Origin of the sequence: Lysinibacillus sp. YS11 (assembly GCF_002896375.1) — a bacterium.
Lineage (GTDB): Bacteria > Bacillota > Bacilli > Bacillales_A > Planococcaceae > Lysinibacillus > Lysinibacillus capsici.
Genome location: NZ_CP026007.1, coordinates 1,353,604 through 1,411,274, shown reverse-complemented (window position 1 = coordinate 1,411,274; position 57,671 = coordinate 1,353,604). Strand labels below are relative to the sequence as shown.

The 57,671-nt window shown below is 36.2% G+C and carries 55 protein-coding genes and 5 pseudogenes (2 of these 60 only partly in view); 23 read left to right on the top strand and 37 right to left on the bottom strand.

Annotated elements, in window-relative coordinates; all coding sequences use genetic code 11:
- The 3 genes from abc-f to LBYS11_RS06670 form a co-directional block, all read right to left on the bottom strand.
- Nucleotides 1-315 carry the 5' portion of a ribosomal protection-like ABC-F family protein gene (gene abc-f / locus LBYS11_RS06675; RefSeq protein ID WP_103117707.1) on the bottom strand. It extends 1,485 nt beyond the left edge of the window, so 315 of the gene's 1,800 nt are visible here — the first part of the coding sequence; it begins with the start codon at nt 313-315; its stop codon lies beyond the left edge, outside the window.
- Nucleotides 316-419: 104 nt separating this feature from the next.
- Nucleotides 420-560: an RAxF-45 family protein gene (locus tag LBYS11_RS23195; RefSeq protein WP_004232534.1), complete on the bottom strand. Its 141-nt coding sequence runs from the start codon at nt 558-560 to the stop codon at nt 420-422.
- Nucleotides 561-715: 155 nt separating this feature from the next.
- Nucleotides 716-1,744, bottom strand: coding sequence for an AbrB family transcriptional regulator (locus LBYS11_RS06670; protein ID WP_048389717.1), 1,029 nt, complete (start codon nt 1,742-1,744; stop codon nt 716-718).
- Between the two features lie 205 nt (nt 1,745-1,949).
- On the opposite strand from LBYS11_RS06670, the gene LBYS11_RS06665 reads away from it, so the two are divergent.
- From LBYS11_RS06665 to LBYS11_RS06640, 6 genes and pseudogenes are all read left to right on the top strand, one after another.
- On the top strand, nt 1,950-2,399 hold the full coding sequence (locus tag LBYS11_RS06665; RefSeq protein ID WP_103117706.1) for a LytTR family DNA-binding domain-containing protein: 450 nt from the start codon (nt 1,950-1,952) through the stop codon (nt 2,397-2,399).
- Nucleotide 2,400: 1 nt separating this feature from the next.
- Nucleotides 2,401-2,802 carry a DUF3021 domain-containing protein gene (locus LBYS11_RS06660; protein WP_103117705.1) on the top strand — a complete coding sequence of 134 codons (402 nt, stop codon included), beginning with the start codon at nt 2,401-2,403 and terminating at the stop codon, nt 2,800-2,802.
- Between the two features lie 6 nt (nt 2,803-2,808).
- Nucleotides 2,809-3,728 (top strand): annotated as a pseudogene (locus tag LBYS11_RS06655) (ATP-binding cassette domain-containing protein).
- Nucleotides 3,728-4,603, top strand: coding sequence for an ABC transporter permease (locus tag LBYS11_RS06650; RefSeq protein ID WP_066037596.1), 876 nt, complete (start codon nt 3,728-3,730; stop codon nt 4,601-4,603). The pseudogene LBYS11_RS06655 and the gene LBYS11_RS06650 overlap by 1 nt, the downstream one beginning before the upstream one ends.
- 135 nt (nt 4,604-4,738) lie before the next feature.
- Nucleotides 4,739-5,494 (top strand): DUF2087 domain-containing protein, encoded by a 756-nt coding sequence (locus tag LBYS11_RS06645; RefSeq protein ID WP_048389708.1) that lies wholly within the window; start codon nt 4,739-4,741, stop codon nt 5,492-5,494.
- A gap of 18 nt (nt 5,495-5,512) precedes the next feature.
- On the top strand, nt 5,513-5,854 hold the full coding sequence (locus LBYS11_RS06640; RefSeq protein ID WP_103117704.1) for a GIY-YIG nuclease family protein: 342 nt from the start codon (nt 5,513-5,515) through the stop codon (nt 5,852-5,854).
- Between the two features lie 39 nt (nt 5,855-5,893).
- Here LBYS11_RS06640 and LBYS11_RS06635 read toward each other — a convergent pair whose 3' ends face one another.
- The 9 genes and pseudogenes from LBYS11_RS06635 to LBYS11_RS06600 form a co-directional block, all read right to left on the bottom strand.
- Nucleotides 5,894-6,274 (bottom strand): MmcQ/YjbR family DNA-binding protein, encoded by a 381-nt coding sequence (locus LBYS11_RS06635; protein ID WP_103117703.1) that lies wholly within the window; start codon nt 6,272-6,274, stop codon nt 5,894-5,896.
- Between the two features lie 81 nt (nt 6,275-6,355).
- Nucleotides 6,356-7,174, bottom strand: coding sequence for a YitT family protein (locus LBYS11_RS06630; RefSeq protein ID WP_004232517.1), 819 nt, complete (start codon nt 7,172-7,174; stop codon nt 6,356-6,358).
- 87 nt (nt 7,175-7,261) lie between these two features.
- The gene (locus LBYS11_RS06625) at nt 7,262-8,560 is read right to left on the bottom strand and encodes a M48 family metallopeptidase (protein ID WP_048389701.1); all 1,299 of its coding nucleotides are present in this window, start codon (nt 8,558-8,560) and stop codon (nt 7,262-7,264) included.
- Between the two features lie 156 nt (nt 8,561-8,716).
- Entirely contained in the window at nt 8,717-9,523 is an 807-nt protein-coding gene (locus LBYS11_RS06620; RefSeq protein WP_103117701.1) for a hypothetical protein, read from the bottom strand.
- Nucleotides 9,516-9,947, bottom strand: a complete 432-nt coding sequence (locus tag LBYS11_RS23510; protein WP_233732525.1) for a hypothetical protein — start codon at nt 9,945-9,947, stop codon at nt 9,516-9,518. Before LBYS11_RS23510 ends, LBYS11_RS06620 begins: the two co-directional genes overlap by 8 nt.
- Nucleotides 9,944-10,585: an MBL fold metallo-hydrolase gene (locus LBYS11_RS23505; protein WP_233732522.1), complete on the bottom strand. Its 642-nt coding sequence runs from the start codon at nt 10,583-10,585 to the stop codon at nt 9,944-9,946. The genes LBYS11_RS23510 and LBYS11_RS23505 overlap by 4 nt, the downstream gene beginning before the upstream one ends.
- Nucleotides 10,578-12,239, bottom strand: coding sequence for an ABC transporter permease (locus LBYS11_RS06610; RefSeq protein WP_103117700.1), 1,662 nt, complete (start codon nt 12,237-12,239; stop codon nt 10,578-10,580). The genes LBYS11_RS23505 and LBYS11_RS06610 overlap by 8 nt, the downstream gene beginning before the upstream one ends.
- Before the next feature lie 56 nt (nt 12,240-12,295).
- A pseudogene (locus LBYS11_RS06605) lies at nt 12,296-13,320 on the bottom strand (ABC transporter substrate-binding protein).
- Complete coding sequence (locus tag LBYS11_RS06600; protein ID WP_103117699.1) at nt 13,317-14,282, bottom strand: ABC transporter ATP-binding protein; 966 nt, start codon at nt 14,280-14,282, stop codon at nt 13,317-13,319. Before LBYS11_RS06600 ends, LBYS11_RS06605 begins: the two are co-directional and overlap by 4 nt.
- Before the next feature lie 137 nt (nt 14,283-14,419).
- On the opposite strand from LBYS11_RS06600, the gene LBYS11_RS06595 reads away from it, so the two are divergent.
- The 6 genes and pseudogenes from LBYS11_RS06595 (at nt 14,420) to LBYS11_RS06570 (ending at nt 20,307) form a co-directional block, all read left to right on the top strand.
- Nucleotides 14,420-15,229, top strand: coding sequence for a LysR family transcriptional regulator (locus LBYS11_RS06595; RefSeq protein WP_233732512.1), 810 nt, complete (start codon nt 14,420-14,422; stop codon nt 15,227-15,229).
- Between the two features lie 162 nt (nt 15,230-15,391).
- Nucleotides 15,392-15,850 (top strand): PTS sugar transporter subunit IIA, encoded by a 459-nt coding sequence (locus tag LBYS11_RS06590; RefSeq protein ID WP_103117698.1) that lies wholly within the window; start codon nt 15,392-15,394, stop codon nt 15,848-15,850.
- A pseudogene (locus LBYS11_RS06585) lies at nt 15,847-16,109 on the top strand (PTS sugar transporter subunit IIB). Before LBYS11_RS06590 ends, LBYS11_RS06585 begins: the two are co-directional and overlap by 4 nt.
- A gap of 33 nt (nt 16,110-16,142) precedes the next feature.
- Nucleotides 16,143-17,411 carry a PTS ascorbate transporter subunit IIC gene (locus tag LBYS11_RS06580; protein ID WP_048389687.1) on the top strand — a complete coding sequence of 423 codons (1,269 nt, stop codon included), beginning with the start codon at nt 16,143-16,145 and terminating at the stop codon, nt 17,409-17,411.
- Nucleotides 17,412-17,663: 252 nt separating this feature from the next.
- Nucleotides 17,664-18,649, top strand: a pseudogene (locus LBYS11_RS06575) (BMP family protein).
- Nucleotides 18,646-20,307, top strand: a complete 1,662-nt coding sequence (locus tag LBYS11_RS06570) for a methyl-accepting chemotaxis protein (protein ID WP_103117697.1) — start codon at nt 18,646-18,648, stop codon at nt 20,305-20,307. Before LBYS11_RS06575 ends, LBYS11_RS06570 begins: the two are co-directional and overlap by 4 nt.
- Before the next feature lie 59 nt (nt 20,308-20,366).
- On the opposite strand, the gene LBYS11_RS06565 is transcribed toward LBYS11_RS06570, so the two are convergent.
- Entirely contained in the window at nt 20,367-21,125 is a 759-nt protein-coding gene (locus LBYS11_RS06565) for an SDR family NAD(P)-dependent oxidoreductase (protein WP_103117696.1), read from the bottom strand.
- Nucleotides 21,126-21,289: 164 nt separating this feature from the next.
- On the opposite strand from LBYS11_RS06565, the gene LBYS11_RS06560 reads away from it, so the two are divergent.
- The 3 genes from LBYS11_RS06560 (at nt 21,290) to LBYS11_RS06550 (ending at nt 24,542) form a co-directional block, all read left to right on the top strand.
- Nucleotides 21,290-22,471 (top strand): AraC family transcriptional regulator, encoded by a 1,182-nt coding sequence (locus LBYS11_RS06560; RefSeq protein ID WP_103117695.1) that lies wholly within the window; start codon nt 21,290-21,292, stop codon nt 22,469-22,471.
- 134 nt (nt 22,472-22,605) lie between these two features.
- Entirely contained in the window at nt 22,606-23,604 is a 999-nt protein-coding gene (locus LBYS11_RS06555) for a permease (protein ID WP_103117694.1), read from the top strand.
- A gap of 11 nt (nt 23,605-23,615) precedes the next feature.
- On the top strand, nt 23,616-24,542 hold the full coding sequence (locus LBYS11_RS06550; protein ID WP_103117693.1) for a TIGR03943 family putative permease subunit: 927 nt from the start codon (nt 23,616-23,618) through the stop codon (nt 24,540-24,542).
- A gap of 34 nt (nt 24,543-24,576) precedes the next feature.
- Here LBYS11_RS06550 and LBYS11_RS06545 read toward each other — a convergent pair whose 3' ends face one another.
- Complete coding sequence (locus tag LBYS11_RS06545) at nt 24,577-25,839, bottom strand: NtaA/DmoA family FMN-dependent monooxygenase (RefSeq protein WP_233732760.1); 1,263 nt, start codon at nt 25,837-25,839, stop codon at nt 24,577-24,579.
- 220 nt (nt 25,840-26,059) lie between these two features.
- Between LBYS11_RS06545 and LBYS11_RS06540 the strand changes: the two genes are divergently transcribed.
- Nucleotides 26,060-26,530: a hypothetical protein gene (locus LBYS11_RS06540; protein WP_054550673.1), complete on the top strand. Its 471-nt coding sequence runs from the start codon at nt 26,060-26,062 to the stop codon at nt 26,528-26,530.
- A 31-nt stretch (nt 26,531-26,561) separates the two neighbouring features.
- Here the strand turns inward: LBYS11_RS06540 and LBYS11_RS06535 are convergent, their stop codons facing one another.
- The 10 genes from LBYS11_RS06535 to LBYS11_RS06490 form a co-directional block, all read right to left on the bottom strand.
- The gene (locus LBYS11_RS06535) at nt 26,562-27,692 is read right to left on the bottom strand and encodes a CamS family sex pheromone protein (protein WP_081011057.1); all 1,131 of its coding nucleotides are present in this window, start codon (nt 27,690-27,692) and stop codon (nt 26,562-26,564) included.
- A gap of 281 nt (nt 27,693-27,973) precedes the next feature.
- A complete protein-coding gene (locus tag LBYS11_RS06530; protein ID WP_103117691.1) occupies nt 27,974-28,369 on the bottom strand; it encodes a VOC family protein in 396 nt (131 codons plus the stop codon).
- A 219-nt stretch (nt 28,370-28,588) separates the two neighbouring features.
- Nucleotides 28,589-29,506: a D-alanyl-D-alanine carboxypeptidase family protein gene (locus LBYS11_RS06525; RefSeq protein ID WP_054550670.1), complete on the bottom strand. Its 918-nt coding sequence runs from the start codon at nt 29,504-29,506 to the stop codon at nt 28,589-28,591.
- An 88-nt stretch (nt 29,507-29,594) separates the two neighbouring features.
- Nucleotides 29,595-30,776 carry a sensor histidine kinase gene (locus tag LBYS11_RS06520; protein ID WP_054550669.1) on the bottom strand — a complete coding sequence of 394 codons (1,182 nt, stop codon included), beginning with the start codon at nt 30,774-30,776 and terminating at the stop codon, nt 29,595-29,597.
- The gene (gene vanR / locus LBYS11_RS06515; protein WP_199768326.1) at nt 30,712-31,404 is read right to left on the bottom strand and encodes a VanR-ABDEGLN family response regulator transcription factor; all 693 of its coding nucleotides are present in this window, start codon (nt 31,402-31,404) and stop codon (nt 30,712-30,714) included. The genes LBYS11_RS06520 and vanR overlap by 65 nt, the downstream gene beginning before the upstream one ends.
- Nucleotides 31,405-31,624: 220 nt before the next feature.
- Complete coding sequence (locus LBYS11_RS06510) at nt 31,625-32,212, bottom strand: pyridoxamine 5'-phosphate oxidase family protein (protein WP_103117689.1); 588 nt, start codon at nt 32,210-32,212, stop codon at nt 31,625-31,627.
- Between the two features lie 159 nt (nt 32,213-32,371).
- Nucleotides 32,372-33,172, bottom strand: coding sequence for a DUF817 domain-containing protein (locus LBYS11_RS06505; RefSeq protein ID WP_054550667.1), 801 nt, complete (start codon nt 33,170-33,172; stop codon nt 32,372-32,374).
- 202 nt (nt 33,173-33,374) lie between these two features.
- The gene (locus tag LBYS11_RS06500; RefSeq protein ID WP_004232450.1) at nt 33,375-34,802 is read right to left on the bottom strand and encodes an amino acid permease; all 1,428 of its coding nucleotides are present in this window, start codon (nt 34,800-34,802) and stop codon (nt 33,375-33,377) included.
- A 268-nt stretch (nt 34,803-35,070) separates the two neighbouring features.
- On the bottom strand, nt 35,071-35,976 hold the full coding sequence (gene rocF, locus LBYS11_RS06495; RefSeq protein WP_054550666.1) for an arginase: 906 nt from the start codon (nt 35,974-35,976) through the stop codon (nt 35,071-35,073).
- 375 nt (nt 35,977-36,351) lie between these two features.
- Entirely contained in the window at nt 36,352-36,939 is a 588-nt protein-coding gene (locus LBYS11_RS06490) for a TetR/AcrR family transcriptional regulator (RefSeq protein ID WP_054550665.1), read from the bottom strand.
- A 126-nt stretch (nt 36,940-37,065) separates the two neighbouring features.
- On the opposite strand from LBYS11_RS06490, the gene LBYS11_RS06485 reads away from it, so the two are divergent.
- Both LBYS11_RS06485 and LBYS11_RS06480 read left to right on the top strand, forming a co-directional pair.
- Nucleotides 37,066-38,058: an NADPH:quinone oxidoreductase family protein gene (locus LBYS11_RS06485; RefSeq protein WP_048389661.1), complete on the top strand. Its 993-nt coding sequence runs from the start codon at nt 37,066-37,068 to the stop codon at nt 38,056-38,058.
- A gap of 288 nt (nt 38,059-38,346) precedes the next feature.
- On the top strand, nt 38,347-39,474 hold the full coding sequence (locus LBYS11_RS06480) for an acyltransferase (RefSeq protein ID WP_103117688.1): 1,128 nt from the start codon (nt 38,347-38,349) through the stop codon (nt 39,472-39,474).
- Nucleotides 39,475-40,219: 745 nt separating this feature from the next.
- On the opposite strand, the gene LBYS11_RS06470 is transcribed toward LBYS11_RS06480, so the two are convergent.
- The gene (locus LBYS11_RS06470) at nt 40,220-42,691 is read right to left on the bottom strand and encodes an S-layer homology domain-containing protein (RefSeq protein ID WP_103117686.1); all 2,472 of its coding nucleotides are present in this window, start codon (nt 42,689-42,691) and stop codon (nt 40,220-40,222) included.
- A 676-nt stretch (nt 42,692-43,367) separates the two neighbouring features.
- The gene (locus tag LBYS11_RS06465) at nt 43,368-43,904 is read right to left on the bottom strand and encodes a TetR/AcrR family transcriptional regulator (RefSeq protein WP_048391146.1); all 537 of its coding nucleotides are present in this window, start codon (nt 43,902-43,904) and stop codon (nt 43,368-43,370) included.
- 133 nt (nt 43,905-44,037) lie between these two features.
- Here LBYS11_RS06465 and LBYS11_RS06460 point away from each other — a divergent pair, with 133 nt between their 5' ends.
- The gene (locus tag LBYS11_RS06460) at nt 44,038-44,778 is read left to right on the top strand and encodes an SDR family oxidoreductase (RefSeq protein ID WP_233732511.1); all 741 of its coding nucleotides are present in this window, start codon (nt 44,038-44,040) and stop codon (nt 44,776-44,778) included.
- Nucleotides 44,779-44,871: 93 nt separating this feature from the next.
- On the opposite strand, the gene LBYS11_RS06455 is transcribed toward LBYS11_RS06460, so the two are convergent.
- From LBYS11_RS06455 to LBYS11_RS23035, 4 genes are all read right to left on the bottom strand, one after another.
- Nucleotides 44,872-45,183 carry a cupin domain-containing protein gene (locus LBYS11_RS06455; protein WP_048391149.1) on the bottom strand — a complete coding sequence of 104 codons (312 nt, stop codon included), beginning with the start codon at nt 45,181-45,183 and terminating at the stop codon, nt 44,872-44,874.
- A 41-nt stretch (nt 45,184-45,224) separates the two neighbouring features.
- Nucleotides 45,225-46,211 (bottom strand): ABC transporter substrate-binding protein, encoded by a 987-nt coding sequence (locus LBYS11_RS06450; protein WP_103117685.1) that lies wholly within the window; start codon nt 46,209-46,211, stop codon nt 45,225-45,227.
- An 82-nt stretch (nt 46,212-46,293) separates the two neighbouring features.
- A complete protein-coding gene (locus LBYS11_RS06445) occupies nt 46,294-47,121 on the bottom strand; it encodes a helix-turn-helix transcriptional regulator (RefSeq protein WP_048391153.1) in 828 nt (275 codons plus the stop codon).
- Nucleotides 47,122-47,445: 324 nt separating this feature from the next.
- Nucleotides 47,446-47,622, bottom strand: a complete 177-nt coding sequence (locus LBYS11_RS23035; protein ID WP_158651976.1) for an opine metallophore biosynthesis dehydrogenase — start codon at nt 47,620-47,622, stop codon at nt 47,446-47,448.
- Nucleotides 47,623-47,727: 105 nt separating this feature from the next.
- On the opposite strand from LBYS11_RS23035, the gene LBYS11_RS06440 reads away from it, so the two are divergent.
- Nucleotides 47,728-48,348 carry a flavin reductase family protein gene (locus tag LBYS11_RS06440; RefSeq protein WP_048391158.1) on the top strand — a complete coding sequence of 207 codons (621 nt, stop codon included), beginning with the start codon at nt 47,728-47,730 and terminating at the stop codon, nt 48,346-48,348.
- Nucleotides 48,349-48,538: 190 nt separating this feature from the next.
- Here LBYS11_RS06440 and LBYS11_RS06435 read toward each other — a convergent pair.
- From LBYS11_RS06435 to LBYS11_RS06415, 5 genes and pseudogenes are all read right to left on the bottom strand, one after another.
- Nucleotides 48,539-49,479, bottom strand: a pseudogene (locus LBYS11_RS06435) (alpha/beta fold hydrolase).
- 274 nt (nt 49,480-49,753) lie between these two features.
- Nucleotides 49,754-50,686: an EamA family transporter gene (locus tag LBYS11_RS06430; RefSeq protein ID WP_054550654.1), complete on the bottom strand. Its 933-nt coding sequence runs from the start codon at nt 50,684-50,686 to the stop codon at nt 49,754-49,756.
- Nucleotides 50,687-51,071: 385 nt separating this feature from the next.
- Nucleotides 51,072-51,281, bottom strand: a complete 210-nt coding sequence (locus LBYS11_RS06425; RefSeq protein WP_048391161.1) for a hypothetical protein — start codon at nt 51,279-51,281, stop codon at nt 51,072-51,074.
- 226 nt (nt 51,282-51,507) lie between these two features.
- A complete protein-coding gene (locus tag LBYS11_RS06420) occupies nt 51,508-52,161 on the bottom strand; it encodes an MBL fold metallo-hydrolase (protein ID WP_103117684.1) in 654 nt (217 codons plus the stop codon).
- 29 nt (nt 52,162-52,190) lie between these two features.
- Entirely contained in the window at nt 52,191-53,114 is a 924-nt protein-coding gene (locus LBYS11_RS06415; protein WP_103117683.1) for a DMT family transporter, read from the bottom strand.
- Between the two features lie 113 nt (nt 53,115-53,227).
- Here LBYS11_RS06415 and LBYS11_RS06410 point away from each other — a divergent pair, with 113 nt between their 5' ends.
- Both LBYS11_RS06410 and yiaA read left to right on the top strand, forming a co-directional pair.
- Nucleotides 53,228-54,646, top strand: coding sequence for an aminotransferase-like domain-containing protein (locus LBYS11_RS06410; RefSeq protein ID WP_103117682.1), 1,419 nt, complete (start codon nt 53,228-53,230; stop codon nt 54,644-54,646).
- Nucleotides 54,647-55,077: 431 nt separating this feature from the next.
- On the top strand, nt 55,078-55,548 hold the full coding sequence (gene yiaA, locus LBYS11_RS06405; protein ID WP_103117681.1) for an inner membrane protein YiaA: 471 nt from the start codon (nt 55,078-55,080) through the stop codon (nt 55,546-55,548).
- 119 nt (nt 55,549-55,667) lie between these two features.
- On the opposite strand, the gene LBYS11_RS06400 is transcribed toward yiaA, so the two are convergent.
- Together LBYS11_RS06400 and LBYS11_RS06395 are read right to left on the bottom strand one after the other, a co-directional pair.
- Nucleotides 55,668-56,717: a 2,3-butanediol dehydrogenase gene (locus tag LBYS11_RS06400; protein ID WP_103117680.1), complete on the bottom strand. Its 1,050-nt coding sequence runs from the start codon at nt 56,715-56,717 to the stop codon at nt 55,668-55,670.
- 19 nt (nt 56,718-56,736) lie between these two features.
- Nucleotides 56,737-57,375 (bottom strand): GntR family transcriptional regulator, encoded by a 639-nt coding sequence (locus LBYS11_RS06395; RefSeq protein ID WP_048391171.1) that lies wholly within the window; start codon nt 57,373-57,375, stop codon nt 56,737-56,739.
- A 279-nt stretch (nt 57,376-57,654) separates the two neighbouring features.
- On the opposite strand from LBYS11_RS06395, the gene LBYS11_RS06390 reads away from it, so the two are divergent.
- Nucleotides 57,655-57,671 carry the 5' portion of a hypothetical protein gene (locus tag LBYS11_RS06390; RefSeq protein ID WP_066036644.1) on the top strand. It continues 1,381 nt past the right edge of the window, so the window shows 17 of its 1,398 coding nt (coding positions 1-17); its start codon is at nt 57,655-57,657; its stop codon lies beyond the right edge, outside the window.

Below are 57,671 nucleotides of genomic sequence, written 5' to 3'. Positions count from 1 at the left end.
CTCTTGCTCAAGTGCTGTCATTTTTGCCTTTATTGCATAAATATCCGCAAATGCTTCCTCCAGCACTTCTTTCACAGCATGGAGTGGATAATGTGGAATCTGATGTAAATAGCCAATCGTCGCTTCTTTACTTTTAATTATTCGTCCCTTGTCAGGTATCTCTACCCCTGCAAGCAGTTGTAATAAAGTCGTTTTTCCACTGCCATTTACACCAACAATCGCCACATGTTCACCACTATTTACCTCTAGCTGTAGGTTCTCGAATAATATATTGCCACCCATAATTTTTTGAATTTGTTCAGCTTTCATTTGCATCGTTTTTTCCTCCAATGAAACGTGCGAAAACATCTTTAGAACACAAAAAAGACTGCTCATTAACAAGCAGTCCTCTTCTCAATTAAATGTGTGAAAAAGAATGGTTAATTCGCTACGTTTGTTATTTGATTTTGCTTAAAAATGGACAGACCTATCCCGTTGTTCGCAAAATCGAAAGTAATCACACGTGCAAAATACATAGCCGTATCCACTTTTACACATGTTTTCGTAGCGTTTTTATTCATTCCTTCTCACCTCCGTTCATAGTAGTTATGGCTATCATAACATTATTCGGATTATTTGGAAAGGGAAAATTTAACGTTCATTTATCATTATTCAAAAGTTCTATTTGATCGAAATTCGCACAAAGAAAAACATGAGAGGTTGATTCATAGCCCCATCATGTTTTCACTTTTCTTACAAATACTTTTACCACAGGCACCAGAAAAATCGAGACAACTAGTACACGAAAAAGCTGAAAGGCCGTGACAATCGTAACATTTGCATGGACCGAAGCGGCAATAATCCCCATTTGATCAAGACCACCAGGAACAATACTTAAAAAGCTTGTCCTAAAATCAAGGCTGTACAACGCTGCCATCACAAATGTTAAACCATAGGCTGCCCCAATAAAAATGCCCGCCGAAACAAACGCATAAAAGATATGCTTCTTCGATAAATGTAAATCCTCTTTTTTTAATAATAATCCAATATAAATTCCTAGCATGAGTTGGGCAATATGCAGAAGCGATAATGGTAATTTTGGCACTTCTATCCCTGCCATATTAACGCCCATTAGTAAAAACACTGGGCCTAGCATATAGCCTGTTGGAATTTTTAGCTTTTGTGCTAGCCACCCTGCGCCACCACATACCACAAGTATGCCAACAAGGTTCCATGTGTATGTTCCATCAATCATAGAACTATTGCCACCTGCCCCTGCCACCATTAAAGGAACAAAGCCAACGATTAAAAGAACGCGAAGGATTTGAAAGAATGTGATGACCACCATATCCATCTCTTGTTGCTCTTCCGCAAATGCCACAACCTGCGACATGCCCCCAGGAACACAACACGTTAAGGCAGTCGCAAAATCTAAATCTGTCCGCTTGGCAACAAGGAAACTTACCGCAAAAAACAACAAAATAAATATGATATTTAACACGACCATGCTTCCTAAAAAAAGCTTGATGTCCTGTACAGCTTCTGGTGTAAAGGCATAGCCGATAGAATAACCTGCTACGACTAAACCAAAATTGCGGAAAGAATGATGCCATTTTAATTGGACGTTGGTGGATAGCTGCACGATGAGCACCGCTGTAATCGCTCCTAACAGCCAAGGCATCGGTATATGGAAAAATTGAAAAACTACAGCACCTATTAAACCAATGCATAATGTGATGAACATATGCTTATCAAAAATAAACATGGTAGCAACCCCTTCAACTCGATAAGCCTATTATGACCTTTATAAACCGCTTTTTCTACTGGACCGACTTTTGAGCTGTTTGCTATCGTTGAAAAAGAACCTGTTATCCAACAAATAAAACCTCTTATCGAACAATTTATCCTTGCTAAAATTTTCTATGCTACATTAGTAATACCTGATTCAGCGTTTTTAAAGGAGGCCTCCTATGAAAATTCATTTAACCATCAATCATGAGCTCGAGGAAACTGAGGTTCATATCCATGCCAAGGAATATAATGAGCAAATTGAAAGATTGATGAGACAGCTTCAAGCATCCCAAACTACGATGCTAGATGGGTATGACCAACAAGAAATTCATCTCTTAAAAATTTCCGATATTTATTCCATTTACGCAGAGGATGCCAAAGTATTTTTACAGACAGATGAGCAAGAGTTTGAGTCCAAGCGAAAATTATATGAGCTTGAGGCTCAGCTAGCCAAAGATTTTGTACGCGTGAGTAAGTCTACACTCGTCAATATCCATAAAATATCCTCTATTCAAATGGGCAAAATCGGCACTACACAGCTATTACTTGAAAATGACGTAGCCGTTCATGTCAGCCGAAAATATTTAAAAGAATTAAAGAGACACTTAGGTATTGGGAGGGATTCATAGCATGAAGTATTTACGCATGATGATTATCGGTCTACTCATTTCCCTTAGCTCCTCTTATGTCTTAGTGACACTTAGCGTCCTATCAAATAATGCGGTGGCCACAGGAACAGAATTATTGGAGCAAATTGTTATCGCGGCCATCCTTGGCATTGCCATTGGTTTGCTATCCGTCATTTTTGATATGGAGCAATTGCCTTTTACAGTTCAGCTTCTTCTCCATTTAGTAGCGGTGACAGCATGTGTACTAACCGCAGGCTATTTTGGTAGCTGGTTTGATTCAGGTGTATGGTATGTACTTATTGCGGAAGCCATTATTTACTTGATTGTTTGGTGTATTCTATATGTTCTTCAATTAAATGATATTGAAAAAATCAATAAAGAAATTCAAAAGAGAAGGGATTAACCACTTATGACGTTTGCGATAAAAGTTGAAAATTTATGTAAACAGTATGGAGAACAGCAAGCTGTCAAAGGTATTTCTTTTACAGTCGAACAAGGCACCCTATTCGCTTTTTTAGGTGAAAACGGTGCAGGTAAATCTACAACGATTGAAATACTTTGTACTTTACTAAAAAAATCGAGTGGTCAAGTAACTATTAATGGTTTCACACTCGACGCAAGCAATGATAACGCGGATATCCGTAAATCTATTGGTGTCGTTTTCCAGCAAAGTCTATTAGATGAGCGATTAACTGTACGTGAAAATATCCTCCATCGAGGTAAAACATATGGCTTATCGAAAACACAGCTTACCGATAACTATCAATTTGTTTCTACCTATTTGCATTTAGAAGATATTGAAGAGAAAAATATGGAACATTATCAGGGGGACAAAAAAGGCGAGCAGATATTGCTCGTGCACTGATTCATCGTCCAAGTATTTTATTTCTGGATGAACCTACAACGGGTTTAGATCCACAAACACGTCAATTTGTTTGGCAGGCGATTAAGCAGCTACAACGGGAAACCAATATGACTGTTTTTTTAACGACCCATTATATGGAGGAAGCGTCAGTCGCTCACCAAGTCACGGTCTTAAAGCAAGGTAAAATTGTCGCACAGGGAACGCCCGATGCACTAAAAACAAAATATGCCTATGATTCAATAGCTCTCGTTTTTCAAAATGCACAGGAGGGTGTGAAGTTTCTTGAGGAAAATGCGATCTCCTACACAGAGAATCAAGGGATATACACCATCCGTTTAACGTCTACCTTACAAGCACTTCCCCTTTTAAAAAAAGCTGAGCGACTTATCGCCTCCTTCGAAGTCATTAAAGGATCAATGGATGATGTCTTTCTTCATATTATGGCAGAGGAGGAGGTTGCGTAGTGGAAGCATTAATTAGTCTAGTTCTGCGTAATAACAAAATATTTAGACGGGATAAAACACAGGTGTTCTTCTCCCTACTGTCAGTCATTATTGTCATTGTGTTGTACGCTGTCTTTCTCCAAAAAATGCAGGTAGATGCCATTGAACAACTAACAGAAGCTACACCTGAATTGATCACCATGGTCAATGAGTGGCTAGTAGCAGGTTTACTGTCCATGATTGCTGTTTCGACTACACTTGGTGCCTATGGTATCGCTGTTAAAGACCAAGAATCCAAAGTACAAGCCGACTTTTTAACAGCTCCCCTTTCTCGTGCAACTATTCAGTTGAGCTATGTGCTCAATGCATTTATTATCGGCTGTATTTTTTCCTTTATTGCGCTCCTTGGCTGTGAAATCTTTATTGTCACAACGGGAGGTAAGCTTCTAAGTTTTGGGGATTTTATTCAGGTATTGAGCATACTGTTTTTATCTGTCTTGCTTGCGAGTGTTTTTAATTTATTTCTTTCGTTATTTGTTTCGACCCAAAATGCTTTCTCAACACTCGGCACAATTGTTGGTACATTACTTGGATTTTTATGTGGTGTTTATGTACCTCTTGGAGCTCTACCAAGCTTTGCACAACATATAATCATGTACTTTCCAATTAGCCATACAACACTATTATTACGCAATGCATTTATGGAGAGCTCTATTGCAAATGTTTTTGATGGTGTGCCCGTTTCTTATGTGGAAGATTATAAAATGAATTATGGCATTGTTTATGAACTAAATGGACATATACTTAGCTCCACAACAAGTCTAATTGTGATTGTCTGTACAATTGTAGTTCTTTCTCTAGCATCTATGATCTTATTTAAGAGAAAATATAACTAAATATGAGCCAACCTTTTTACACATCGTTTAGAATACGATGTGTTTTTTATTGCTTTAATACAAACATTTTGTTATTTTAAATATTAAATAACAAACAAATTTATAATTCGTTTGTTTCATCAAGGAGGGATTGCAATGGATGTAAATGAATTATTTTGGCAAGCTCCTATCGATGATCTAAAAAAGGGATATATCGATCAAGCGACACACTTCACCTGCCTACTATGCGGTGAAAAAGTAGAAAAAGGCATTATTTATCCTCAAGAGGGCTTATTATATGAAGCAGAGAAAATGATGCAACACCATATTACATTGGCTCACCATTCTGTTTTTCATTATTTAAACGGTCTCAATAAAAAAATGACAGGCTTAACAGAACATCAAAGTCATATTTTACGCTTATTTTATGAGGGAAAATCAGATCAGGAGATAAAAGAAGAATTAGAGATTGGCAGTGCCACCACGATTCGCCATCACCGTTTTGCTTTAAAAGAAAAGGAACGCCAAGCCAAAACATTGATGGTGATGATGGAGTTACTAAAAGAACAAGATCAGAAGGAGGAACCATTTGTGCCTATTCATAAAACAGCTACTATGGTCGACGATCGCTATAACGTTACCCTCACGGAAGAACAGCAATTATTAGAGAAGCTATTTCCAAACGGTGTTGGCAAGGAACTGGTTCGCTTTCCAAAGCGCGAAAAACAGAAAATTGTAGTGCTGCGTGCAATTGCAAATCTTTTTGACCAAGAAAAGCATTATACTGAAAAAGAATTAAATGAAGTGATTAAACCGATGTATGAAGACTATGTTCACATACGTCGTTACTTAATTGAATACGGTTTTCTTGACCGGAAAGCAGATGGCAGTGCCTATTGGGTAAAAAAATAAGAAAGTAGGTTAATAAAAATGGATCATAAAAAAGAGTTAAAAGAAATGTATAAGGACATGAAAATTGAAGCTGGCGTTTTTACAATGACCAATACACAAACAGGCAAATTATTTGTGGGGAGCTTTAATAATTTAAAGCGTTTAAATGGCTTTCAATTTATGCTAAAAACCAATACACATACGAACAAGGTGCTTCAGGCAGATTACAATTTATATGGTCAAGAAGCTTTTGAGGTGGAAATCGTTGAGTATTTAAAGAAAAAAGAAGAAGGCTATTTCGATGAAAAAAAAGAGCTCGAAAAGCTGGAGCAAAAATGGCTTGAGACACTAAAGCCTTATGGTGAGCATGGTTATAATTAGTCATTAGCGCATTTGCCAAAAAGGTAAATGCGCTATTCATTACTTGTTTGAAGGGTTGCCAATCAATTGAATTTCCTGCTGTGCTTTCTTCGTTAGTTTATTGAAAACAAGCTCATAGGAATGTTGGATAAGATGCTCTACCAAATCCATCGGGACATCCTCAGCATCCATATAAATGGAATTCCAATGGGTTTTATTCATATAGTAACCAGGTATAATGCTTGCATAGGCTTCTCGTAATTCCTCCGCTCGAGAAGGCTCACATTTCAATGTAAGAACAGGCTTACCTGTTCTATTTCCTCCAAGCATGGCATACATTTTTCCACCGATATGATAGCGATCTGCTTGCCACTCCTCTTGATAGTCATACGTTGTTCCATGAAGCTGTATACAGTAAGCATGAATTATTTCTTTTTCCATCTTAACAATCCCCGTCCCCTCAAATAAAAACACACGTTCGATTATGGTAAGTATAACCTAAAACGTGTGTAGAGAATAGCATTATTTAGTTGTACCACGATCAAACATTCCGATTACTTCCGTCGTCTGTAAAATATTCACAAACGACTTTGGATCAGTCTCCTTAATCGTGCTTTTCACATCAGCTAGTTGGTAACGCGTAATAACAGTAATTAATACTTTCCGACCCTCGCCTGAATACGCTCCCTTTGCATCGATAATCGTTACTCCACGATGTAGCTTTTCTAATAGTTGCTGTTTGACCTCGTCCCCTTTACTCGTAATAATCATCAGCGTTAATTTAATATGGCTCGTATGAATTGTATCCACTACTTTTCCAGTTGCATAAATGGACACAAGGGTTAACAACGCCGCATCCCAGCTAAAGACAAAGCCAGAAGCAGCCACTACGATTCCATTCATAGCGGCAATTAACGTACCGAGCGGAAAATCACGTTTCCGGCTAAGTAGCATAGCAATTATATCAAAGCCCCCTGAGGAGCCAGCTGCTCGGAAAATCATGCCCATTGCAAACCCTACAATAACACCACCAAATAAGGACGCGAGGATTGGCTCTTGTGTCGCTTTGTGTATTGGAATAATATATAAACTCACTGACAACACAGCCACCGAAAGAATGGTGTAGCTAATAAATCGCTTGCCGAGCTTCATCACACCTAAAATCAGTAAAGGTAGGTTAAGCAGTAAATTTAACACGCCTGTATTTAAAGGGGTAATAATCCCAAGCATGATGGCAATACCACTCAACCCACCACTCAAGATTTCATGGGGAATCAATAAATAATTATAGGCAAAGGCCACTAAAATGGAAGAAAGTGTAATTATAATCACATTTCGCATAATGCTATCCCCTATCAATCAACGACCAATTTTTGATACATCTTTGTCATAGACTACCCAATTTACTCTCCTGAAAAACCTATCCTCTTACTTTTTCTTCTGTTCTTCCTTTAAAGGCATATTTTGTTTATGTTCCCCTGTATCCGCAACTTTATAGATTCGCTCAAGCATCGGTGGATGTGTATAACGGAACCACTTCACTAAGAGTGGCGGGTTCACTTCACTTAAGCCTGAAATCGTTAGCTTTTGAAATGCTGTTACAGCCGCTTCTCGATCATTCATAAGGTTAATAGCATATTGATCGGCTCTCGTTTCTTGATATCTCGATATAAAATTGGATACTGGATTGGAAGCAAATAGTAAAATAGAAGTAATGAGTAAAAATAATGGATAGGAACGAATGCTACTGATTTTATTAATTTTTAAAACCTGTCCATATCGTGAAATCAAGCGACGCATAATTTTCGCTGTTAGCCATAGCCCTATTAACATTAAGAATAAATAGCCTGCAATGCCAAAATAAATATGCTTTTCAACATAATGTCCCATTTCATGTGCCATGATAAATAAAATTTCATTGTCCGTTAGTCTATTTAATGTAGTATCCCATAGCACAATTCTCGAATTGCTCCCAATTCCTGTCACATAAGCATTTAAAGCATTTGTCTTTTCTGCCATGTTGACCTCATAAACATGCTCTGCCGGAATATTGGCCTGTGTAGCAAGTGAAAGTATCTTTGTTTCCAGTTCTTTATTTTTTAGTGGATAAAAATCATTGTACAAAGGATCAATGACAACTGGCTGAATGAACATCACAAAGATTGTAAAGGGGATAGTTAAAAGCCAAGCATAGAGCCACCATCTTTTTTCGCTCTTTTTAATGAGCCAATAAATCACCGTAACAATAATCAAGCTAGTGCCAAAATTCACCCAAAAATCAATGACACCATCCTTCATCCAAGATGCAAATGCTTGTGTACTGATGCCATAGCTTTTGCTTAGATGATAGCGATAATAATCAAGTGGGAATAGCACAATATAGAGCAATAAAGATAATAGGAATAAGTAACCCGCATTTTGCAATAGCTTCCACTTCGTTTGGGAGGTCGTCACATTTTCGAAATAACGAGATACACCCAATAGTAAAATCAAGAAGTAAATAAGCCATTCTAAAGGTGTGGCTACAAAGAATACAAAGTTCCGTATTTTTGAATATTCACCACTTAAAAAAAGCTCCTTGCCAGACATAAACATCACTGGATCTGCCGCCGTTCCTTGTAAGGCACTTGGTATTTTACCACCACCGCTGTGGAAAATATACCAGTACATACAAAGCACGTAAACACCGAAAAGTAGTAGTGTAACAATGCCCATTTTTTTCGCTATGTTATTTCCCCCTCATATCACCCAAAGTTCGTCCTATAGTAAGTGTAAGCGAAATTATCAAAGTTAGAACAAACATGGACCTACTTTTTTAATCTCCTGTTGCCAAAGAAAAATTTCGCCTCATTTCTATATGAGGCGAAATCATTATCGTCCTATTCATTTATCCATAACAAATGCCGTTTTACCACGTTGATCCCCGCTTAGATAGCCAGTGGATAAAAGTTGCTCATACCATTGCTTTTCTATAGTAGCTGCTTGAGCCGCATCATCTACCTTCGTAGAAAGTTCAACCATAATATCGCCTTTGTACTGCCATACCTCTATATCCGCTTCATGTCCTAAAAAGCTTCCTTTATAGTTCGTAGCATTAGCAGGCCCATATACGACAACTTGAGACAACGTATTTTTATACCATGCTTCGGAGTTCCAATTTACAATTTTCTTTGGCGCATTTTCAAGAATGAGTTTTTTCGCAACATTTGTAGCAACTGAATCATAAGAGACTTCAGCAGAAGTCTTCAAAGATTCCTTTCGGCTTATCGTAAATGTACGATGATCTCCCTTAATATCTAGCTCAAACTTATAATTTGACTCAGAACCAGTAAAACCATGATTCATTGTTTCTGCCATTGCTTCACTTAAAGGTGTGTTTAAAAAACGCTTTTTGTAGGTTATATCCATTTTATTACTACCCTTATATACACGTAAGCGGTGTATATAGTCATGACGTAGAAACAATTGGTCAAGCGTATCATAAAAATAAACTTTTACGTCATCCTTTTTAGTTGCTTGAAAAGCCTGGACAATAGTTGATTCATTAAAAATCTCAGGTTTAATATTGAATTTAATTTCATGGCCTGGCTCAATGGCTGCTTTCGCTTGTGTTGTATTCACACCCATCATACTAATCACTATTAAGCCCAAGACACACAGATAAAATGCCCATTTTTTTAGTTTAGTCACGCTTTAATTCCTCCTTCGGAAATGTTGTTGTTAAATTTGTATGTGTACTGTGAAAATAGATCGTTTGTCGTGCACGAAGTCTCTGTGACAGTTCCACTAAATCCCAATAGTCTGGATGTGTTTTATAGAAGAACTCCTCAGAGATATGCTTTAAGCTAGCTGGATTGGAAGCATGACGAGAATAGCCTGTATGAACAAAAATTGCCGTCGGATAAACCTTTGCAAGCTCCTCCACTTGAGCCTCATCCTGCTCTGAGACAAAATACAGTACATGGTCACTGTCCAGTTTTTGCTTGAGTCGTTCTAAAAGCATCACTTTATTCGGCCAAATATTTTCATGTTCTTCATCATAATGCCCCAATAAAGGTTGTAGCTTGGCATCTACCCTAATCGCTCGAGTTGTATGTTCGGAAAGATACGTCATAATATCGACTGTTTTGCCCGAAAAGAGGAGGGGAATATAAATGAATGATTGGGATGAGCCTTTACATACATAGCCATCTGCTGTAACACCTCAAGATTTCGAATGCATTTTTCCGCATGTCCACTATCAATAAACGCTACATCATAAACCGTTCCATCCTCCTCTGGCAAGGTCGCCTTTAATAAATACGAATCGACTACATAATCACCAGAGAAAAAAATCATTTCATCAAAAAAACGAATTTTGTACCACACGCTTCCAATTAAATGCCCACTATATCCCCATTGAAAGGCAAGATATTCATTGACCTCTATCCATTTTCCAATCGTATCTGGATAGAAAGTTCTGACTTGTGGGATAAGCAGTGGAAGCTGCTGAGCAGTTGTATGACTCATTAGTATCGGTCCCGTATAGCCCATGTTCTGTAGTATTGGCAATGCCCCTACATGATCAATATGCGAATGAGAAATAAAGACAGCAGCTAGCTTTTCAATATGATTAAATGTAATATTTGGTGGCGTTTTTTGTGTATTTTTCATAATGCCACAATCCAATAAAATGGCCTGCCTCTGATTTTCTATATAAAAACAATTGCGCCCATATTCGCCTACACCACCTAAAATTTCAACACTAAGCATTGGCCTGCCCTCCTCGTTTTTGCAGCCAACCCAATAGGAACATAAAAATAACAGTCATAAGGACGGTTATAACAGCTACTGCCATTCCAACCCCTACATTACCTTGCTCAAATTGGCTATAGATAAAGGTTGCCCCTGTCTCTACGGATGGTGGCAAAATTAAAAGGCCAGCTACAAGCTCTCGCATTGAAATAATAAAAGTCATCATCATTCCTGTTAAAATACCCTGCATCAAAAGTGGTAGGATGATGCGACGATAAACCGCAATGTTACTACGTCCAAAAATAGCAGCTGATTGAAAAATAGAGGCATCCAATTGTGAAAAAGAAGACTTTATATACTGCACCGAATAAGGTAAAAACAGTACACAGTATGTGACTATTACCATTGCCTTTGTGTTATAAATTGTTGCGGGAAGCCAAGGAGCATTCCAAAACATAATTAAACCTACAACAAAGACAATCCCCGGAATAATATTAGGCATTAAACTAAAGAAGTCTAATATTTGCTGCTTTCTGGTTTCTCCCTTTTTAATATAAAGAGCGATGAATAAACCTATTATGGCGGTTATCAAGGCCGTCATGATAGAAAAAACAATGCTATTTAAAAATGCTGTCAATCCTGCACTTCCACTAGTGAAGACCTCTTGATAAGAAGCCAAACTGAAATTCCCTGCCTGTAACCCATCTCCTCTTACCTTTTGCAAAGAGGTCACGATAATAGAGAAATAAGGAATGCCGATAGATAGCAATAGAACAAGCCCTACAAAAGTCCACGAAGCTGTTTTTATATACCACTTGTCCTTGAGCTCACGTCTAGCAGGTGTTTTTCCTGATAGCACACCATATGTATATTTGCGTCCAATGAGATTTTGGAAATACCAAATGACTAAGCAAACAGACAATAAGAATAAGGATAGCGAGGTTGCCATGCGAATATCAACTGGCCATCTTGATAAATAGGCATGAATTTCGGTTGTAAACACTTGAAACCCAATCCGACTGCCGAATGTAGCTGGCGTTCCAAATTCAGCAAGCGTCTTAATAAAAATAAGGAGACTTCCCAAAACATAGCTCGAAAGTAAAAGAGGTAACACAACCTTTAGCCAATTTTGCGAGGAGCTTCGCCCAAAAATCAGCGCTGCATCTAAAAATGAGCCATTTATGCGAAGTAATGTATTTTTTAGCATTAAATACAAAAATGGAAACAGGTGTAGGCTCATGATCACTACCATACCAAACAAGGAAAAGAAGGAATCTGTCATCCAAGCAGCACTTGGAATAAGCTGCTGTAAAAAACCATTGTGCTGCATAAACAAAATCCAGCCCATTGAACCAATATAGGGAGGTGTCATAAATGGAATCGTTAACACTATATCGAGCCATTCATATTGATATAAACTTGTTTTCGTGCGAATGAAAGCCATAGGTAATGCGATAATTGTTGTCCCAATAATCACAAAAACCCCTAAAACCACCGAATTCCCAAGTGTTTTCCATATTCTATCGTGTGCAAACATTCGACTAAACTGTGATATATCAACATGTCCCTCTTTTATAAAGGTATAAAATAAAATGGCCATCAACGGAGCGATAGCAAATATGATGACAATTGTCAGTAAAAATCCAAAAGCTCGTCTTCCTTCCATTATCATGGCATGTCAACCCTTCTCTATGAAAACTAGAAGGAGGTATATCAACCTCCCTTTATTTAGCGAAATAAATCCGTAAACTTTGTTAGTACTTCCAGCTGTTTCGCTTCCGCACCCATCCAATCAACTGTTAACTGTGGAATTTCATCTAATGCTGCACGATTTTTCACAGCAATATCTTTATTCCCTGGTAATAAGTAAGCATCTGCTACTAGCTTTTGCCCTTCATCTGACAATAAAAAATCAACATAGGCTTGTGCAGATTCTACATGTTGCGCATCCTTTAAAATACCTACCGCTCTTGGACTAACTACTGTCCCACTCGTCGGATAGATAATTTCCACTGGCTCACCGTCTGCTTTTGCTTTATAAGCCATATAGTCTACACCTGCAATCGTGGCATTTTTCTCGCCTGTAATAACCGCATCCAAGGCTTCTTTATTCGCACCATTGACTTGTAAGCCATTTTTCTTCCAACTATCAATCGTGCTCCAAGCTGTTTTTTCTGCTGCTGTGTAGCCAAATAAGAAATCAACAGCAGAGCCTGACAGACTTGGATCTGGTATATTCATTTTATTTTGCCAATCAGCTTTTGCTAAATCAGACCAATCCGTAGGCGCCTGTGTCGTATTTTTCGTATTATAGGCAATACCTAAAGCAGAGGCACTGTAGCCATAAAAATATCCATCTTGATCCGACCAATCACTATTGATTTTGTCCTTGTTTTTAGCCACTTCGTAGCTTTGCAATTGATCTGTTGCTTTTAACCCATCCATTGAGGCAACAGAGGCAAGTACAACAATGTCAGCTACAGGATTATTTTTTCCGCTTCTAAACGAGAGAGAATTTTACCCGTAGTTCCTTGAAACATTTCCACTTTAATCCCTGTTTTTTCTTCAAATGCTTGCTGAATATTTGCAGCTAAACCATCTGGCCCAGCAGAATACACTGTCAGAACTTTCTCCTCCTGTGTCTTTGCACTTGCTTCATTCGTCTCTTTTGCCTCTTTATTACCACAGCCAGCTAATGCTAAGGCCAATAAAATGCCAGCAGTTGCCCATAATTTAAAATGTCGTTTCTTCAATGTAAACCCTCCAATTGATAGATTTGTTTTTCATCAATAAAAACTTGCAATCTTTTTCCATGCTCTAATGGTTGCTTCTCATAAAAGCTCCAAGACTGTCCTTCTACCTGTGCTTGTACTAAATAACGATCGCCAACAAATGTACTTTTCACAATCTGCGCTTGTTTGGCAATCGTACCAGGACGCGATATTCTCGAAACACCCTCAGGTCGCACAATTGATTGTCGATTGTGAAGCCAATTCACTTTGCCAATAAAATCTGCCACATAGCGCGTTGCTGGTGCACGATAAATTTCTTCAGGCGAGCCAATTTGAGCAATCCTCCCTGCCTCCATAACGATAATTTGATCAGACATTGTCATGGCCTCTGTTTGATCATGTGTTACGAAAATGGCTTGGCAATTAAGCTCATGAATGAGGTGCATGATTTCATCTTGCATTTGCTCTCTTAAAACAGCATCGAGAGCGGATAAAGGTTCATCAAATAAAATTAATTGCGGTTTGGTCGCTAAAGCTCTAGCTAATGCCACTCGCTGCTGTTGTCCACCCGATAATTCACCTGGCTTTCGTTTCTCATAGCCTTGCATTTTTACCAATCGCATCACATGCTCGACTCGTTCAGGAATAGCTGATTTAGGAATAATGCCCTTTAAGCCAAAGGCAATATTTTGGAAGATGGTCATATGTGGCCATAGAGCAAAATCTTGAAAAACCATAGCAATATTACGCTTATTTGGTTTGACATTTTTACGAGACGCCGAAGAATAAATGACGGTGTCATCAAATCGTATTTCTCCTTTTGATGGCTGTTCAAGGCCAGCTATCAACTTTAATAAGGTTGTTTTGCCACAGCCTGATTGTCCGAGAATCGTAATAAATTGCTGATCTAACTCCACATCAATCGGCCACAATGCTTGAGACTGCCCATATTTTTTCTCGATATTTTTTAATGAGATTTTCATAAGTATCCTCCTCGTTACTTACAACTATAAATTCCAGATATTTAGAAAATATTAATCTACTATTAATAACACGTTAAAAAAATCTAATAAACTAAAGCAAATACAAGATTTTTTCTAATTTCCTTTAGGAGGATAAAATGAACAATAGTAAATTACAGGCATTTTGCTTACTTGTAGAATTAAAAAAATTAGCACCTGTCGCCAAAGCACTTGGCATTACAGCCCCCACCGTATCATTTCATATTCGCTCTATAGAGGAGGAATATGGTATTCATTTATTTCGAACAAATGCTGGAGGATACCGTTTAACAGAAGCGGGCGAAGGTGTGTATCATTTCGCTCGTCAAATGGTTCAACTTCAAAAGGATATGGATCGTTTTATTGAAAATCTTTTAGCAGGCCATATCGGTTCATTACGACTTGGGGCGAGTGGCTTACCTGCCCATATTTTTATGCCAGATTTAATTCATCAAGTTTCAACGACCTATCCTGAGATTCGCATTTCATTAGAAGTAAAAACAGCACCTGAAATTGAAAAAAAGGTAGCACTACAAGAATTAGATTTCGGGCTCATCATGGAGACTAAGCAGGAAAATCCTTTACTTCATTACGAAACAATCGGTGAAGATGCACTTGTATTGGCATTCAGCCCATCACACGAGCTAGCAGCACAAAAAGACATCACCAAAGAAGATATTCTTAAGTACAAGCTATTGTTGCATACATCCTCTAGCTCCACGAATCACTTCATTGAAAAGTGGATGGACCCATTTCAGCCTTCTATTTACACAATTGAGCTGGATTCTGTGAGCACGATTAAAAAGATGCTGACCTTTGGCAAAAACTTGGCGTTTCTATCTGTTTCCTTAATAGAAGAAGAATTAAAATCAGGTGTACTGCTCAAGAAAGATCTACATGATGTAACACTAAATAGAAAATTCAATTGATTTATCCGAAAACGCGCTTAGATCATAAAATGGATGAATTTGTCAAAATGTCGGTTTATGAAATAGCAAAGCAATTAAAAATGTCTTCTACGATGACATAATTCCACATACAGTCGTAATAACATGGAATGGGAAGATATTTTTATGAAAGGAGGGTTGTCCTTGCTAACCAAGCTGTTGACAAAAGATTGTATACAGCTTGCAAACTTTGTCCGATCATGGCAAAAAGCAATTCATTTAGCGGCTAGCCCATTAGTACAACAACACAAAATTGAACAGCGCTATGTCGAAGCCATGATTCGATCTATTGAACACTATGGTCCTTACGTTGTCATCACACCCAAAGTAGCCATTCCTCATGCACGGCCATCTGATGGGGTTCTTGAACTAGCCATAAGCTTGCTACGATTACAAAAGCCTGTTTTTTTTAGCCCTAATCAGCCTGTCTACCTACTAATTGTGCTAGCTGCCATTGACAATGCTTCACATCTACAGGTGTTGGCTGATTTGGCATTAGTCTTACAAGAACCCGATCAGATTGATGACCTAATCGCCTGTCAACATGCGGACATGATATGGGAGAAAATCAAACAATATACGACAAAGGAGTCAACAGAATGAAAATTTTAGTCGTGTGTGGGAGCGGTTTAGGAAGTAGCTTTATTTTAGAATTGAATGTTAAAAAGCATTAGAAGTATTGGGGAAAGATGCAGAGGTAACGCATACAGATTTAGCGTCTGCCAAGGCGGAGAAAGCAGATATTTATTTAGGGGCAGCAGATATCGTGAATGAATTAGCGAAAGACAAAGGAATCATTGTGAGCATCGTAAATATGATGAGTATTTCAGAAATAAAAGAAAAGCTTGAACCGTTGCTTTAAGCATTAAAAATTTGGATAGGATGAGGTGTTGGTATGTTAGATGTTATCATGCATGACATTTTAGGAACACCAGCTATATTAGTCGGCCTATTCGCTTTTATTGGTTTACTTATTCAAAAAAAATCAAGTTCCACTGTTCTGTCAGGTACATTAAAAACGATAATGGGCTTTGTCATCCTCGGAGCTGGTGCCACTGTCTTAATTGGCTCTTTAGATCATTTTAGTAAAATGTTCGATCATGCCTTTCAAGTACAAGGAGTCATTCCCAACAATGAGGCCATCGTGGCAGCTGCTCAGACTAATTTTGGTACAGCTACTGCACTAATCATGGTATTTGGTATGATTATGAATCTACTATTTGCGCGATTTACGCCATTAAAATATATCTTTTTAACTGGACATCATACATTATTTATGGCTTGTTTAATCGCCGCTTCATTATCAGTTGGAGGGATGAGTGGTACACCTCTTATTCTTGTTGGGTCTATCATTCTTGGACTTTGTATGGTCGTGTTCCCTGCCATTTTACAGCCGACAGTTCGACAAATAACAGGGAGTAATGACTTTGCTGTTGGTCACTTTGGCAGTGTTGGCTATTATGTTTCTGCAAAGATTGGTAAGCTCTTTGGTAATAAAATGAAATCCACAGAAGATATACAGGTTCCGAAAGCATTAGGCTTTTTACGAGATACCTCAGTTGCTATTTCTTTAACAATGAGTGTGTTCTTTGTAATTGTTGCCCTTTTTGCTGGCCCTTCCTATATTGAGTCACAATTATCAGCTGGCTCAAATTTTATTATTTTCGCTATTATGCAAGCGATTACATTTGCAGCGGGTGTTTATATTATTTTAGCAGGTGTACGGATGTTAATTGCTGAAATTATTCCAGCCTTCAAAGGCATTGCAGATAAACTTGTACCAAACACAAAACCAGCACTTGATTGTCCAACCATCTTTCCTTTTGCACCAAATGCCGTTATTATTGGTTTCATTTTTAGTTTTATAGCAGGGCTGGTTTCCATGTTTATACTCCCCTTCATCGGACTAAAAGTCATCGTACCAGGTCTTGTTCCACATTTCTTCACAGGTGCTGCGGCGGGTGTCTTTGGAAATGCTACTGGCGGTAGAATTGGTGCGATGTCCGGAGCCTTTGCCAATGGTTTATTAATTAGCTTTATTCCAGCCATACTCCTTATCTTTATGGGAGACATTGGCTATGAGGGCACAACCTTCGGTGATTCAGACTTTGGGGTAATCGGCATTATTATTATTAATTTATTAAAATTATTCGGCGCTGTTTAGAACATATAAAGCCTGACGCTATTTGCGTTAGGCTTTTATAGTGCTGTACATACAAGAAGTGCTACGAAAACCTTTATAAATCAATTACTTTATTAGTAATCTAGCTTTATATTATTAACTTATTATGTATATAGAAATGATTCATTATTCTTAGACATCCTAAAAATTTTTTGCACGGATGTCTGACATCAGACTAAAAATATTAAGTTTTTGCCGATATATATTTTATACACAACAGGAGGTACACAAAATTTGAAGAAATTATTCACTAGTTTTCTTTTGATCACTCTGTTGATAGCAGGCTGTTCCTCAGCACCGACAGAAACATCAACTGAAGGATATAAGATAGGAATTTTACTATCAGATGCAGGACTAGGCGATGAATCATTTAATGATTCCGCTTTTAAAGGCTTAGAAAAAGCGCGCGATGAGCTAGGCATTTTGTTTGATTACAAAGAGGCTCCTGATGGTAAATACGAGGAAAAGCTGAATGAACTTGTAGCAGAAAAATATGATATCATCATTGGTCTCGGGTTCTCTGTACAAGAAGCACTAGAAAAGACTGCAAAACAAAATCCCTCTCAGCAATTTATACTGATTGACGGGCAATCTGATATTAACAACATCATTTCGATTACCTTTAAAGAACAAGAAGGTAGCTTTTTAGTTGGCATGATTGCCGCTATGACAAGTAAAACAGGAAAAGTTGGCTTTATTGGTGGAGCAGATGCTCCTGTTATCCATCACTTTGAGAATGGTTTTATCGAAGGGGCACGTTATGTACAGCCATCGATTGAAATTATGAGTGACTATGCTGGTACCTTTGACGATACCCAGGCTGGTGCAGCAATAGCAGAAAGATATATCAAAATAACGTTGATTTTATTTACCATGCAGCAGGCTTTACTGGCTTTGGGGCGATAAAAAAGGCAGAGGAAATGGGGATCTATGCAGCAGGTGTTGATATCGATCAGTTTTTTGTTGCCGAAAAAACAGTTGTCACATCCATGCTTAAAAATGTTGATCTAGCCGTCTATCAACTCGCTAAGACATTAGTAGAAAATGGTAAAATTACAGAAAAATCCTTTGCATTAGGTTTAGCAGATCAGGGTGTGGGACTAGCAGATATTCGTGTAATTCAACTGACAGCTGAGCAACAGACTGCTATCGAAAAAGCCAAAGAAGCCATTATTTCAGGTACGATAAAAGTTACTGCGGAAAAGAGGAATGACCAGTGACACTACGTAAGAAATTATTTATGAACACATTGATTCCAATCGTATTGGCTATGGCTATGATCGGCTTTATTATCCTACAAACATTCACGATCCAAACAACAGCACAGGATGATACGAAACTTTTACTTACAGTGAAAGAACTAGAGCAAAGTTTAGTTGTTGCCAGCCAATCTTTAAATAATTTTACCTACCTGGATAGTGAAGCCAATAAAAACGAAGCGCTCGCTATTTTACAAGAAACAAAAGGTAATTTAGAGGCATTAGCCTCCCTAACGAGAATACCTGAACATCAGACAATCGTCGAAAAAATAGCTAGTAAATTTGAAAATCTAGAAAAGGCGACTGAAAGCGGGTTTCAAGAAAACAATCGCTCTGAAATTAAAAAGCAGTCCATCAGAATTAAAGGAATTTTAAACGATATGTATTTGCTCAAAAAAGAAACGAACGAATGGTATCAAGAAATGATCCAAGTAACGAAGCAAAAAATAGGTTTCATTACAACCTCTACCATCATAGGTAGTGTGCTATTAATTATTGCTACAATACTTTATTCCTATGTAGCTGCGAAAAGAATTACCAAACCCATTAATCAGATTGTAGATTGCGCACAGGCTGCAGCAACAGGAAACTTAACAATGGATACTTCTACCCTTTCCTATCAAGCAAACAGTCGATATGAGATTGATCAATTAACAAAAAGCTTTGCAGACATGATGAATAATTTAAAAAGTACTGTACAATCCATTGATAATATTGGAAAGGATGTTAATTTGTTTACACAAGAAGTGACGAGCCATATGAACAATATTCATGAAAGTAGTAATCAAGTCGCTACCTCAACCGATGAATTAGCAAAAGGCAGCTATACGATGTCAGAAGACATTCAATCAGTGGCACTCCAAATGAATAATATGGCAGATCAATTTAGGGATGTAATGCGTACAAGTGAGCAATCGGCTGACACTGGTAAACAAGCTCTGGAGGCTGTTCAAAATGGTCAATATTCATTAGAAAAACAATCTTCCATTGCAAAGGATATTTCAACCACATCACTTGATATTAAGGAAGCTGTAACTCAATTTTCTCAATTCACTACAGAAATTGAAGGCGCAGCCAATGCTGTCCATACGATTGCTAGCCAAACAAATTTATTAGCACTAAATGCTGCTATCGAGGCTGCAAGAGCTGGAGAAGCAGGCAAAGGGTTTGCCATTGTTGCCGAGGAGGTTAAAAAGCTCTCTTCTGAAACGGAGAATGCTACGAATTTAATCACTTCAATGGTCTCGTATATTCAAGATGGCATTACGCACATCCTTACTACGGCTGAACGAGGTTATCTGCTGTCAAATGAGCAATCTCAATCCATGGTAGAGACAGAACAATCATTCTCTGTTATTACCATGCACATAACAAATATCCATCGCGATTTACAAAACCTCACAAGAGAAATGGCACAAACGAATGAAATGAGCCAGCAAGTAAATAGTACCATTGAAAATATTTCTGCTATTACAGAAGAAACGGCTGCTGGCACAGAAGAAATATCGGCATCAACGCAAGAACAGCTACTTTCCTTCCAAAAAATTAGTGCTAAGATTGACGATCTTGAAGCTATGACTAATACGTTGATGAATGAGCTCAAAAAATTCACCCTATAGTGATTCGATTCATTACCGCAAAAAATCCAGTGAAATGATTCACTGGATTTCTTTTTTCATTATAAAGTTAAACCACCATCTACTAACACAATAGAGCCTGTCATATAGCTTGCTTTGTCTGATGCTAGGAATACTACCATTTCTGCTAATTCCTCTGGTTTTGCATAGCGTCCCATTCTCATATTTGGAATCTCCTCTGGCACATAGCCACCTGTTTCAAACATCGCAGTTACACTGTTTGTTAATGCCGTTTCTACTCCCCCTGGACAGATACCATTGATCCGAATACCTTTTTTTACATACTCCAAAGAAGCTGATTTTGTTAAACCCACTACTGCATGCTTACTTGCAGAATAGACAGCCATACTGTGCTCACTGCGAACTCCTGCTGTAGAAGCTGTATTTATAATTGAACCGCTTCCTTGTCCCTCCATTACTTTTAAAACATATTTTAAGCCAAGGAATACACCCTTCACATTGATCGACATAATACGGTCATATTCTGCATCTTCAATCTCTGTTAGTGGAGAAATTTTCTGAATAACCCCAGCATTATTGAAAAATACATCAATACGTCCGTACGTATCAACAGCAGTATTGACATATTTCTGAACGTCTTCACTTTTTGAAACGTCTGCCTGAACGAAAATACCTTCCCCGCCTTGTTCTCTAATCAAGCTTACTGTTTCTTCCCCTGTTTCTTTGTTGAAATCCACTACCACCACTTTTGCACCATTGCTAGCAAGTTTCAAGCTGCTAGCTCTTCCAATTCCGCTTCCTGCGCCTGTTACAACTGCAATTTTATTCAAAAGATCCATCTTCTATTCCTCCCTAATATTTTAAAGTCACTGTCTATTTTATTGCTACTTCTCCTTTATTTATTGTATTATTCTACACAAAATAGTACTTTCTCAATGTCTATCCAATAAAAATGTAAATGCTTTCATTTTAATAGAATTATTACGAACTGGAGTGTAGGAACATGAAAATTAACACTATTGATCTTCAATACATCAGCCAATTAATCTATGAAACACATCATCTTCCAGTCACTTATATTAATTCATTAGGAAAAATAATCTTTGACTATTCATCAACAAATAATCCATCTTACATTTCTTTAAAGGAACAGTTGAAAACATATCCTTACCATAAAGATTCTAATGCCTATCCAATTTTTTTCTCTTATGCTGAGTTTAATTTTTTCTATATTAATGTGCAGAAAGAGGATCAATATTTAGGTGCAATTGTAGTTGGCCCTTCCCTTTCTCCAGAAGTGGAAGACATAAAGACAAGTGTTAATCAAGAGCTGATTCCTATTCTTCATTATCAACAAAGTTTAGCCATTAGTTTATTTGTGTATTACGCCATCTATCAAAGGAAATTAAATAAATCTGCTGTCATTTATCACAACCAAGCATTAAGACCTCTCATTCGTCATGAGGAAAATACTACGCTTGAGCTCTCCTATGCAAGAAGAAATGATATTGTTCATACAAATCTTTACTATGAAAAAATATTGTTAGACAATGTGAAAAATGGGCGTATAGAGAAACTAAATGAAGTTTTGAATTATTCCATTGTTGAGCAAGCAGAACTTGGAATACTATCAAAACGCAATAATTTAAGAAGTGTTCAATATTTGATGATTACAGGCATTGCACTTATTTGCCGTGCAGCAATTGAGGGTGGTTTAAATGAAGAAACAGCCTTTACATTAAATGATTTTTACATTCAAAAGCTAGAGGATCAAAACAGTTTAATCGAAATTCTTTCGTTAATGGAGGAAGCTATTTACGACTATACAAGCCGTGTATCACAGGCAAATACAATGAAGTATTCTGGACCCATTACTACCTGTATCCATTTTATTGAAAATGAGTTGTATGGGGATCTAACACTCGACCAACTTTCAGCAATTTGCCACCTAAGCCCCAATTATCTTTCCTCCTTATTTAAAAAGGAAGTAGGTACTTCCTTTAGTGAATATATTCAGCAGCAAAGGATTGATGAGGCGAAAAAACTCTTAACATTTACCAACTATCCAATCCTAGACATCGGTTCATTACTTAATTTCACAGATCAAAGCTATTTCATTAAAGTTTTCAAAAAATTTACGGGAATTACCCCTAAACAATATAGAACTAAGTATTCTCATAAATAATTCGATATAGAGGGAAAGTAAAAAGATGGTAGAAATCAATTTTTACTTTCTCTTTCCTTTTTTGAAGTACTAACAATATCATCTATGTCATATCTTGAATTAAAACGTAACCATTACACTTTAAGGAGGTCTATGTGGAACGTCTCCATTTTTCTAAATATGTATTGAATTTTTGGTTGCTCTTCATTTTATTCCTAGGCATGCTACAACTACTGTTATTCAACGTCTCAGCTCTAAACGACCTTAGTTCCTCTCTACTCAATTTAAATACGATATTTTTAAGTATTTTAATTGAAGCATTACCATTTGTCTTAATTGGAATACTGATTGCTGGCTTTATACAGATTTTTATAACAGAGGAACATATCCAAAGGTGGATTCCTCGAAACCCTGTGATGGCAGTTATCATGAGTTGTCTTGTAGGTGCATTATTTCCAGCCTGTGAATGTGGGATTGTTCCGATTGTTAGAAGATTGATTGTCAAAGGCGTACCTATACATGCAGCTATAGGCTTTATGTTAACTGGTCCACTTATTAATCCCGTTGTTATTCTTTCTACTTATATGGCATTTGGAAATGATTTAAGAATAGCGAGCCTTCGAATGCTTGTTGGCTTTGTCATCGCTATTGTAGTAGCATTACTTATCAGCTTATTTTTTAAAGGCTCCCAATTTAAGAGCTCTTTACAGCCCTACTCATTAACATTCCCTAGTCAACAAACATCCTTCTTCACCAAATTATTAAATATGGTCAAACATGCCATCGATGAATTTTTTGATATGGGTAAATACTTAATTATCGGGGCATTTTTAGCTGCCTTTGTACAAACCTATATATCTACCAAAACACTCGTAGCCATTGGAGAAGGGGAACCCTCCTCCATTCTAGTTATGATGGGCTTAGCCTTCATTCTGTCACTTTGCTCTGAGGCAGATGCCTTTATTGGCGCATCCTTTAGTGCTATTTTCTCCACTCCATCCATTCTGGCCTTTCTTATTTTTGGCCCTATGATCGATTTGAAAAATACCATTATGTTGATGAGCGTATTTCGTTTAAAATTTGTTTTTTGGTTAATCGCCTTAGTGGCTACAGTTGTCTACATTAGTATATGGATTCTTTCAGCGTATCTCTAAGGGGGAAAACCATGAAATTTCACGTTCAACAAGCGCTAAGAGCCTTCATGTTACTCGCCTTTTCGGCTATGATTGCCAACCTGCATTGGACCGGAGAACTAACAAAATTTATCAACCCTAAATATGAAGGGCTGAGTAAAACAGCCGCCATTTTATTTTTTATACTATTTCTTGTTCAAGTGACAAGAATTATATCTTTTTCAAAGGTTCCCCACTCATGTGATCAAACGGGACAAGCATGCTGCTCCCCTCACGACCATGGTCACACAGCCTTTACCCGAAAAAAAATGATAGCCTACCTCTTTATCATGACACCAATAATGACAGGCTTCTTCGTGCCAGCAAAAATTTTAGATGCATCCATCGCTGATAAAAAAGGTGGTGCATTTATTCTCACCCAGCAAAAACAATCATCTAAAATAGAGGATTACCTCACTTCAAATGAAACGATTGATGAAAACATCTATGATGAACATGATGCTGATCCCCGACTGACGGAGGAAAAACAGGAAATGACAAAAAAACAATATGAGCAATTAAAGCAACAGCTATCCCAACAATCCATGCTAAAAATGACCGATGAGGACTACACGATTTATTATGAAGAAATTAATCAAAATTTGGCTAATTATTTGGGGAAGAAAATACAGTTGAAGGGCTTTGTTTTAAAAGAAGAAAGTTTTACAGAAAAGCAACTAGTGATTTCAAGATTTCTTATTACGCATTGCGTCGCCGATGCCAGTATCGTCGGCTTTCTGACAGAGTTTTCGGACGCTCCTACACTCACAGAAGATACATGGATTGAAGTGGTCGGTACAATTAGTCAAACAACATATGAAGGTGCAAGCTTACCTGTTATCCATATTGATGATTGGGTAACAATCGAACAACCTGAATCACCTTATCTTTATCCTATTAATATTCGAATGAGTTTCTAGCAATAAAAGGGCAAAGCTTATGGCTTGCCCTTTTTCAGCTATTAATGGGGGATCGCACAACTAAGCCTAAATGGGAGCGTAATGTGCTACCTTCATATTCAGCTCTGAATAAACCCCGCTCTACTAACATGGGAATAACATCGCTAAAGAACAAATCCAAAGATTTCGCAGGTCCGCCTGGTATGGCAATAAAGCCATCCAATGCACCCTCTTCATAAAAAGTAACGATTTGATCGACAATATCCTGTGGTGTACCGATTGCTACAAGGTGGGCTGAGCCAATTACCTCTGGGCGTGCTAACAATACTGCGACTGTTGGTTCATTGTTTACAATATAACGACGTACCAAATCTGCATGTGTTTTACTACGTACTTGTTGATCTTTTGATGGCAGCATATCAATCGTTACCTGATCTTCAAGTGCCAAATGACGAACATCCATGCCAATCACAGATTCTAAAGCACTGTAGCGCCGCTCAAGTGTTAAATGTGCATGTGCTTGTCGGTGCATTTCGAGTGCTTCTTCATATGTATCCCCTATAAAGAAATAGAGTCCGGGTAATAAGCGAATATCGTCGGCTGAACGACCTACTTCTCTAGCCTGCTGACGCAAATCATTACGCATCTCAATACCCACCTCCATGACTGGTGTAGCCGCAAAAATCGCATTGGAAACAGTAGCCGCAAATTGCCGCCCAACATCCGACGCTCCTGCTTGGAAGAGTGGAATCTCTCCTGCTGGATGCATTGGGAGATTTAAGGGACCTTTTATATGGAAAAATTCTCCTTCATACTCAATTGGCTTAACAAGCTCTTTTATTTTCTCTAAATTCCCATCCATTTCTAATGTTTCATAGGGATAACTATGCCATAGCTGCTTGACCACCGCTGTACATTCTGCCGCTTTAGCATAACGCTCCTCGGAAGAAGGCATGGGCTCATTGCTGAAATTATGGGCGCCATCTATAGAGGTTACGATATTCCATCCAACTCGTCCTTCGCTAATCCAATTTAAGGACTGCAATTGACGCGCAATCAGATAAGGTGGCGTAAAGGATGTGGAAATCGTTGTTACTAAGCCAATCTGTTTCGTTTCTCTTGCCACCATCGCCATTAAAAAGTTAGGGTCTAAGCCAACTGTTCCTTTCATTTTAGCCATTAATTCTGGATGAGCTGTTAAATAATCCGCCTTAAATACAAAATCTAATTTCGCTGCTTCAGCACGCTGCGCAAATGCAATATGTTCTTCTATCAAGGCACCCTGTTTGCCATGATTACCGTAAACAGCTAAATGCATTCCAATAATAAGGTGTCTTTTCATTGCTACTCTCCTTCTTTTTAATTGATAACGATTATCATTTTCATAATAATCATTCATGGCAGAGATTGCAATGAATGTCTATTAAGTTTTTGAAGGTCCTCTAACAAATGAAAAATAAGCAACCAAACTAATATTTACTATAAAGTTAAATAAAGGTATTATTGAGATAATTCAAAAATATTTAAGCGGAGGAATCATGAGAAAATTTACCTCTTTATTTATAGTTACTCTTTTTATATTTCCAATTGGTGGAGCATCTTTTATAGAAGATCCTATACTCCAACCATCTATTCCGCCGAACCTTGGTGCTTCTGCTGAGGAATCTTATTCTACCCCCACAGCTGAAAAAAGTGATGATTCTCTTCTTACAACGTCTTCTACCTTTCCAACTGGTCAGGGTTCGATGAGCTTTAATTTTAAAGCACCTAGTAATGGCACTGATACAATTCAAATTTATGTGAAAAATAACAGCTCACAATCTATTAGGTTTATATTAACTGCACCTAATGGAACGGTTTGGATAGACGGAGAGATCATTAAATCTGGACAATCATTTACTTCAACTTACGAGTTGGATGCAAGCCAAGCTGGTCAATGGTTCATGAAATTTGATAATAATGATGGTTCTTCAATTACAGTAGATATAAATACAAGTTACGAAATTTAATATGGAGCTTCACCCTTTAGCTTTTTTCTATTCAAATAGGTGATGCAAAAATTTGTTTTTCCGTTGGGTCCCAGAGAACAATTCCAACATCCTGCTTCTGATCGATTACCCGAATGGTGATGGGGATATAGTCAAATAAAATTGTATTTATTTTTGTACTAGTGAGCTGTAACAAGCCAATTAATTCAATATCATTAACCAGTGGTACGTGTATTTCTAGATTAATATCTGTTAATTTGCCATCTTCATAACGAAGTTTTCCCATGATTTTAGGATTTAAATGTTTAAATCCACCTTGAATATCCTCTTTAAAAATTAATAATTTATTATACATATTTTGGTCCAAACTATATAAAGCATCTGATGGGAATATATAATGCTTTTTATCTATATCAAACCATTTTGTTATGGTATCTGTATCTTTAGGAATAAAGGTTTCAGCTAAAAATATGCCTGGAATAATATCGTTTATATTAGATTCTTGATATAAAGTTAAATAAATAGGGACTCTCGGATATTTTTCATTTTTTCTAATATCCTCAAGAATCCTTTTAGCTACTTCCTTCCCATAATTTTTAACATCGTTGATATCATCATCATTTTGGTCTACTTTCACTTGGCCTGTGTAAATTAAACCATTGGCATCGGAAACTCGTATATCATAAAATTCATTTAACGAGATCGCGATCGATAGTCCCTCTACTTTGTTATTTTCTTTATTAATAAAATTTTGTTCTAACACATGTGAGAGAATCAAAGGATACTTTTTTTCATCCTCTAGCACATTGTCACTTCTAGTTTCAATGGCTGGATTTAACCCAATACCTTCATCTGTTTTTCTACTTAACCATTGGCTGATCATTTTCTCTTCGAGATATTGACCTTCCTGCATATAAAACTTGTCAGTTGAGAAATGATTCACCGATAAATTCATGAGCCCTCTTTCAATTTCATTAATATTTAAAGCGTTATTCATATTATTGATGATTGAACCTCTAGCAATATTGACTTTTGCAGGCTGTTGAATCTCATAGACCTCCTTTTTCTGTATCGATGAAATATACTTTTTCTCATTAGCAGTAACACTTTTATCCTCACTACTACAAGATGCTAAAATCAATATTGGTGCGAATAAAAATAACATAAAGCTTCTTTTTTTCATTGCTATTTCTCCTTGCATACTATGTATCATTTGATAAATTATCTCATTCAACGATACCAAATTTACCAAAATAAAACATTATATATTTACAAATCTCCCCATTTACCTATCAGATAATCAAAAAGACCTATGCTCGTTTTCTCGAACATAGGTCTTACTGCTTTCAACTGCTAATGAGTGGGTTTTTCACTACATTGGAGTGGCTCTCACACTTTTAAGAGCGGGTTTTCGCTTCTTTAGGAGCGGGTTCCCTCCTTCTTAGAGCGATTTATCCCTCAATACTATTTGGCATTTTTATCGGGCTGGTGAATACCAAATACATTGCCTTCCGTATCAATATAATAGCCTTGCCATGCCATTCCTGGTAATGCGTACTTTGGCATGGCTACTTTGCCCCCGTTTTCAAGAATTTTTGCTTCCGTTACATCATAACTTTCAACACCCATTGTACAAGCATAGCCATTCAACGCTTGGTTTGTTTCTGGTGGAGGCCCTTGGCGTTGCATTAAAGCACCGTTAATGCCAAGTTCACCATCTTCACCTGTCACGGCACCGAAGTAAGGCATGCCTGCATATTCACTCCAGTCCTGAAATGACCATCCAAAAACTTCCCCATAAAAATCCTTAGCTCGATCCATATCACTTACATGAATTTCAAAATGAACTAATCTCCCCATAGTATCCTCCTTAAAGATGAATGTATTTGATCATATTTACTATATATCATTTTTCTGAAGATTAAAATTAATAAATTATTTCTGCCATACCAACAACATGTTGGTTATAGAGACTTATATGGAATCTCCCATCTATTATTCAATTCTATTATTTTTACAACTACAAAAAAGTGTGACTAGAAAATGAATTATTCTCTAATCACACACTATTAGGGCTAGTTATAATTGACTATATACCGAAATGGCATCGGTAATATTATATTGCTCCGTTCTAGGGCTGCCGTCCGCTCCTACTGTCACTAGCACATATTCTTGTCCATTTATAAGGGCTAAGCTTGCTAAACATAAGCCTGCATCTTCTGTATAGCCAGTTTTTCCACCTAAAATTTCCCCTCCTGGCAATGCACTTGACGTCATATGCTGAAACATGCGACTGGTAAAAGTAATGCCTTCCGGATGAAGGTTTGTTGATTTTATAGAATATCTTTCTGCTGTATAAACATTTCGAAAATCATCGTTTGTTAAGGCGTATTGTAAAAGTAAAGACATATCCTTTACAGTTGTATAATGATCTGAATGGTGGAGTCCAGTTGTATTCACAAAGTGCGTATTTTTCATGCCTAGCTGCTGCGCCTTTTCGTTCATCAGTTTCACAAATCCACGTTCTGACCCCGCAACATATTCAGCTAAACCTAGTGATGCCTCTGCACCTGATGGCAACATAGAGCCATACAACAAATCTTCTACTGTCAGCTTTTCATTTGGGAGAAAGCCCGCCACTGACGCATTTTCCTCTAATAAATCCCGAAAGATATGTTTAGGTAAAATGATTTCTTCTTGTAAATTGGAGATCTGCTCTATCGCGACTAGAACCGTCATCATTTTTGTCAAAGAAGCAGGATAAATCTTTTCCTCACTTTTTTTATCTAAAACAATTTGATTTTCATCCAAATTCACTAAAATTGCATTCGAACTGTACATATCAAGATCGAGCATATGCTGACTGGCTGTTTGTACTACTTTTGGTGCATGATCTATTTCCTGACGTAAAGTCATTGGCGATTCTTTCAATAGTAAATAAACGAAAATCAGTATGGATAAGAACAATAAACTCAATATACCTTTTCTATTGAACATAAAAACAACTCCTTCTCTTTATGCTTTTATTCAACCATAAAAAAAGGAGCTTATTTTTAATTTACTATTAGTGAATTCTTAAGGTTTCTTAAGAATTGGTTGGAATCATCACGGTGAATACGGTTGTATCATTACTAGAAGTTGCGGTAATGGTTCCGCCATGGGCCTGTACAATTTCATTAGAAATGGCTAAACCAAGCCCAGCACCTCCTGTTTGGGTAGACCTTGCACTATCTAAGCGGTAAAACTTTTCAAATATCATTTTTAATTTTTCAGGAGGGATCGTCTTCCCTGTATTCGTAAACGAAATAAATGTCTGATTATTTTCGCTTTGCGCACTAATTTCAATTGTACTATTTGGATCACTGTAGGCAATTGCATTTTTTAAAATATTATTAAATACCCTTGCTATCTTATTACCGTCTGCATAGATAGTAATATCTTCATCTAATTTGACGATGGCTTTTTGACCCTTTGGTGCCAGCAATGGATAAAACTCGTCGGCCACTTGCATTAACATATGTTGTAAAGGAATAGAATCTTTCTCTAAAATGATGGATTGTAAATTAAACCTGGTTATTTCAAAAAATTCATTGATTAGTTGTTCCAGTCTATAAGATTTATCTAATGTAATCGTCACATATTTTTCTTTCTGCTCTACCGGCATATCCCTCGCTTCATCTAAAAGACTTAAGTAGCCAATAATGGATGTTAAAGGTGTTTTAATATCATGCGCTAAATAGACAACTAAATCATTCTTTCGTTGCTCAGCTTCTTGTGCATCCCTTGCACGCTTTTCTAATTTATATTTCACGTTATTTAATTTTTTTTCCAAAAAATCGAGTTCAGCTGGGAGCTCAATTTCCTTCCCTGACTCATCAGCAAGCATGGTAATACTTGAACTAATTTGATGAAAATATCGGGTAAATCGAGACAAGGCGATATAGAAAATAATCAATAATAATAAAATAAATCCTATCGCAAGCCAAAGCGATTTATTTTGTCGAAATAACACATGATAGGCATTGCTTGCAGCATAATAATCAAGTTGCAAGACATTTTCACAAAAAGCAATAAAAGCATCTGCAAAGGGAGCTTGTAAGACCCCATCAATAAATGCAAAATTAATAAAAAAGCCTATGATGCTAGCGATGACAAGTATCGAAATAATTTGTAGAACCATTTTCCTTTTCAGTTTGCCAAACTCATTTTTCAATGGTATACCCCACTCCCCAAACCGTTTTAATATACTTTGGGTTCTCCGCAGCATCCTTCATTTTTTCCCGTAAATGTCGAATGTGAACCATTACCGTGTTATTGCTGCTAAAGTACTTTTCCCCCCAAATTTCTTGGAATAATTGCTCTGAGCTAATAACTGTCCCTCGATTTGCACATAAATACCAAAGAATAGCGAACTCCGTAGGTGTAAGGGATATGGACCTTTCATTTAAAAAGACTTGTCGTGTGTTTTTATTAATCACCAAGCCAGCAAAATCAATGATATCTTCCTGTTGCTTCGAACCTTGGTTGTAGAAAGTAAACCTTCGTATTTGTGCCTTTACACGAGCAACCAACTCTAATGGACGAAATGGCTTTGTTATATAATCATCTGCTCCCAGAGAAAATCCATTTATTTTATCGATTTCTTCTTCCTTTGCCGTAAGCATTATCACTGGAAAATTTAGTGTTTCTCGGATTTTTCGTAAAATAGTAAACCCATCTATATCAGGCATCATAATATCCAGAACAGCTAAATCTACTTTCTCATGCTCAATACATGCCAAAGCCTCTTGAGCCGTATAAAACTTAAATACATGATAGTTTTCATTTTTTAAGTAAAGTTCTATTAAATCTGCAATTTCCTTTTCATCGTCAACAACTAATATATTCAACTGTATTGCCCTCTCCTTCTCCCCACTTGTTTTCCAATGATTTTTCACAGGCATTATAGCACTTACGCATGACTATATCTATTATTAGGGTAGTTAGATGAAAACATCTTTCCAGCTCTACTTTTAATAAGTTTATATTAACAAAATCATAGATAGCTTCATAATGAACTATTACTACATCAAAAATAGGCTTAGGTTATATCCCAAGCCTCGCATTTTCTGGTAATTAATTTGTTGGATTGATTGCTGTAGTAGTAGATTTTCGACTCATATCCTGTGTTACCACTCTACCTGCGTAATATAGCATTTGTCTATTTAATTTATTCTCTTTTACAGTTATACTGGTCGGTTTCACTTTGAGAACAAGCGTTTTGCTCCCTAAAGATGACTGATATTTTTCGATATGCTTTTTTGATAAAGGTGCTTGGTAATAATCTGGTACATATTTATCAAGCATTGCCTGCATAGCAGCAGTAGCTTCATTTAAATCAGTAACAAATTCCACCAAACCATTTGCTACTACACTTATATAAGCCGTATCAGTCTTAGCAGGAATAGGGTCTACCATTGTTCCATAATTTTCACTTATTGTGATACATGCATTCCGATTATTTGTTAGAATATCTATTTTTCTTCCTTCGTTGGCACCATGAAAATAAAAACTTCCGTCTTTGTAAACATAATTTAGCGGAATAACATATGGCATATGTTGATCTACCAAACCAAGAAATGCAGTTTGTGCGCCTTCTAATAATTGTTTAATTTGTTTTTCATCTGTACAAGCTCTATTTATCATCCGAATATCTGTTACCATTATCATTCCCCCTATCCTCTTCTAAAAAGGAGTCTACAGCAGTATTGCACGTTAAAAAAGGGACAGTTTGATGAAAGGGCATGGGTACAAGGTAAAAATACTAGTTTATCAAAAGCCCATACTATTTTCTTAGAAGTTCTCTAGTTCTACAAATGAATGTCATATATTGAATGATTTCTTCTCCAAATTTTCACCTACATTACGATAGAATAGTTTAAGTTGCGCAACAATCATAATGCTAATGACTACAAGTAAAAACCATGAACTGATTTTACCAAAATGAACAATCGACCAAGACACCTCTTGATTTGGATAGGACCATGCTCCAAAGAACGTTGCAATATTTTCAGCAATCCAAATGAAAAAGCCAATCAAAAAGAACGATACAACGATGGGCATTTTAAAGACTTTGTTCCGTACTGTAAATTTTACAACAGTACGATAAAACACAATAAATAGTAGTGCCATTAACAGCCATCTAAAATCATAAATAAAATGGTGTGTGAAAAAATTCAAGTAGATAATGGCTCCAAGTGGAATAGCTACATAACTTTTTGGCCAGCTTACAATTTTTAAATCAAACCTACGCCAAGCTTGGCAAATATAACTTGCTACACTCGCATACATAAATCCGCTATATAAAGGCACACCCCCTATTTTTGTCCACGCCTCTTCAGGATATGACCATGAATTGAAATTCACTTTATATAGTTCGAGCACGAGCCCAATAATGTGAAACAAGCAAATGACTTTTATTTCATCCTTTGTTTCTAAACCAAATTTATACATCAAGTACTGAGTCAATAGACAGATTGCCAGAATAAAGTCATATCTTCCTACCCCAGGTATTTGAATGGCTTTAGAGAGTGCAAGTGTAGCAAATATCACAACGGGAAAAATACAAGATAATGATTGATGATACGTAAAGACTCCTAAGTCTTTAATAAAATTCTTCAACATGAATCCACCTCAAATGAACTTGTTCATAATTAAATTGCTTCTTGTATGAAGAATAAATGATAAATTATCTTATTTCAATATTTATTTATCGAAAAACAATAAATTTTTCTCTTATTATTGGAACTATTCTTTGTTAAATACGTCTTTGTTGTTGCTTCTCTATGAAGAAAAGAGTAGCCATGTAAGTAGCTACTCTTTGATATTAAAGATATATTTTTTGATTTAATTTTAATTGGACTTCTTGTTGGTTTATTTCTAAATTCGTCACTTTTTTCACTTTTAAATAATAAACGATATAACAACCAATGAAGAATGCTCCACCACAGTAGAGTGCTAAACGTTGAGCTGGATCAAAAGCCAAGCTTGCCATAACAATACAGTTCGCTAATAAACCTAAAATAGGGATCACTGGATACAGCGGCGCTTTGAATTTTAAATCCTCTACTTTTCCTCCTTGGCGTATATAGGAGCGTCTAAATGCAATTTGAGATGCTGTAATCGCAATCCAACCAATTTGTGCACCTAAGCCTGCTAGAGATAATAACCACACAAAGACTGTATTAGCAGCAAATACACTTGACAGTAAAGACAGACCTGCTACAGCGAGTGTGATTAGTAATGCATTCATTGGGATACCTCTTTTATTAACTTTCCCTAAAACGGGACTTGCCATCTTTTCGACAGATAGTGAAAACAGCATACGTGTTGCAGCATAAAGACCCGAGTTTGCGACAGATAATAAGGCTGTTAGGATAACAAAATTCATAATATCTGCTGCATATGGAATACCTATGCTATCTAATACGACTACAAATGGACTTTCCACCACCCCTGCTTTATCCATTGGTATCATTGCTGCAAGTACAAATACGGATAACACAAAGAAGAACAGCGTACGCCAAACAGTTTGCTTAATAGATTTAGGGATAGTCTTTTCAGGATTTTCACTCTCCCCAGCAGCAATACCAATCAATTCTGTACCCTGGAATGAAAAATTCACGGTAATCATTGTAATAAGCAGTGCTGTTACACCATTAGGAAACAATCCACCCTCATAAAAATGAGTAAGGAAAGGGGCATTTGTTCCATCTTTCATATCGATTAGCCCAAACATAGCTGCTCCACCAACCGCAAGGAACATAATAATTGCCAATATCTTAATGCTGGAGAAGACAAATTCTGCTTCACCAAATGCTTTTGCTGATAAACCATTCAATACAAAGAGTAGTGCTGCAAATATTAGGCACCACATCCATACTGGTGAATCAGGAAACCATCTTTGCATTAGTTGTCCAGCCCCTAAAAACTCAAGAGCAACAGTTACTGCCCAACCTAGCCAGTATAGCCATCCAACGGCAAAACCAGTAGCAGGACCGATAAATTTCGTTGTGTACGTTTGGAATGAACCTGATACCGGCATAGCAACAGACAATTCACCCAAACATAGCATTGTTAAATACATAACTGCTCCGCCTACTAAGTAAGCTAGGATGGCACCAGTTGGCCCAGCTTGGTTAATCGTGTAGCCTGATCCAAGAAAGAAACCAGTTCCAATACATCCGCCAAGTGAAATCATAAATAAGTGTCTTGCTTTCATACTTCTTTTTAATTCATATTGTTCTGCTGCCATAAAAAACTCCTTACATTCATTATCTGTGTAAGCACTTTCTTTTTTTCGTACAAAACAGATAACAATCTAAAATTTGAATGTTAATAGATAAACTGTTTTATATATTTTATGAACTGTCAATTTTCTGACAAAATAAAGGCTATTGAATAGCTAAATTGTATTGTAAACTTACTATAGGGAGAGCTATTTTCTTATAGTTGGTTGTCGCGACCTAATTTTTTAAGAAAAGTTCTTCCTTCTGGGATACAAAATGACTTCTATTCATGGCTTAAAGTAATGTATCGCCAAATAGTGAGCTGATTAAAGCTACCGCAGCAATAGCCGTTTTATTGTATTGATCTAATACAGGGTTTGTCTCAACAAATTCTGCTGAAGTAATAATATTTGCTTCTGACAGCATTTCCATAGCTAAATGACTTTCACGATAGCTAATACCACCTGCTACTGGCGTGCCTACACCTGGTGCATCATTTGGATCCAGTCCATCTAAATCTAATGATAGGTGAACACCGTCTGTGCGCTCCTTTAAATAGTCAATCGTTTCTGACATTACTTTCGTCATTCCTAAACGATCAATTTCATGCATCGTGTATACTTTAATACCAATTTCCTTAATAAGCTTTTTTTCTCCAGGATCTAAATCTCGAGCACCAATGATAACAACGTTTTCAGGCTTTACCTTTGGAGCATAACCTCCGATATTTGTAAGTGCTGGATGTCCAAGGCCCAAGCTTACAGCTAAAGACATGCCATGGATATTTCCTGAAGGAGATGTTTCACCAGTATTTAAATCGCCATGGGCATCATACCAAATAACACCTAGATTCTCATAATGCTTGGAAACTCCTGCTAATGTTCCAATAGCAATACTATGGTCTCCACCTAAAACTAAAGGAAAACGGTTTAAAGAAATTTCATGGTCTACTTTTTGGCCTAGCTTCTCGTTACTTTCTGTGACAGTTTTTAAATTTTTTAAGTTTGTCTTTCCTTCTGCGTCTTTATCTTCGTGTACGAGGTCAATAGTTAAATCCCCTTCGTCGTAAATCGAATAACCAAGTCTCTCAAGTCGTTCAGTTACCCCCGCATATCTGATAGCACTTGGTCCCATGTCTACGCCTCTTCTTGTTTGACCTAAATCCATGGGCACCCCAATAATTGTCACTTCTTTATTCATGATGTTTTCTCCTCTCCAATAATTACTTTCACAGTATAAAGAAATTGCAACATTGACTCAACTCGACATTATTTTAAATTTTTATACAGTTTAAATTATTAAAAACATAGATTTATTCTTGTATAAACGATTGCATAAACGCTATTTCAATGCATAACAAAACATTTTTTTCCTTTTAAATGCGTATTTTTGTAAAAAATTACTAAACAAAATATTAAAACTGTTCTTTTTTTATAGTTTTTTCCGAAAATTTTGACGGTAATTTTATCTATAAATGCAATATGTTAATAAATATTTTCCAAAATCATTCAATTATTCTTCTTTTTTACGGCAAAAAAAAGCCTTACTACAATAGTAATAAGGCTTTTCAATTGCCTATTTTAATAATCGCACAATACTATTCAAACAGGTTTCTTTATAAAATTTATGTTGTTCTTCTAAATCGCAGGTTAACCACTGAATTAATGAACCATCAATCATTGCCCTCATCATTTTTGCATAGGTTAAGGAATCAATGTCTGAACTAAAGACACCTTCTCTTTTTCCTAATTCAATAATTTCTTGTCCAATTCCCCAGCAATTCTCATAAAATTTTAAGTTAATTCTTTTGTACTCTTCATTGCTATTTGCCTGAGCTAAAAAGTCTAAATAAACCCTGTAAAATTTTTTATTTTCTATAGGCGATACAAATACAGCATTTAAGTAGGCATGAAGCTTGTCTATAGCTGTTTGATGCTTGCCTATTTCCTGTATTTCATAGCTGTAGATTTTGTTCGTAGTGGATTCAAGTAATTCTAATAAAATGTTTTGTTTGCTTGTAAAGTAGTAATGAACTACCCCTTTTGAGACACTGGCATGATTGGCTATGTCTTGTAGTGTAACCTTATCATAACCTAATTGTGAAACAGCGTTAAAGGCTGCTTTCATAATCTGTTTTTTACGTTCTTCCTCTTTCTTTTTCATAGGAGCCTCCGATGACTTGATAGAAGTTATTATACATGAAGAGTAGCAACAATCCAATTTTATGTTGACCGGTCAGAATAATTTTGATACTGTTTAATGGAATAAAATTGTAGGGGGACGTTTACGATGACGGCAGAAAATTTTAGTGCGTTAGTAGTCAATAAAGATGATGCATTTACAGTGAAAGTGAACAAGTTAACTTTAGAAGATCTACCAAAGGGTGAGGTATTAATTAAAGTTAGTTATTCAGGTATTAATTATAAAGATAGTCTTGCCTCTATTCCTGATGGTAAAATCGTTACGTCTTATCCTTTTGTTCCTGGCATTGATTTAGCTGGGACTGTTGTTTCTTCTGAGGATTCTCGCTTTAAAATTGGTGACGAGGTCATTGCAACTAGCTATGAAATAGGTGTTTCCCATTTTGGTGGCTTTAGTGAATATGCCCGCATCCCAGCGCAATGGATTGTACCGCTTCCAAAAGGACTTTCCCTTAAAGAGGCTATGGTAATTGGTACTGCAGGATTTACAGCTGCATTATCTGTTCAAAAGTTAGAGGAAAATGGTATTCATCCTGAAAAGGGGAAAATTCTTGTGACAGGGGCTACAGGTGGTGTAGGTAGCTTTGCCGTATCTATTCTTTCAACACTGGGTTATCAAGTTGAAGCGAGCACAGGAAAAGAATCTGAACATGAATATTTACAATCACTCGGGGCTACTACAATAGTAAATCGTGAAGAGGTTTATGATGGAAAAATTAAAGCATTAGGCAAACAAAAATGGGCTGCTGCTGTTGATTCTGTTGGTGGAGAGCCACTTGCCTCATTATTAAGCCAAATTCAATATGGTGGGGCTGTTGCATGTAGTGGTTTAACGGCAGGTACACAGCTTCCTACAAGTGTATTTCCCTTCATTTTAAGAGGCGTGAGTTTACTTGGAGTTGATTCTGTTTATTGCCCAATGGACATTCGATTAAACATTTGGCATCGACTAGCGACTGATTTCAAACCAGCAAACCTTAATGATTTTATTCAGCAAGAGGTAACACTACAACAACTTCCTGATGTTTTACCTATTTTACTGAAGGGTCAAGCAAGAGGTAGAATCCTTGTTGCATTATAAGGAGTTTAATTAAGCTTCCTTCTTTATTCTATTTCCCAGAAAATAATTCTAGTTGGCAAATAACAACATACAGCTACTACGCAAAGCGAGCGTGGTAGCTTTTTTTATTGTTGACATCTCCCTGACATAAAAGCGCTTTATAGTAGCTCATGAACAACCCACTTGTTTCCTTTAGACAAATTTAGGCAACAAAGCTTGTCTAAATTTGTACTAACAAGCATACCAATAGAGTATGTAGGCAGTATTCTGGGAATTCAATACTATAATTAATACTTTGGAGATGATCGTATGAAGCGAGCACATATTAATGAATTAGCTATTACACGGGCTTTAGCCATTCTAGCTGTTCTTCTTATTCATTCTACTAGTACACCTGTAACGGCTTTATCTAGTGACTCAAAATTATATCCATTTTATGTATTTTTCAATATCTCCCCTAAATTCGCTGTCCCTGCTTTTATTTTTTTAAGTGGCTTTGTATTATTTTACAATTATATACAAAAGGATTTAACAAAGGAGCTTATCATTCATTTTTATAAAAAAAGAGTGACCCAAATACTCATTCCTTATCTCTTTTTTTCTATTTTTTATTATGCAGCAATGCAATTTTATGTGACACATGATTTAGTAGACACATGGCGTTCTCTATTTAGTATCGAATTTCTAGAAAAACTTTTATTAGGCAAATCGTATACGCATCTATACTTTATTTTTATTATTGTTCAATTCTATCTTATGTTCCCATTATTCCTATATATTTTAAAGAAAAAACCAGCACTATCTCCTTATTTAATTTGGATTGGGTTCGTTCTTCAATGGGTCTTTATTCTATTAAACGCTGAGTTATGGCAGTATCCCTATAGAGGGAGTATCGCTTTTTCCTATCTCTTTTATTTCTTAGCAGGGGCATTTTTAGGAATTTATTTTGAAAAATACAAAGGATGGCTTCAACTAAAAAAAGAAAATTTTCCTATCACGATACTTTTTGTGTGGTGTATATGGCTAATTTCTACTATATATAATGTTTATTTATATTACTTTGTTTATACATCACAAACCTATAAAGTGAACAGCACAATATTTGAGCTAGTTTTTCAGCTACAATCTTTAACAGCCTGTATTGTCTTATTACAGCTTTCTTTCTGGATCTATGATAAATGGAACCATGCTTTTGTAAATGGCTTAATCAATCTAGGAACAGTATCATTTGGCGTCTATCTATTGCATCCATTTTTCCTTTTCCTTTATAGACAATTAAGTACTGGTGGTAATAGTATAATCTATCACCTATGGAGCATTGGTGGCTTTACCTTTGCTCTATTCGTCACATGGATGGTCGTGCTATTGATGGGCAGATTCTTTAAATATCATTGGATTGCCTTTGGACCTATCCCGAGCAAATTCCCTTACAAATAGCCGTTCAATATGCACAGCCAGTCGTCGATTTGTTTCCGTCAACTGGCTGTGTATATTTAGTTGAGAACCTGTTATTTTGTGCTTACCGTTACTGAAATACTAATGTTTCTTCTGTGGTGCATTATTAAATAAGAAGAAACAAATTAAAAAGACCCTGTGGAAATCTACCAAGGGGTTTCATAGTGTTAAAAAAGCAATCAATAAAAAGTGAAAATGAATTTCCGTTGCAGGCTACTTACTTTCCTGTTGGCGAGCGCCGAATTGCTTCCTCCGCTACCACTCCGTTTAGCGTTTTGCCTGTCTTGCTATCCCACGGGAGTCAAGAAGCCCTCCCCTCCCCCACAAAAGTGTTACCTTATTAGCAAAGGTTTTCAAATAAAGTGAAGGTTTTATGAAGAGGTGTTATCACGCATCACTTCTCTACATTGAAAATAAAAACCTATCCTTTTTCTAATCATGGAAATCATGGGCTATTTTGATCGCTATCGCTAGTATGAAAAATAAGGAAAAAACACTTTTGCAGAATGGTTGATTGGAGCGGAGCCAGCGTCACTCCTAGGGGATTTAGTGTCTCAGAGGAGACCCTGGAGCGAACACAGCGGCTCATCGGACGCCCCCTGGAAAGGACGCTGGCGGAACGGAAATCAACCTCTTGCAGGTCTTTCTCTCCTATTAGCATGATCTTATTTAAACACTAAAAAAGCCCTGTGGAAATCTCCACAGGGCTTTTCAATGAACGATTTAATTATTTTGCAATAGAACCGTCTTTTACTTTGTTGTTATTAGCATCAACTAGGTTTGTTGATTTGAATTCAACTACAATGCTGTCAGTTAATGCATAGTCAGCTTTAGTTGTCGCAGTAAGTTTACCACCAGCTACTGTAATAGAAGCAAGTTCTACAGTTGATCCTGCAATTTTAACAGTAACACCTGTTGGAGCAGCTTGATCAGCAATATTTTCAGAGAAATCTACTGTAAATGTTTTGCTATCTACTGCAGTTACTTTAGTAGCAACAGGAACAATATTTTCTTTAAGTGCTACTTGAGTTGTCACTTTTCCACCTTTAAGCGTGTTACCTTTTGTATCTACTACATTGCTAGCTTCAAGTACATAATTACCATTAGCTGTGATAGAACCTTCTGGTAAAGTGAATCTTACTTTCTTAGTACCATCTACAAACTGAAGTTGCGTACCTGCAGGAAGTTCTTTTCCTCCAAGTGTGTAGTTAGCAGCATTTGTAGCTGTTGCAGTCACATCTTTAGCATACTCAACTGTGAATACGTTATTGTCAGTTACAACAACTGGAGTAGCGCCGAATACTAATGAATCTGTTGGTGTTTCAGGTGTAGCTTCAAATACGCCTGTTGTTACATTGAAAGTAACAGTATCAGCAGTTACATTACCAGCTAAATCTGTTACTGCTTTAGCAGATAACTCGAAAGTGTATGTTGAATTGCTATCTAGATCAATGTCAACTTTTACAGTGTTTTTCTCTGCACCCTCGATTTTACCGTTACCATCTACATCGAAACCTGCATCTGCTTTTACTGCTGTTTCTTTTCCAGTAGTGTAAGCAATACCATTTTGTGTTTTAACAGTTAATTTTCCTTCTACTTTTACTGGCTCACTAAAAGTAAGGTATAATGCATCAACGTCTGTAGTAGCATTTACATCATCAGCTACTAACATTTTAGTAGCAGTAGAAACAAGTGTAGCAGGTGTTAAATCTTTTGAAAGAATAGCATTGAACTCAAATGCATCACCTGCATTACCAGCTAAATCTTTTTGTCCTTCTACTTTAATGTTTGTATTAATGAATGTAGCTGTACCTAAAGCAGATTTAGCATCAATAGTGAATACAGTTTTATCCTCTGTATCTTTAATATCAGCATCTGTTAAATAGAATACAGTTGATCCTACTGTTACTTTTGCATATTCTTTAGTCTCTGCATCTGCATTAAGATTTTGTTTCATTAATTCTTCAGAGAAATCAAACGTAATTTCTGTACCATTCACTGCTGTAGAAACAGTTGGTTTTGAATTATCAACGTCTGCTTTCAAAACTGTGAAGTTAACTGCGATAGGATTTGCGATATTATTAGCGAAGTCAGTTGCACCAACAATGTCTACTTTGTAAGATTGTTCTGCTGTTAATCCAGTAATTGTTAATTTCTTACCAGACAAAGTATAGCGATCTTTTGATAGTTCTGTACCATTTAAGCTGATTGTTCCTTCACTTTGTACTGGCTCGTCGAAAGTGATAACAGCTGTAGTACCTTTAGCTTCTACAGAATTAACGCTTACAGGAGTCGTATCTGCAAATGTGATTAATTTGTTGAACTCTTCAGTTAGAACTTTAGCATCCGCTTTTGTTTTAATTGGTTTTACAGTTACTTTACCATTTGTTAATTTTACTTCTTTATCAGTTGTTAACGTAACTGTCATACCGTCTTCAGATACTATTGCGTTAGTGATTGCTACACCTTCAACAGCATATTTTGTTGTGATTGCTGCATCTTTTGCATCAACAGCTGTGTTGAATTTCACTTCAAGTTCTTTTGCATTAAGTCCTTTTACAGCTTCTACAGCTGGTGTTACTTCTTGAACTGCATCAATCGTACGTTTTACCATTGTAGCGAATTCTTCGCGGCTAATTTTATCTTGTGGTGCTAATAAAGAGCCTTTACCATTGATTACACCATTTTCTACAGCTGTTTCTAAGTAAGATACAGCCCATTTAGAAGCTTTAGAAGCATCTGCAAATTGGCTAAGATCTGCTTTACCTGTTAATTGGTAGCCCTGAACGATGACTTTAGCAGCTTGTTCTCTTGTTAATTGAGCTTTAGGCTCAAATTTACCATTGCCCATACCATCAAATAATTCTGGTGAAGTTGCAAGTACTGCATTATAGAACCAATCATTTTCACTAACATCAGAAAAATCTTCAGTACCAGAAGCTTTTAAATCTAATGCTTTTGATAAAATTTCAGCCGCTTCTGCACGAGTAAGTGTACCAGCTGGGTTGAAGTTTCCTTTTTCATCGCCTTGGATGTAGCCTTTATCAGTTAAAAATTGAACAGCTTCTTTTGCCCAAGATGAAATGCTAGCTGCATCTTGAAATTCCGCAGCTGATGCTACTGGTACGATTGCTGATGCTACAAGTGCTGCTGTAGCTGTAGTTGCGAAAAATTTACGACCTTTGTTTTGTTTTGTCATAGTATATTCCTCCAGAATTTTAATAAATTATATTATTCTGTGAGAACAATATTATCGCGCTATTTAATTATAAAATTATAAAAATATGTATAAATCGTTCCCACAAATAATAATTCAACCAATTATATGTAAAGCAATCTTCTAAATTTTTCATGATTAAATATCCCAATCAAACTGTAATTTGCTTTACAAGACAATAATATAACTTCATTACCAATAAATAAACGCTAAAAATAAGGTAATTTTAATACTGCATTGGTTATATAGGGAATCTTTTCATAAAAAATTTCTATAATTTAGAAATACTATAACCTTTAACGGCAAAAGTAGCTGTTTCAATTAAATTTACAAATAATTCCTTTTTTAATCTAATCCGATTTCATTATTTTTTCGATATAATGATATACAGAATCATAAATTTTTATCCTTCTGAAATTACATCTACGATTCTATTATCCATTTATGCCTCGTTAGAAATATTCAATTGAGTATCTGAATGCTTTGATTGCAAATTCTTCATTTACCCCATTATCCTATCTTCCCTATAGAAATAGATTGCCTTAGCTGAATCTAATAATAAAAAGAAACGGATTGGGGAAATGCTTATTTCCCAATCCGTTTTATAATTTTGATCATAAAAGCACAACAAGCAGTACTTACTTTGAAAGATCAAGACTTAATGAGATCTACTAACAACAGACCAAACCTGTTCAAACAAATGTAGATGGTCCCCCTGATTCCACCGTTCAGCAAAATAAGGATTATGGAAGTAAGTAAAAGCTACAATAACTGCCATCCCCTTATTTTCCCAACCACTAATTTCTTCAACTTTTTTAGCAAGATGCTGGAGATGATCTTTAATTAAATCTTTATTTGTTTCTATATAATTTGTATACAACAGAAACATTTTTTGATGATTTTGATACAGATTTCTTTTTGTGACATGAAGAAGCCATAGCCAATCATGTAAAGCGATTTCCGCATCAACGCCTTTTTTAGGACTCCATTCAAACAAATCTTTAGAAGTATTATCCAACCACTTAAGGGCAAGCTTTTGGAGCAAATCGTCCTTATTCTTATAGTGTTTATAAAGCGCAGCATGTGTTACGCCTAGCATCTTTGCAATATCTGATAATGTTGTTTTATTTATACCTTTGCTTAAAATAATTGCTTCAGCCGTAGAAAAAATCTTCTCTTCTGAAAGAATAGCCATTAAATATACTCCTTTCGCTTCTCATAGTTACATTTTGTTGACAATGTAACTATAACATGTGTAATATACAATAACAAAGTTACAAAATTAAAAAATTGTAACTTTTAATAACAGGTTGTGGAGGATGAATTTTATGGTGAAAGAAATGTATAAACGTGTTGCTTTGGTATTAGGCGGATCTGGAGGGATAGGACGTACTGTTGTAGCAAAATTAGCACAAGAAGGTTATGCAGTTGGCGTTCACTTTTCTTCAAGTGAATCAAAGGCTAACGAATTAGTTGAAGAAATATTAGCTGATAAAGGACATGCTATAGGTGTGGGAGGTGATGTAGCAAATGAAATAGAAATGAGTATGGCTTTTGATCAAGTAGAAAACGCTTTTGGTGGTATAGATGTCGTGATAAATACAGCAGGAATCATGTTACTTAGTCCAATTGCAGATTTGAATTTAAATGATTTAGATAAAATGCATCGCACAAACATCAGAGGTACATTTGTTATCTCACAATTAGCTGCACAACGAGTAAGGAGAGGTGGCTCCATAATTAATTTCTCTACCTCTGTTACTCGTAGCCAATTTCCAAACTATGGTGCTTATGTAGCAAGTAAAGCAGCTGTTGAATCTATTTCAATGATTCTAGCTCGTGAATTAAGAGGAAAAGATATAACTGTTAATGCAATAGCTCCTGGACCAACGGCAACACCTTTGTTCTTCCATGGAAAAGATGAAAAACAGATTCATAATTTAGCAAATGCTGTACCATTAGAAAGACTAGGGGAACCTAGAGATATTTCAGAAGTTGTTTCTTTTTTAGCAGGTCCAGCACGTTGGGTAAATGGACAAGTAATCTTCGTAAATGGTGGTTTAGCTTAATAACGAACTGTTCCCAAGGTAAATACCCCTTTAGATTAATCTAAAGGGGTAAGATAAAAAATCATTTATCTTTTTTTGTTATTCTGGTAATGCCTACATGACCTTAGGCTCCACAAGCATAATATGGCATTCCTTTTCAGCAAAGGGCATGTGTTCCGCTCCTCCAGGAACAATAAACATCTCACCTTTGGATATTTTCACCTGACCATCCCGAAAAGCAATAAACATCTCCCCTTCGAGCACAATAAATACCTTATCAGCCCCTTGATGTTCATGCCATATAAAATCCCCAGCAATCTTCACCACTTTGAATTGAAAATCGTGTATTTCACCAATAATTTTCGGTGACCAAAGCTCCTTTAATTCGGATAATTTCTCATTTATATTGATAACTTGATCTTGCATATTCATCTCTCCTTATTTACTTTTGGAAAAGTTTTTTCCTATTATTCGTCCTTTTGTAAGGCTTCTGTTATATTTTGCAAAGCGTACTCGATAGCTAATGGACCTCCAGTAATAGCGGAAGTATCCATTAAATGAATATTATCTTTTTTTACGGCATTCATATTATTCCAGACATTGCTTTGATTTAACTCACTCATTAATGCTTCCTTTTTTGTAATATCACCGATAAGGAAAATATGGTCTGCTTGAATAGTTGAGATGCCTTCAAATGCAGCGAATTGATTATTATTCCCCTTAAATGTATGATCTGGTGTTAGACCCAAGCCCTTTTCTTTATCGAAAGCAAGTGTATAAACAGGGTTATCTTCACCAAGAACATTAAACGTTTTTCCGTCCCAAGACAAAATAAGCGCTACAGACTCTCCTTGAATTGACTTTAATGCTTCACGTCCTGTTGAGATATCTTTCATCATTTTATCAATTACTTTTTCCGCCTCATCGTCTTTTCCGATAATCTCGGCTACTGTACGAAGTCCATATTGCCAGTCTTCGTAGATGTCCTGTGATTGCAACGTAATGACTGGGGCGATTTTTTCTAGGGATTCATACAATTTTTCATGATGTTCTGTTGCTAAAATATAATCAGGACCAATCGATAGCGTTTTTTCAATACTAGGAGACAATTTATCGCCTAATTCCTCTGTTGAATCTAGCTTACCGTTTAAATAAGACAAAGTGGATAAATATTCTTTATCAGTAGAAGCTGCAGGTGGCTCACCTAATGCAACTAAAATTTCAGGGTAAAAATACCATAATGAAACAATTTTTTCTGGTTCTTTCTCGATGACAAATTCCTTACCTAGGGCGTCTTTAATGGTTCTAGGCCAAGCAGTTTCTTCTACATTAACTGCTGATGAAGATATGTCTCCTGTAGTTAACCCCTTATTTTCAGCAGGCGATTTATGACAACCTCCCAATATACCTGCTAGTAGTAGCATTAAAAATAGCAGTCCTTTAATCTTTTGCATTGAAATTCCTCCAACATAAAATCTCTGATATACACTTAGTATAGTAAAGTCATGTTTGGCGGAGAATGGAAGCTTGGTGAACTTAGCATGGATTATTGATGAACTTATCTCGATATTCAGTAGGAGAGATACCATATTGCTTCTTGAATACTCTACTAAAATAAAAGGGATCAGTAATTCCCACCGTTTCTGCAATTTGTTGTACAGGCACATCACTTGTAAATAGCATTTTTTGAGCCATGTTTATACGATAGTTTAATAAATATTCTGCTGGACCCATCCCTGCATGCTTTCTAAATATATAGGATAGTCGATTTCGATTAACGTTATATTGTTCGGCAAGAGAGGTAATGGAAAGGCTTTGATAATAGTTTTCATGAATATAAGTAGTTATTCGTTCGAATAGAGTGTGAGACGCACAGCTATTTTGTCGATTAGCTACACATAATAATGCTTCATTCAGTACATCACGAAATAGCATTTCTGTCTGAAACATTGATATACCTCCACGCTGATTATATACATGCCATAGACGCATAATTAACTCGATTAGACGAGGAGATTGTCCTATCGGTAATTCAAAATGCTGATGTGAAAAACTTGTCTCTGCTAAATTCTCCGTACATATCCTGTACAAAACCAGAATATATTCCCAATTTGCATCATCAAAATTTTTTTGATTTAGTTTCATCTTCGCTCCCCCGTGTACAACTTTTCCTGGAGAAAAGATGTAAGGGGTGCCATTAAATTGAAATTCTATTTTTCCAGAAAGGGGAAAAACAAATCCTGGAAAAGAATCTGTATAATCCGCGGAAGGTACACCTGTATTTCTAGAATATCGATAGATTCCTTTTACTTGGAAAGGAGTGTTTGCTAAATGCTCTGCAAGCTGATTTACGTCGATTTTCATACTTATATACCTCATTTCAATAATAATTTGTTTGGAAAACCAATATTTGTAATACAGCAAACTGCACGTACCACAATAAGTTACTGCTTTTTCAAGGTGTAGTCCTCGGTAGTTGGGTTGAATTATAGTTTTCATCTTATTCATTACCAAAAATATAAAAAGGTAGGGATGACGGCTCTCGCCTATCCCTACCTTATCGATAACGATTATCATTGTCAATTAAGTTGAAGCCTCCCTCTTATACCCAAAGATCCATCAACCTCACTCATTTCATTTCTCTATCTTTTATCCTCTTCCTAAAAGCAATTTCTTGCAAATCATCTCCTATTTCTTGTGAAAAGATTTTATTTGGAAGGCTTCTGAAAGCCTTTGATTCTCAGATAAAGCTACTACTTGTAACAATTTTTCTTCATAAGTTTGTACAAAATGATCAAGCGTCGGACTGGTTACTTTCAGGACTTTCGCAATAGGGAGACTTGAAACTATACCTTTGCTCAACATTATAGATTGAAGTATCAATTTTGTAATCAACACTTCGATGAACGTCGAAATGTTTATATTTTACAATGAGTCTGACAGTGAAAACATTTATGGGAGGAACCAAAAATGAAAATAATGAAACAAATGCCAAATACAAAAATAATAAATCCTAAAATTTTATATTATGGATTTCCTGTAATTTTACTAAGTACGTTAAATGAGGATGGAACAGTAAATATTAGCCCTTTATCTTCTTCTTGGGTATTAGGAGACTGCATTATCTTAGGGATTGGTCTTGGAGGAAAGGCAATTGAAAACTTAGAACATCATCCTGAATGTGTCATAAATATCCCAGACCCCTCTCTCTGGGAAAACGTGGAACAGTTAGCTCCTTACACAGGAAAAAATCCAGTTCCAGATTTTAAGAAACAGATTGGTTTTACATTTAGAAAAGAGAAATGTGATATTAGTTGCTTAACACCTATTGGGTCTACAACGGTTATTCCTACTCGAATTATGGAGTGTCCAATTCAAATCGAAGCAAAGGTAAAACATATACGTATTCCAGATTATTCTCCTAATTTTGCTATCGTTGAGACCCAAACGACACAAGTACATGCCCACGAAGAAATAATTATTGACGAAAATCATATTGATCCAAATAAATGGAGTCCACTAATTTATAATTTTCGTCATTATTTTGGTTTGGGTAGCAACCTTGGTAATAACTTCCGCTCTGAGATCTAAACATTGGGATTAAAACATATGGTTCACAAAAAAAGACCAGGTTCTCATTTGAGCGCCTGGTTATTTGTTAATAATTAGGTCTATAATAATATGCTTGCTGCTCATACGCACTAAATACTTCACTATTAAGCAATACAATAATTAAATCTGTTTTTTTCCATTTAGAAATGAAAAATCTTTCTTAGAACATTCACTTTATCTCTTTCATAAATTTTCTAAAGTCTTCAACGATTTCTTTTGCTTTTGTACGATATAAGAAATGATCCCCTTCAAATGTCTTCACTTTCCCATGGACAGAATTAGCTATTTGTTTTTTATGCTCTGGTATCCATTTGTCCGTTACTGGATGCTTCTCTTGTATAAACAAAATAACTGGAAGATTTTTAGGAAATATTAAACTTTCAGCCGCTTTAAAGTTAGCATACATCATTTCAGCTTCATTTAACTGGCTGAGATTATACATATTTTGAGCTTAAGAATTTTCAGTTGTTCTTTTGTTTTCTCATCATAGGGTAGTTCGACATATGGGTCATCACTAAGCTTCACCTGCAATCTAGCTAAACCTGATTTTTTTAGTAGTTTTAAAGTAGTTATTACTGAAGGTTCAATCTTTCTTTCACTTATTGTTGGAACACTACTATCCAGCCCGACAAATGCACTTACTTCGTTTGGATATTTGTTCACATAATCCAATCCGTAAAGGCCTGAAATGGAGTGGCCCATTAGAATATAACGCTCAATTTGAAGACGCTGTAATGCTTCATGGATTTCACTAACAATATTCTCAGTGCTTCTTTCTTTTTCGGTAAGAGCACTTAACCCATAACCAAAAGGCTCAATGACCACAACCTTGTAAAATGGAGATAATTCATCTACTAGTAGTTGAAAATCAAGTGCTGGTGCTGCTGTTCCATAACCAGGTAAGAGTACGACGGTTTCTTCTCCTTCTCCCTGGATAAAGACATTCATTTTTTTCCCATCTACGGTGACAGACTGACCATAAGTTTCTAGTTTTCCTTGCTCCATTTTGCTACAAACAATATCAACAAGGAAAACAACCGCTAATAAAAGTAATATGGCTATAATTAAACCTACTACTATTTTACTTATAAAGGTTATCGTTTTTTTCATTATTTTGGCACGAGGGTATAGAACAGCAAGCGATAACTGTGTTTTCCTTTCTTCTCGTGCCACACCTCCCTTTCATACTTTCTTCTCCCTATCAATCTATCTCGGCTACTTTCATAAACCGCTAAGGATAGCTTATACAATGAAGGTGTACTGCCTATGACAACAATATGAACAGCGTATGAACAAAAAAATAGTACGTCATTAAATAAATACAGAAAGGACCTAATGATTCTTTTGCTATGACATTGCTTAATTGACATGAAAAAAAGGATCTTCAAATCGAAGATCCTTTTGCTACTTTGTCAGATTTTCTGTATTTAGCTTTTACATTTTTTAATAATCCATCTTTATCAAGCAAAGTTGGTAAACTGATACCGATAACGATTATGACAATACCTGCTATTTGCAAAGTTGTAACCGTTTCGCTTAAGAGGATAACTGATACCATCACCGCGATTGGCAATTCAACAGCACTCAATATGGATGACATACCTAATCCCACTTTAGGCACTGCAATTGTGAATAAGAAAACTGGTATAATCATGCCAAATAACCCCAATGCTAAACCATAAATCCACAGTCCTTCGTTAAACAAAGTGCCATTCCAAATAATTTCTGGAGACTGAAAAGCCGCAGTCGTCATGAAAGCGAAGAAAGAAACCAATACTAAGCGATTAGAGGTTGTCATACTTGCGGTTGTCTTTCCGTTTACATATAAAAATAAGGAGTAACAAAGAGCAGCTGCTAAACCCCATAACCACCCTTGAAAAGGTATTTGAGACAAATCAACATCAATTATGCCTGCAGCTGGTATGGTTCCAGCTACTAATATAATTAAAGAGATGAATTCAATTCTACTTGGAAATTGCCGTTTTGTGATACAAGAAATCAGCATACCAATCCATGTAAATTGGAACAGTAATACTACTGCCAAGGAAGCAGGCAAAAAGTTTAAAGAATGACCATATAAAATATTTGTTAACCCTGTTAACATGCCTGCAAACAGAAGGATTTTAACGCCTTTAAAGCTAAAATTTGATCTATTTGTAACTAAGGAAATACATACTGCTATACAAAAGCCGATGAAAAACTGACTTGTAACTGCCTCAGATACAGAAAAGCCACTACGCATTGCCAGTTTTATAATAGTTGAAACGATACCAAAACTACTAGCTGCAATCACTACTAATAGGGGATAAAGGTACATCTTGATTATTCACTTCCCTCTCAAAACTTGTCTATTGATGAAATTTTGTTTATGATTTTGAGATGTCGAAAAAAATCATAATCTCCAATATATATCACAGATTGTTATTTTACAATCTTTTTTTCGTTAATAATGAATCCTCTCGTAGAGGAAAACCTAATTTTTAAAAATGATAAAAAAGCCAAAACCCACATGTATCAAGGGTTTGGCTTTTATCTTTGTATTTCATTAATAAAGAATGTTAAATTGAATGTTTTTTCTTAATTTCCTTCAGCATAAATCTTATACTGTAATAATCCAATCAAAAAAACACCCCCTTCTATAAAGAACATAGAAGTGAGATGTTTTTAATGTTCACTAATAGTATTAGAATGGCCGCAAACGTTTAGCGTGACTCTTTTGGCGGTTGGCATACATCACATTTTCGTTGGTTTTTATTTTTAAATTTCGTAAATGTTTTTTCAAAGTTAGTACCACATGCACATTTAAATAGTAGCTTTTGAGAAAAACCATGGTATTCAGTCGTTAGCAACTTACTTTCTGAATTGTTCTCAACAAATTTCTGAATTTCACCAATCGTCCAACGTTTATTCATTTCCTTACACCTCCATATTTAATCGTTCCGCGGAGGCTTTTCTTGGCATCCGTTAAAAAAAGAGCTTAAGTATCTTAAGTGCCTCATTATAACATGAGCTGGCTCACAATAAAACAGAAGTTTTACAAGCGTTGGAGGGCTGTACTCTTGCCTGTTACGGTTCGAGCGAGCCTCTAAACATTTGGTTTTCTAAGGAAATTTCATCTTTAATCATTATTTTTAAGATTCAAAGCTTTTGAATCTGTTCTTTAATATCCACCGTGCATAATCCTCCGTGATAACAAATCACCGATTCAATGTCTAGGTCTACATATTTTTTTAAAGATTGTTGAGCAACCTCTATATCTAAAGTGGTTGGAACATGAATCCCTCCCAGTGTACCATTTACACTATACATCGAATCGCCGGCAACAAGCGTTTTACTTTGCTTCAAATATAAACTAATATGGCCAGGCGTATGTCCTGGCGTATGGATAACTCGTATTCCTCCACAATATGGTAGTTCTTGACCGTCTTTCAAGGTCTCATCCACTTTCCCCTTAGGTGGATTCTCTATGTGCCCGTCTTTCAAAAGCGGTAAATCCCCCTGAATATAAGGCTTATCTAGTTCGTGCGCATAAATTTTTATATGACTACCGCAATTTTGCAATATTTCAGGAAGACTGCCTATATGATCGATATCCTGATGTGTCAAAATCACAACTTTTAATTGGTTGAACGACACGCCTACATCTTCCATTGCCTTACGTAAATCTTCCATTTGACCTGAACATCCAGTATCAATTAAAACAGCCATCTCCTGATCCCATAAAAGCGTTGGATGAATGAAGGCTCCGTTAAATTTAAGCTCCAGAATCTCTACTCCCCTAGAAATTTTCATCATTTCTTCCCCTTTATGATTAGATTTTATTATTCTTTTACATCCTGAAGAACAGTCCTCTTCCGCCAAAGCAACTCTCTCAATGTTTCAAAATTGACTAGAATCGTTCCAACAATAATCGTCAGCGTACCTATTCCTGTTAACCACGAAATATATTCATGATAGAAGGTAACACCTAATATAACGGCAATTACTGGTGAGATATACAGCCATGTGGACGGAAAAACAGGATTTGTTCGTGACACAAGCCAATAATAAATGCTGTGACCAATCATTGAACCAAAAATAATCAAATAAAAAAGAGAACCAATTGAAGCTGGACTTAAAAGATAATGAAGCTGAATGTTCTCAGTAAAAAATGACAAAATGATTAATAAAATCCCTCCATGCATCATTTGTGCTGCATTTAAAGCAATTGGAGATGTTGTTCCAAATTTTTGGATGACATGCTTCGTATAAATTGTTCCAGATGCATAGAAAACTTCACCTAAAATAATAGCGAAACAACCAACCATCCAGAAGGGACTAATCTCAATTGCAAAACTAGGTAAGATTAAGAACGTAACACCAATGACTCCGACAACACAACCAATAAATGATTTTCGGTCTCCTTTTTGCTTCAATATAAATGTCTGAATAACAATAATCATCATTGGACCTGTAGCAGATAAGACAGCTGCGATTCCAGATGTCACATACTGTTCTGCCCAATATAATGTGGCAAACGTTCCAAAGGTTAAGGCCACTCCTGTAAAAAACATTTCTTTTCGAAATAATAACCGGATTGTCGTTTTTTCGCGCCAAGCCATAAAACTAAATAGTAGTAAACCGGCAATGAAAAAACGAAGACCAGCTGATAAAAACGGAGGAACCCCTGCATCAACACCAACTTTAATTGCTAAAAATGTTGTCCCAAAAATCAAACACATAAAGAAATAATTAATCATTACCATATCAAACTCCTCCTCTTTTTCTATCATAAAAGAAGTAGGATAGAACAGATTAAAAAGGATAGAACAGATCAATTTGGTTCGTGGTACAATCGGTTTGAATAGGAGGAATCGATGTGGGCAAAGCAAATCAAAATGAAGATTATCTTTTTAAGAAAGTCTATGATGATGTACTGCACCGAATAGAGCGTAAAGAATGGAAAGAACATGAAAAGCTTCCCTCCGTCCGGCAATTAGCATCTGAAATGAATGTCCATCGGCTAACGGTATTAAAAGCTTATCAACTATTAAAACAGCATGACAAAGTTTATGTAAAAGATAAATCAGGCTATTTTGTCCAATCAATTGTAACAAAATATATTGAATGTTTAGATCAGGACAATCCCATTGTTTCAGCATACGTAAAAAAAAATCATTTATCCGAAATCCATCAGCCATCTGTTTCCTATCATTTTTCTCAGGCATTGATTGATCCTAATCTTTTGCCTAATCACTATTTTTCAAATTACGTGAAGGAAGTGTTTGACCTATATCCGAAAGTACTGGCAACCTACTCAACGGTACAGGGTGATTTAGAGCTACGTGAGACACTGACCCAATATTTTATCAACCACTATAAAACACATTTGAGTCCAGATGAACTGTTAATAACATCTGGCTCACAGCAAGCCATTCACTTAATTGCTCAAGCTTTTATTAAGCCAAGAGACGTCGTTTTATTTGAACGTCCAAGCTATAGTGCTGCGATTGATATCTTTAAAGCACAAGGAGCTCAGATTGTTACGGTGGATATCCACCCTGAGGGCTACGATTTAGAACAGGTCGAATACTATATTAAAAAATACAAGCCACGCCTATTTTATCTCAACCCTACCTTCCATAATCCAACTGGTTATACGGTTTCTGTTGAGCAGCGCAAAAGATTAGTGGAATTAGCTGAGCACTATCGGTTTCTAATAATAGAAGACGATGCCTATCACGACATTTATTTTGACCAAGCCCCACCACCTCCAATTTACACATTTGATAGTGTTGGGACAGTCATTTATATCCGAAGCTTTTGCAAATACATCTCTCCTGGTTTGAGAATTGCAACTGTTATTTGTCCATCATCATTAATGAAATCACTATTAACAGAAAAATCGCTAGCTGATAATGGCTCACCACTTCTCAATCAAAAAATTTTTCTCCATTACTTCTCCTCACTAAGATTGCAACAACATTTGGAGAAAATCCGAATTGCCCTACAGATTCGAAAGGAAATTATGGAGGAAGAGCTAGCTGTAACAGGCTGGCGATGGAACAGTCCAAAAGGCGGTCTAAATTTATGGGTACAGCTCCCAGACGATCTTCCAACTGAATTATTATTATCTAGAAGCATCGAACAATCGATCTCCTTTGTGCCAGGTCAAGTTTGTGATCCATTAAAACAACTATCCTCCTGGATACGTTTAAGCTATTCCTATGCAAATGAAAAACAGCTAAGAGAAGGAGTAAAAAAGTTGGTTACAGTGGCGCAATCACTTTCTAAGTGATCGGACTAGCGATTTAATTTCATCTATAAACGGTGGTATTCACAGCTTTATCAACCATTTCAATTATTTTTTCATCGGTGGCACGAATCGTAATAAGCGGTAGACATAGCAACAACAGGCAGACATATACACCTAACATATTCAGCTGTCTATTTGAATAATATGAAAAAAAGTTATACACCTAGCTCTTATCTGTTCAAAAGAATTACAGCAAATCACAGCAAAAAATTGTTCTCGGTGTAGAACACAATTTTACCAAGGAATGATAAGAGTGCTTTCAGATTTGAGAAAGCCATATTAACTCTATATTCCAGTAAAAATAACAGCCAAATTATTATTGAAGAGCGAGATTTAGAAAAATTTCTATTCTCATAACCTCCCTGTAGAATGATAGAATGTTTTTATACAGTGATAGAAGGAGGAGAAAGATATTGTCTAATCAAAATGAGTCTTCATTAGATAAGGAAAAGCAGCCTAATCCGAAAGTTAAAGTAGAAAGAAAAGAGGGGGAACCAACTGCTGCTTTCAAGGGGGCTTCCTGGGGCGCATTGTTAGTAGGTGTTACGGCATATTTTATAGGCTTGTTTAATGCAACGATGAAACTAAACGAAAAAGGATATTACCTAGCTGTTTTAATATTTGGACTCTATTCAGCAATATCCTTACAAAAAGCAGTAAGAGATAAAGAAGAGGGAATACCAGTTACTAGTATTTATTATGGTATTAGCTGGGTTGCACTTATTGTATCTATTTCATTAATGGGCATTGGGTTATATAATGCTGGAAGTATTGTTTTAAGCGAAAAAGGGTTCTATGGTATGTCATTTGTTCTAAGTTTATTTGCATCCATCACGGTTCAAAAGAATATTAGAGACACACAGAGAGCTAGAGAAAGAGATTAAGTTACTGAAAGAGTCGAGAAGTTCATTCTCGATTCCTTTTGTCATTTTTTCTTAAGCTCCATACTCCTCCAGACTATAAAAAAAGAGCATGGCTGTCATCAGCCATACTCCTCTCAATTTTATTTTTCTCCGCTTATTTCGACTAAAATTTTAGATTGTGTTTTGTCATTTGTTAACGTTTTGAATCCTTTTTCAACAATCTCATCTAGGTCAATTTGACTTGTGATGATCCCTTGTGGATTTAGTTGACCAGCGCTCATTGCATCAATTGTTCTTTCGAAAATTGACGGTGTATAAACAATGGATGATAATACATTAACACCTGTGTTTGTAAGTTGCATTGGATTCCATTCGATTGGTCTTGCAAAAATCGAAACAATCATCATGTTACCACGAGGTTTTGTTACATCAATTGCTTGTTTAAAGGTAGGAGCAACTCCTGCCACCTCAAAGGATACATCAACCCCATCTGCAACAATCGCACGAACTGCTTGTACAGGATTTTCTTTACCTGAATTAATAGCATGGGTTGCACCTAATTCTTTTGCCTTTTCTAATCGATCATCGGATAAATCTAATACGATAACTTTACTAGCACCTGATGCTTTTGCAGCGATTACTGTTAATAATCCAATTGGTCCAGCACCAAATACAGCAACAGAATCACCTAATGTAACCCCAGCATCTTTAACAGCTTGTACAGCAACAGCCATTGGTTCTACCAGTGCACCATCTTGTAATGTTAAGTTATCTGCTAAACGATGTATATTCGTTACAGGGACATTAACATATTCCGCAAATCCACCGTTTCCATGTAAACCAATAAAGTTAAATCCATCATAACGATCGACTTCTTCATGTTTATTTCTATATGTTAATGTAGGATTGATGACAACTCGGTCCCCAGCCTTAAAGTCAGTAACCTTAGAGCCAACTTCTTCGATGATACCAGCAAATTCATGTCCCATTGTAAGTGGGGCAACTTCACCTGTTAAATCAGCTTTTTCATTAACTGGTACGAAAACCGGACCTTCTTCGTATTCATGCAAATCACTTCCACAAATACCAGCCCACGCTACTTTTACTTTCACTTCTTCTTCTCTTAAAGCGCGTAATTCAACCTCTTCAACTCTAATATCTTTCACACCATGCCAAACTGCAGCTTTCATTTATGTTACCCCCATAAAATTATTTAAATTGGTACCATAAAATAACATCCTTAATAGCTACTCGTGCATGATCAAAATCCGACACTTCTATACACTTGATAAAAGTATTGATGGACATATGATAGGATTCAACTAGATTCATCTTCCATTTGGTTTGTGCAGCTACATTTGTAACAAATATTGTTTCTTTAAAGAATCGTAGCATAGCAATATTTCCTGTAACATCAAAAAACAATTGTAACAAGTGGGCAAACGAAACAACATATTCATAAATATTTTCAGCAGACTTTCTTTGTTTCATAGCTTCAAATCGAAATAATAGTTCATTTTGCAAATCGGCAGTCCATTTAGATTCACACTTGGTTAGTGCAATATCCAATAGATGATAAAGCGCTTCCAAATAATCCTTTAATTCCTGATCCGTTATAATCTTCACTCTTACACCTTTATGTTGTACTTTTTCAACTACACCATCTTTTTGTAAAAGATATAGAGCCTCACGGACAGGTGCATGACTTACTTGTAACTCCTTTGCAATTTCTGCCTCTATTAAGCGCTGACCTTGTTCATAGTAACCAGAAAATATGCGAAATAATAATCGTTCAGCTATTTGCTCAGAAATTGTTTTTTTTGAAATTGAATTTTCATCAAACCCCATTAAACCACTCCAATAAATTTATATCCTTTTATTTTAACATAATTCAGTGTATAGGGTGATTAGCTAAAAGCGTTATATATTATGGATTATAGATTATCGATAATCTATAAAAGTATTTTAATCTATAAACTCATTTCTTTCAAATATCTTGTTTTGGGTATAACTTTAAATACCTTTTTGGTGTTGTTTAGCTTTCCGCCTAAGTTAAATTTTTTAAAATCATCACCATCTTTTTTTCTCTTCATATTCTATAGAATCAGAATATTGAGGGGGAAACGTATGGGGATTGAATTCAC

Excerpts from the sequence above, each read along its gene's own strand:
- LBYS11_RS23195 (WP_004232534.1), bottom strand. The coding sequence starts at position 560 with ATGAATAAAAACGCTACGAAAACATGTGTAAAAGTGGATACGGCTATG.
- LBYS11_RS06670 (WP_048389717.1), bottom strand. The coding sequence starts at position 1,744 with ATGTTTATTTTTGATAAGCATATGTTCATCACATTATGCATTGGTTTA.
- LBYS11_RS06665 (WP_103117706.1), top strand. The coding sequence starts at position 1,950 with ATGAAAATTCATTTAACCATCAATCATGAGCTCGAGGAAACTGAGGTT.
- LBYS11_RS06660 (WP_103117705.1), top strand. The coding sequence starts at position 2,401 with ATGAAGTATTTACGCATGATGATTATCGGTCTACTCATTTCCCTTAGC.
- LBYS11_RS06645 (WP_048389708.1), top strand. The coding sequence starts at position 4,739 with ATGGATGTAAATGAATTATTTTGGCAAGCTCCTATCGATGATCTAAAA.
- LBYS11_RS06640 (WP_103117704.1), top strand. The coding sequence starts at position 5,513 with ATGGATCATAAAAAAGAGTTAAAAGAAATGTATAAGGACATGAAAATT.
- LBYS11_RS06635 (WP_103117703.1), bottom strand. The coding sequence starts at position 6,274 with ATGGAAAAAGAAATAATTCATGCTTACTGTATACAGCTTCATGGAACA.
- LBYS11_RS06630 (WP_004232517.1), bottom strand. The coding sequence starts at position 7,174 with ATGCGAAATGTGATTATAATTACACTTTCTTCCATTTTAGTGGCCTTT.
- LBYS11_RS23510 (WP_233732525.1), bottom strand. The coding sequence starts at position 9,947 with ATGACGTATCTTTCCGAACATACAACTCGAGCGATTAGGGTAGATGCC.
- LBYS11_RS23505 (WP_233732522.1), bottom strand. The coding sequence starts at position 10,585 with ATGCTTAGTGTTGAAATTTTAGGTGGTGTAGGCGAATATGGGCGCAAT.
- LBYS11_RS06610 (WP_103117700.1), bottom strand. The coding sequence starts at position 12,239 with ATGATAATGGAAGGAAGACGAGCTTTTGGATTTTTACTGACAATTGTC.
- LBYS11_RS06600 (WP_103117699.1), bottom strand. The coding sequence starts at position 14,282 with ATGAAAATCTCATTAAAAAATATCGAGAAAAAATATGGGCAGTCTCAA.
- LBYS11_RS06595 (WP_233732512.1), top strand. The coding sequence starts at position 14,420 with ATGAACAATAGTAAATTACAGGCATTTTGCTTACTTGTAGAATTAAAA.
- LBYS11_RS06580 (WP_048389687.1), top strand. The coding sequence starts at position 16,143 with ATGTTAGATGTTATCATGCATGACATTTTAGGAACACCAGCTATATTA.
- LBYS11_RS06565 (WP_103117696.1), bottom strand. The coding sequence starts at position 21,125 with ATGGATCTTTTGAATAAAATTGCAGTTGTAACAGGCGCAGGAAGCGGA.
- LBYS11_RS06560 (WP_103117695.1), top strand. The coding sequence starts at position 21,290 with ATGAAAATTAACACTATTGATCTTCAATACATCAGCCAATTAATCTAT.
- LBYS11_RS06550 (WP_103117693.1), top strand. The coding sequence starts at position 23,616 with ATGAAATTTCACGTTCAACAAGCGCTAAGAGCCTTCATGTTACTCGCC.
- LBYS11_RS06545 (WP_233732760.1), bottom strand. The coding sequence starts at position 25,839 with ATGCATTTAGCTGTTTACGGTAATCATGGCAAACAGGGTGCCTTGATA.
- LBYS11_RS06540 (WP_054550673.1), top strand. The coding sequence starts at position 26,060 with ATGAGAAAATTTACCTCTTTATTTATAGTTACTCTTTTTATATTTCCA.
- LBYS11_RS06535 (WP_081011057.1), bottom strand. The coding sequence starts at position 27,692 with ATGAAAAAAAGAAGCTTTATGTTATTTTTATTCGCACCAATATTGATT.
- LBYS11_RS06530 (WP_103117691.1), bottom strand. The coding sequence starts at position 28,369 with ATGGGGAGATTAGTTCATTTTGAAATTCATGTAAGTGATATGGATCGA.
- LBYS11_RS06525 (WP_054550670.1), bottom strand. The coding sequence starts at position 29,506 with ATGTTCAATAGAAAAGGTATATTGAGTTTATTGTTCTTATCCATACTG.
- LBYS11_RS06520 (WP_054550669.1), bottom strand. The coding sequence starts at position 30,776 with ATGCTGCGGAGAACCCAAAGTATATTAAAACGGTTTGGGGAGTGGGGT.
- LBYS11_RS06510 (WP_103117689.1), bottom strand. The coding sequence starts at position 32,212 with ATGGTAACAGATATTCGGATGATAAATAGAGCTTGTACAGATGAAAAA.
- LBYS11_RS06505 (WP_054550667.1), bottom strand. The coding sequence starts at position 33,172 with ATGTTGAAGAATTTTATTAAAGACTTAGGAGTCTTTACGTATCATCAA.
- LBYS11_RS06500 (WP_004232450.1), bottom strand. The coding sequence starts at position 34,802 with ATGGCAGCAGAACAATATGAATTAAAAAGAAGTATGAAAGCAAGACAC.
- rocF (WP_054550666.1), bottom strand. The coding sequence starts at position 35,976 with ATGAATAAAGAAGTGACAATTATTGGGGTGCCCATGGATTTAGGTCAA.
- LBYS11_RS06490 (WP_054550665.1), bottom strand. The coding sequence starts at position 36,939 with ATGAAAAAGAAAGAGGAAGAACGTAAAAAACAGATTATGAAAGCAGCC.
- LBYS11_RS06485 (WP_048389661.1), top strand. The coding sequence starts at position 37,066 with ATGACGGCAGAAAATTTTAGTGCGTTAGTAGTCAATAAAGATGATGCA.
- LBYS11_RS06480 (WP_103117688.1), top strand. The coding sequence starts at position 38,347 with ATGAAGCGAGCACATATTAATGAATTAGCTATTACACGGGCTTTAGCC.
- LBYS11_RS06470 (WP_103117686.1), bottom strand. The coding sequence starts at position 42,691 with ATGACAAAACAAAACAAAGGTCGTAAATTTTTCGCAACTACAGCTACA.
- LBYS11_RS06465 (WP_048391146.1), bottom strand. The coding sequence starts at position 43,904 with ATGGCTATTCTTTCAGAAGAGAAGATTTTTTCTACGGCTGAAGCAATT.
- LBYS11_RS06460 (WP_233732511.1), top strand. The coding sequence starts at position 44,038 with ATGGTGAAAGAAATGTATAAACGTGTTGCTTTGGTATTAGGCGGATCT.
- LBYS11_RS06455 (WP_048391149.1), bottom strand. The coding sequence starts at position 45,183 with ATGCAAGATCAAGTTATCAATATAAATGAGAAATTATCCGAATTAAAG.
- LBYS11_RS06450 (WP_103117685.1), bottom strand. The coding sequence starts at position 46,211 with ATGCAAAAGATTAAAGGACTGCTATTTTTAATGCTACTACTAGCAGGT.
- LBYS11_RS06445 (WP_048391153.1), bottom strand. The coding sequence starts at position 47,121 with ATGAAAATCGACGTAAATCAGCTTGCAGAGCATTTAGCAAACACTCCT.
- LBYS11_RS23035 (WP_158651976.1), bottom strand. The coding sequence starts at position 47,622 with ATGTTGAGCAAAGGTATAGTTTCAAGTCTCCCTATTGCGAAAGTCCTG.
- LBYS11_RS06440 (WP_048391158.1), top strand. The coding sequence starts at position 47,728 with ATGAAAATAATGAAACAAATGCCAAATACAAAAATAATAAATCCTAAA.
- LBYS11_RS06430 (WP_054550654.1), bottom strand. The coding sequence starts at position 50,686 with ATGTACCTTTATCCCCTATTAGTAGTGATTGCAGCTAGTAGTTTTGGT.
- LBYS11_RS06425 (WP_048391161.1), bottom strand. The coding sequence starts at position 51,281 with ATGAATAAACGTTGGACGATTGGTGAAATTCAGAAATTTGTTGAGAAC.
- LBYS11_RS06420 (WP_103117684.1), bottom strand. The coding sequence starts at position 52,161 with ATGAAAATTTCTAGGGGAGTAGAGATTCTGGAGCTTAAATTTAACGGA.
- LBYS11_RS06415 (WP_103117683.1), bottom strand. The coding sequence starts at position 53,114 with ATGGTAATGATTAATTATTTCTTTATGTGTTTGATTTTTGGGACAACA.
- LBYS11_RS06400 (WP_103117680.1), bottom strand. The coding sequence starts at position 56,717 with ATGAAAGCTGCAGTTTGGCATGGTGTGAAAGATATTAGAGTTGAAGAG.
- LBYS11_RS06395 (WP_048391171.1), bottom strand. The coding sequence starts at position 57,375 with ATGGGGTTTGATGAAAATTCAATTTCAAAAAAAACAATTTCTGAGCAA.